This is a genomic window from Photobacterium obscurum (genome assembly GCF_026191635.1).
Lineage (GTDB): Bacteria > Pseudomonadota > Gammaproteobacteria > Enterobacterales > Vibrionaceae > Photobacterium > Photobacterium obscurum.
The window spans coordinates 57672-115342 of sequence record NZ_JAKRRW010000017.1 but is presented as its reverse complement, the minus strand read 5'-3'; the positions used below and the strand labels follow the sequence as shown (position 1 = coordinate 115342).

Below are 57671 nucleotides of genomic sequence, written 5' to 3'. Positions count from 1 at the left end.
TGGTTAGCATACCAAGGGAGCCGTTCTGAATACCTTTGTCGTAATGATTCTGCGTAAATAACACCGCATCATTGAGGCGAAGTGGCAGAAAGAACTTGTCACCATTGATTTCGAACTCAAGGCTGGCGCTATCTGGGTTAACGGCTTGCTGGGTGAGCTTATTGATTTCTGATACGAGTGCCTTGGTTGGAGCCATGACACGACTGCTATCAGGGGATTCTTGGTAAAGATCGCAACAGACTTTGGCAATGTCTGTTTTACTGGTTTCGTGAAAGTGTATTGCACCTGTGCTTAATTGTTCAGGCATCACACCTTGATTGATGAGCTTTGAGTATTCAGGGATACCCGTTGAACCATCCTGTCTTTTGACGATATCTAGCATCGTATTAGCCACCGTTTTTGCTTCAACGATGTCTGCCAACACCTTGCCGCAACCTATTGGTGGGAGTTGGTCAGGGTCGCCAGTGAATATCAATCGTACAGAGGGGTGAATGTGATTCACAAGGCGATACATAGTCGGTAGGTCAATCATGCTCGCTTCATCGATGACCAGTAGGTGATTGGGCTTCTCGGCACTGGGTTCAATAGGTTCTTCACGCAGCAATTTGGCAATGGTTGAGGTAACAAAACCGATTGATTCATGAAGTCTCATTGCGGCACGACCACTGAGCGCAACGGCGTGTATTTCAAACCCAAGTTGATGGTAAGCCCTGAGAGCTGTTCTGAGTACCGTTGTCTTGCCTGTTCCTGCACCGCCCGTAATACAGCTTACCGAATTATCCAGACACGTTGTTACGGCTTCGATTTGTTTAGGAGTTAATTCGTAGGGAAGTTCCGCAACCGCAGAGCAATACGCAGCATTGGCGTTTTCATCAAACAAGTCATTTCGCTTAATCAGTGTATTTAGCCGTTTGGCAACGACACTTTCCATCAGAAGTTGCGCCGTTGGATGGTAGGCTCCTGTGTCGGGATTTAAAATATACTGAGCTTTATCATGACCTGATTGGAACGCCTGAGTGACCAGTGTTTTGTCTTTCAGTAGCTTGTTGAGATAAGGGCGCACATTGGCATGAGTGGTATAGGTGTGACCTTTTTCAATCTCCTTGCGAATCGCCATTTCCAGAGCAGCGCTGAGCCTTCTTGGGTCATCCTTCGCAACATCGCTCTTAAAATCCGTTACCTTGATAATATCTTCAATGGCACTGAACGAAAGACCAAAGCCCATCAAAGCATAAGGATTATCCTTAATTACCTCTATGGAGGCTTCACCGTGATGCTTGAGCAGCCGTTGCTGCACACTGGCGGGGATGTTGTGCTCGCTCATCCAGTTGCAATGTGCCAGATTTTTATACTTGGCGTACCCCTTAAAGAGTGCTTCCACTGAATCTTCACTCAGAATCGATGTCAGACGCTTTCTGGACTCTGGGGTGTCATTTCTCAGTGTGGCATGGAAGTCTTTACCCAAGAGATGCCAGAGCGCCCTAGCTTTGCTTTCACCAATACCCTTGAAGTCACTTTCTCTGGCGATAAAGCGTATCAGTTGCTCACCTGTTTCGGGTAAAGTGCATTCAATATGCTTGGGTGATTCATAAGTGTGCTGCTGCATTACATAATCACCCATCTCCATATTTTCTATCTGGCGAGCGCCTTTGACTGACCAATGCTGACCCAGCGTTGGAAGCACAGGGATGCTATCGGGGTCGGCTTTGATGGTGACGTAATACTTCCCACTATTGGTTTTGTAAGAGTCTTTCGCCAGCGGTACACCGCTGAATATCACCATCTTGGTCGAGCGATAAGGGATACTGGTTACACGCATTTGGTCTTCATGCAATGCGGTATTCATCGTGGCATCAACCCCATTTCGGATAAGGTTTCAGACAGCTCACCGAAGCGCTCAAGTCGCTTTTCAAGCTCCTTGACCTTGGCTTTCAATTCAATGTTCTCAGCTTCCAATGACGACACCCGCTTTGAATCGAGAAGCTTTCGATTTGCTGTGTTGTCGTAGGCTTGAGGTTTGCCCTCATTCTTCTTGGCAGCGTCGGTCAACGGTGGCAGGACACCTTTACCGCGCAGCTCATCTTCTAAGGCTTTGAGTGCTTTCTTGAGGGCAGGATTTTGGTTTAAAGCCGATTTTCCACAACCGATACCTTTTGCCACTTCAATACGATTAAGCTGACCTCTGAACACGATTTGCTTAAACTCATCGTCCGTCTGTGTGGCTTTCCAGACCTCAAATGCCTCAAGATTTTGTTGCGCTTTCTGCTGCCCACTTGCCATTAGTCATCTACCTCACCCAATAGCTTGCGAAGCCCTGTGACAAAGCCTCTAGGGAATACTTCGCTGTTGTATTCCATGTCTTTTACCTGACCCGCCTGAGTATATAGCCAGTCGTTTTTTTCCATACATTCATCAGAAATGGCATACGCTAAGGCTTTTTTCTCTGATTCGGTGAGTACGCCTGATAGGGATGGCAGCACTTCCACGCTTGGTTCTGCGGTGGTGTCAAACTGGCGCACAGGGCGTTTGTCGATGGTAATATTGGCGTGTTGCTTGAGCAAATTAACCTCTTTGCGGTAACGGTTACGCTCGGCAATGATTTGACCAAACAAGGCGCGTACCGCAGGGTCTGGGATGCGCTCTAACAGTTTATTATCCGCAGGGATGGATTTAGACCGTGAGGTGTTGGATAGCGGTTTTTTGGTATTGGTATTGTACTTTGCCGCCCATGCTTCGATGAGTGTTCGGTAGTGCTTGTTACGGGTAGCACGCAGAGCCTCATACGCCAATCCACCATTTTCAGCAGAAACTCGACCAATTTGCGTGATGGAGAAGTCACGCTGACCTGATTCCGCATAGGTTTTTAGCGTGTCGTTGAGCTTATCGAGGTTTTGCTGAGTGCGAGGTACTTTCCCTTCTTTTAAGTCAGCCAGAATGACATCAATATCGAGTTCCATTAGCCCTCCAATAAGTTCGGTAGTGCGATGCCATCTAGGTGAATGGCTTTACCAGTCAGTGCATGAATACCCTGAGAGAACAGTTTGTTATCAGTCAGGTACTCACCCGCTTCGATGTAGCTCGCCACTTTGCGGTAGCCTTCAAGTTTGTCGTCAGGGTCGGCGATTTTTGCCATTTGGCGCAGCATGGCATTGGCGGCGATGAGTTGTTGTTTATCGTCCATTTCCATGAAAATCGGCTCAAAGCCTTTTTTCATCAGCACTCTACTGAGTTGCATCGAGCGCTTTTGAATAACAGGGGTTTTACGCAGTTCGTCCTGCAAATCAGGGTAGAATTCAGCGTCATCACAAAGCAGCGATAAGTGCAGTAACTCTGAGTCGGTTTCGATAAACTTCAAGGCATGGCTGACATCTTGCTCAGAGCCAACCGCAATCAGTTTATCTTTGGTGTCATCCTCATTTCTGGCTTCTTCGACACGAATGATTTTCCGAATCAGTTCAAAGCACGCTATCCAATCTTTGGCGTATTCATCGGCTTCGACTTGCTGTTTTTCATAGCGGCGCTGTAGGGCTTGCAGTTCATCGTGCTTGATAAACGGTTTGCCTTGCTCTTCACAAAAGAATTGTTCGTCTTTGAGGGCTTCCAGTTCACCTTCAATCTCAACAGATAGGTTAGCGGCCTGATGCGCTTTGTAGCTCAGTTGATTGAAGTGGGCATTTAGAGCTGGAAGGTATCGTGCTTCGGTAATAAACCAGCGGCAGCGAATACAGTTCTCAGCGCCATGTGGCACGCTGGCATAAACGCGATTTGCAGCAGTTTTTGAATCCTTAATCAACTCTCCACCGTTCCAACAGCCGCCAAGAGTGCTGACTTCATCCGATTTCACAGTGTTGCCTCCCACCAAACACAGACCACACGAGCGCTCTTCCCAACCGATTGGATTGCGGTTAACCAGTGCTGCCTGAATGCTGTCATCGCTGTGATACACCATCTTGCACTGGATTTGCTCCATCGAGGCATCTTTAAGGAAATTGCGTACCGATTGCTTGGATTTTGCGTCTAGCTCTCCATGCGCTTCGTCCATTTTTTCTGCCATCACTGATGGGGTAATTTTGTTGTAGTAGATGGTCATCAACAGGCGCGTATGTCCCGCCAGTAATTTAGAAATAACAGGCAATGGCAATTGAGTGTCCATCGTATAAGCCGTGATGAGTGAGACTCGCAAACTGTGCAATGGAAAGAGCGTGGCAACCTTAGCACCTTCTTGCGTATCTTCTGGGTAATCCACAACCAGTTTCAAGCGCTCGCCGTTATCAAGGGTGTTGCCACGCTCTGCGAGTTGGTTTTCTAGCGCCAATAAGAGTTGATACCAGAAATGCGCTATATTTGCGTCACCTGCAATTGGTTTGTGCTTATCCTCACCTTTTGCCGAGGCATCCCGAAAAAGAAAGGCTATTTCCCCCATACTTTCTAGCTGCTTATCCGATTTCTTCGCGCCAGTATGCTTTCTCAACAATGTAGTGCAGTCGGTTGGTTTAGAAATTGGATTGTATTTTTCTTGCCAGTTACGCAGTTTTTCCAGCCAATGCAGCACTTCCTCGTTTTGCCAAGGGATGATGTAACCACGCTCTAGTTCGTCTTTGTTCTGATCAGCAGTCTTGTTGGTGTTGATATACAAGCCTGTGGAATACAACCCTGTTATGGTGTCGTGAATGCGGCGGAAGACTCCTTTACCAAATGGGCGTTTTTCACTTCCAAGGGCAAAATCATGCTTGGTGTTCAGCACCCATTGACCTTGCTCGTAGCACCATGTGTCCGCTTCACCGCTGTCCAGCATACGCACCTGATAAGTGCGCAGTGGTAGGTGGAACTTCATGAAAATCACCATCGCTTTGACGGGCGACCAGATTTGGTGAAGGGTGATTTTCTTCTTCCCCTCTCCTTTAATACTGCGAGTCACCTCTTTGGTGCGCCACACACAGTCGGGGTCGGACTTATCAATCAGCTCAGGTTCCACTTCAAACCAGTCACCACTCATATTTCCTTGTCCTGTTTGCTGTTGCGCCCATGTCCAGTGCTTAAAATGGCGGTAGTGATAAGTTGGAAGCAAGGATTCATCGTCCTTGAGGTTTTGCTCAATGACGGCCAGTTCGGCTTTATCTGGCAGCGGACAAAGGATTTGGCGTAAGTCCTGAATGTAACGATACGGCAAGGGATTGCGGACAGTTTCCGTCGCACTATTTTGCCGTTTGATTTTGCTGAGAGGGTTTTGAACCAGTGGCACAAGATTGCCATTGTCATCTTCTTCCAAGAACACTTTTTCGATAACAAAGTCGATGAAATCACAAGGATAGTTCACTGTTATTGCAGACCGAACAGGTGCGTTGATAGTTGTTCTTACTACTTTTTCTAACTCTTCGCCAGAGCATTGATGTCCTTTGTAGCCCTTAAAAAACAACTCGATATTATCAATTGAATAAGATGCATATTTATCAAGGTAGGACTCGAAGAAGTAGATTAACGCTTTCTTCTTATCATCAATGCCAGTTGTTTGTGTCGCTATCCACTCAGCCGCCAGTTCCTGCCACTGCTGCCACTCAGCACCGAGCGTAGTAAGCATCCAAGAGAAGGCTAAATCCGATGAGCGTCCGTCATACTTTTTGATTTTTTTCGCCATTATTTACCTCTCAATTTAGGATGTTTGCCAGTGAAGCAGCCCTGCGGGTCGATGTCATCGAAACCATCCTCGACCAGCGCTTTCCAATCGAGTGCTTTGACTTTGGATTCAAGGTTTGCCAGTTGCAGTGTAGCTTGGGTCAGTTCGTCAGAGATTTCCTGCTGGCTCTTGCCTGTGTAGGGGATTTGTGAGTCCAGAGACTTGTGATGCATACAACGGCGGATTACCAAAGGGTTCAGCCCTGAACGCTCAAGTCGTCTGCCGTAATTATGTCGATGTCCGTGGGGATCTAAACCTTCTGCCTTGTTCGGCGCTAAGCCGACACGCTTCAAGCCGTTGGCGTAGTTATCATGGAATGCATTAATGGTGTAAGGGTTGCCTAACGCACGGTGATGAAACGAAATAAACGCATAAGGGTGGTGACAGTCGATGCTGGCACGGTATTTTTGATAGGTTTTCCACAGTGACATAAACACTTTGCCATAGTCGGTTGGAAACCATTGAACCTGTATGTAGTTGTCTTTATGGTCAACCACACGATTCTTCCAGCCAAGATGAGCTGTACCTTTCATGCGCTGGCGAGGGATACGCGCATACTTTTCTTTTAAGTACGTTTCTCTATTCTGATTTTTAGAGCGAACTTCAGGGTCACTTGGCGCTTTGCCATCGACTTCATTATAAATTCGAACGATTGCGCTATCTGGGTTGTAGGGGTCTTCAAGCACATCTGTGACCCAAAGCGTTAAAGCCTCACTTTCCCGTAACCCGCCACCGTGCATAAGCAGGAGTATTAATTTGTCCCTGAGTGCCACTCGTGGGTCGCTCGCGCCACCGATGCCGTTCATATAAAAATCTTCCCAATGCTTTTCAGGAAAGGCGATAGCGTCATCTTCGGTTTTGGTGAGTGGTGTGCGCCCCTTGATGGTTCGCGCCTTACGGATGGTTTTATTGACGGTCTTATCTTCGATATGACCAAGGAAATCATTTTGGTTTTTTCGATACCATGCGGCGTAATTGAGCCGCTGTTCATGAGGTGTGGCATCACGCAAGGGATTCATTGACACAGTGCCTTGCTTATTTGCCAACCAATCGGTGAATGCCGTCAGTCGGTGAATATGCTTATTAACATTACTGGTCGAACTGGGCACCCAATACAAACCTGATGGGTCAAGTCCATCCTCACCAATCGTTCCTGTATACAACCGCTTAGAAAAGGTCTGGAAAAGCAACTTCGGATCGTCAAACAACCCTCTATTGGCTTCCATGTAATCCAGCAACAAGGACACCGCTTGAAGAAACCCATTCATGACGGAGTTACTCACACCGTCCGCCTCTAGCTTGAGTAGGTAGTCCGTGACCGTCCTTAACTCTCCTTGCTCAGTTAGCAAGATAGGCAGTTGGCTTTTGATGCCCGTATTGTCCTCTACAATCGTTGCTCTAACTTTTACTGATGACAAACCATGCTTTCCTTATACATGCTGTACACATAAATCACTATATACCTAATATAAGCATTGCACAATAAAAAGGCAGATTTCTCTGCCTTCATACATAATATACACCTTTTAAGTTACTATATATAACCTAGGCTCCCTTTTTACTTATTAGCTCTAAACCATCGCTCTGGACGGTGGTGATTGTTTTAATCTTCAGGTTGTTTTTTAGTCGGGTCAGTAACCTGTTCGTAAGGCCAGTAATGATGGCCGATGCGGATCATCAGGGTTGCTGCAGCTAGAATGAATGCGGCCAATGACAGCCACACCACGAAGATGCCGTCGAGCTCTTTCATGCCCAGGGTGATATAGCGAGCTATCGCCATAATGGCAATATAAATCGGATAACGTACCGGGATTTTTCCGTGGGCAACAAATTGCTGCACCATTGCCAATACTTCCAGATAGATGAACATCAGAAGAATATCGGTTAGCAAGATTTCTTTATTCACATAGACATGTATGAACTCGGTTACCATTGCTGCAATGGTGGCAAGAGTGATAGCAACGAGAAGAATCGCCTCGAGGATGTGAAACAACTTCAAAAAAGGGCTGGTGAACCCTTTTGGCAGACTAGAAGGCATCTAAGTTTCCTTTTGCGCTACGCGCTTATGTTTATTATCTGTAGGTATATTATATGAGTGTATATCGCATATAAAAGCGATGAATTATTGCTGTCTGGTATCGATGATGGTGAGGCTAGAAACAGCCTAAGTGTAATGCCCCTTGATTCATAACATGCATTTTAAATGTTGATTATGATCAAGAATAAAAATGATAATTACTCTCACTACCTTGATTTACATTTTGAAACATATAGAATGCAAATCGTTCTCGTTTCAGCTTTGTCCAATAATAATGAAGAGTTACCCGCTCTGTAATGGATACTATAAGAAGGAAAAGTAGTGAAGAAGTCAGTTCTTAGCGTTGCAATTGCCGCCGCTGTATTTACAACAGCGGCGAGTGCCACAGCTCAAGTAGAAGTATTAGATAAAACACATCAACCAGCTGGTAGCTTTTTAGCCTATACCGAGTTTGAGCTGTCGGGTGAACCGCTAGCTGAATCTCTTGGTTTGGATCTTGATGTTCTCGACCCAAATATGGCCGATGAACCAACCCCTTTTGATTTTGCTGCTGGTATTGAAAGTTATGAATACTCAGAAGAAGCAATGTACGCACTTAACTACCAGTCGACAATGGGTCCGCACCTTGTCAATGGTCCGGTTAACCGTGCACGTGGCGGTCAGCTAGCAGATTTGGGCAAACGAGTGATCGAGATGGCAGAAGCTGTAGGCTTCCCGGTCAGCGAAATTCCGCAGAATATGTACCCAATTTCTATCCCTTATGTATCAGGTAGCCCGGAGTTTGCACAAAAGCCTGACACGACGACCGTAAATGGTGATGAAGTAGAAATCTTGACGGCTAAGGGAAATAGTAAAACGGTTCAGACTGTTGTTCCTGCCTATTTCCGTGACTATAAGTCACTGGCGTGGGATGAAACAACATTCGACAAATCTTTCAATCCGGCGGCAACTGGCGGCATCCTTCTGAAAGAAGTGATGTGGTCGCAAGACTTCCTTGGTGGCATGCACGTTACTGAGACAGACGAAGAAGTTGAAGCGGATTCGGCAACGATGGATCACGATGGCAAGCACAGCCTAGGTGTTTCGGCGGCCGATGGATTTAACGGCATGATGCTGACTGAAATGTCGATCGACAAGCTGCAAATTATGCAACAGCAGCTAGGTTTTGACGGCAAGAACCTAGGTGTTAAGTTCGGCCCTGATTACAATCCGGCCAAAGGCCCGATTTGGTTTGCGCATAAAGTGGCGGTAACAGAAGGTACCAACAACGGAGTGAAATCTATTGCACGCCTGAAAGTCACTGATAGTAAATCGACACTACGTGATACCTGGTCAACACTGTGGCCTGTTGCTGAATTCTTTGCCTACAGCGATCAGCGTACGGCTAATAGCGCACAGAATCCTGCCTTCCTTGCGGTATTTGACGGTGCTCCGTTTGCATCTGCACCAAAAGCCAATATCGATACGAACGAGAACAACGATGTGGTTGCTAATGACGCATTCTCGTTGGCTAACAACATTTCAAACCTACTGTTCAAAAACATTGCGGCTCTGCACTACAACCAAGCTCGTGGCACATTTGTCACTGAATACAAAGACGGTAAGCAGGGCAACATGGTAGACACATATGATGCTGCATACTCCATTGTGGCTTTGTCAATTTACCAGCGTGCGAAAGATGCCCTGCCGGTAGGCTACGCTTCGGCTGAATCTGGTGATGTCGATCTGAAGACGGCGGCAGGTAAAGAGGCACTGGCGATGATCAAAGCCCAGGCTGACTTTATTATCAATCAGCTAGTTGACAAAGACGGTTTGGTGTTTGACGGTCTGACGCTGGCAAACGTTAACAAGCTAAGCAAAGACAAGTCACTGGATGCACAGTTTGCTGCTATCCGTGGTCTGGTTGCTGCGTACCTTGCGACAGATGATGTGAAGTACAAGCAGGCTGCACGCTCAATTTACCTTGCGGTAGAGAAAAACATGTTTGATGAAAACATCAATACATGGGCAACGGTACCGGGTAAAGCAACGATTCATACTCCTTACACTGAAGCGGCAATTTCTGGCGGTCTACGCGAGGCTATCCTTCACCTGAAGAACGAAGAAGGTGAAAACGAGCCGGCGCTTGAGCTGACAATGCTAACCGATCGCTATGTAAGCTGGTTCCGCGGTGTTATTAACGGCGGTATGCAGTTAGCTGAGTGGATGGGTGATTCGGGTGAGAACCAGATCAAAGGCAGCAACTCTACCGATACCGATGAAGACGGCGTGCACCAGATTATTGCCGCTGGCGGTAAGTTCGGTACTGCAATGACAATGGCTAACAAAGCCAGCGTGAAGTAAAAGGTAAGTGTAAATCTATACCAATTAGGCAGCGATTTTAGATCGCTGCCTTTGTCGTTTCTATTTCTCGTATCTGAATAATGAAGTGTTGTTGCTGTTAGTAGGTTTGTTATGTCTGTATCTCTGAGTTCGGGACAGAAGTCTCAAGTTGGCGGGTTTAGCCTGTGGTGGCACCGGTTGGCCTACCATCACAAATGGGCTGAGTCGTTGCTTTATGTGATGTTTTTTAGTGGGCTATTACTGTGGGATACGGTAAATGTAGCCTGGCAGCTAGAACGTTGGAGCTTACTGGTTCATATGCTGGTGGGGGCCACGCTTTTTACGCTTATCGTTGGGGCTTTCTGGGGAGCTCACCGACGTCTGATCACTTCTAGTAATAAGCCTTTTCTACGCCAGACGGGAACAGCTATCGAGTGGTTACTGATTACCTGCAGCCTGAGTGGTTTCTACTTGTTTTTCTATGGTACCCCGGGGAACCCTTTAGGGGTGTTTATTCAGGATGTGCATTTTTACTCATCATGGTTGCTGGCACCTCTGGTGTTTCGGCATGCAATGCGCTGGAGCGTATTGAACCTAAGCAAATACGTGAACACGTTTCTAAATCGATAAGAGCTTGAACAGGCCGTAATTCATTGAATTTATTTATATTGGGGAGCACATGTTAGCCAGCTTTTTAATAACCCTACGTGAGGGGCTCGAGGCCTTTCTATTAGTCGGTATTGCCTTGTCGTATCTCGCCAAGCTCAATGCCCGCCACTACAACAAGTATATCTATTTGGGCGTATTTGTTGGTCTGCTGCTTTCCCTGGCGGTAGCCGTTGTGTTCCAGGTGGTTGTCGACCAATTTAGCAATGAGCTATATCGCAACTATCTAATGGCTGGGATCTTAATGTTCGCTACCGTTGTGCTGACTTATATGGCCATCTGGATGCAGAAGCAGGCCAAAAACCAAGTCGCTCAGGTACAACGCGAGCTGACAGATATGGTCAGCACCGGCAATTTATTTGGTCTGGTACTGCTTTCGACCCTTGCTGTATTGCGCGAAGGTTTTGAAACCATTTTGTTCTTTTCAGCTTTGATGTATTCGAATTTTGGTGAGTTCAGTACACAGGATGCGTTGATTGGTGCAGTTTCGGGGTTGATCCTGTCAATTGTATTGGTTTGGATGATGCTCAAAAGTACGCGAAATGTTCCTCTGCGCTCGTTCTTCCGTTGGACGAGCCTATTTATCATTATTATCGCGGCAGGCTTGCTGTCATCGGCGATCAATATGTTGCAGGCAGCCCATGTACTGCCAATTATTCATGCCCAGCTTTTTGATATATCCCATATTCTCGATGACCGTGGCGTCTTTGGTACCTTCCTGCGAGCATTGTTTGGTTATAACTCGTCACCGGGGTTATTGCAGCTGGTGGTTTGGGGCGGCTACATGCTGACGTTTATCTTTTTCTGGAAACGAGGTTATCAGCAGGTATGAGTGTTTCTACTGAAAAACATATCGCCGTACTCGGGGCGGGCCCCGCAGGTTTGATGGCAGCGTGGGAACTGGTTGAGGCCGGGTTCAAAGTGACCATTATTGAGCGCGATGATCATGTTGGTGGAATGTGTGCGACCCAGACGTTTAGCGGCAAGCATGGCGAGTATCGCTTTGACTTCGGTGGGCACCGTTTTATAACCAAGAACCCCAAGCTGCTTGAGTTTGTTGATGAGCTGATGGGAGAGGACTTGCTTTACGCGCAGCGCAAAAGCGTGATCCGCTATCGTGGCCGGATCTATCAGTATCCGCTGGCAATGGTTGATCTGATCAAAAACGCGCCTCTGCCTTTATTGGTCGGTGGTGCGATTGATCTTGGTAAGCAGCTATTTAAACCCAAACCGCAAGACCAGTCGACAGTCAGTTTTGCCGAATGGATTGAAAGCCGTTTTGGTACCACCTTGTATAAACATTTCTTCGAAGGTTATACCGGGAAGCTATGGGGCATTGATCCGGGTTTCTTGTCTGGTGATTGGGCTTCACAACGCATCAGCTTGATGGATTTGAAAGATGTGGCGCGCCGACTGCTGCCGGGCCGCCGCTCATCGGTTCGCACCTATGCCCGTCAATACCGATATCCGAAGCTGGGTTTTGGCCAGCTCTATACCCGACTGGCTGAAGTGCTGGAAACCAAGGGGGTGGAGATTGTGCTAAACAGCGATGTCTGCGGATTGACTGTCACTCATGATAATAAGATTGAGGCTGTTGAGTACGAGTATGAAGGCGCTGTAACAAGCCTATTCTGCGACGAGGTAATTTCGACATTGCCATTGTCGCTGATGTGCAAGCTGACCGGCTTTGACAGTGGCCTGGAGTTCAGGTCATTACGCTTTATGAATATGCCGATGGAAACAGACAATATTTCTGATAACACATGGCAGTACTTGTCTGATCCCGAAATCTTAGGAACAAGGTTACAAGAGCCCAAGCGTCGCTCGGCCCATATGGCTCCTGAAGGTCGCTCATCGGTGATGATCGAGATCCCCTGTGACAAAGATGATGACATTTGGTCTATGGAAGGCGACCGTCTGCAGCAGCGAGTGTTTAGTGATCTTGAATCGCTAGGCGTCGATCCGAAACTGGCAACCGGCGAGTATTTTACTTCCTATACCGAGCATGCATACCCGTTGATGGATATGACTTATCAGACCAAGCGCGAAAAGGCGATCACGCATTTATCGCAGTTTGGCAACCTGATCATGACCGGCCGTCAGGGGACCTTCCGCTATATTTTCACCGATACTGCGATGGAAATGGGCATGATGGCGGCACAGTCAGTTATTGATGGTCATGACCGCCGACGGGAAATCTTTGACTTCCGCAATGAGAAAACGGTGATTGAAGTTCAGAGCGTTGCTTAACGCAATTTGCTGTACATGGAGAAAAGAATGAAACCAATAATGCTTACTCGTGTATTTTGTGCCGGCTTTTCCATCCTATTGGGTCTGGCTATCAGTACATCCAGTTACGCCTACTCGTATGCCGCGGCTGGGAAAGAGCCGGTTATTGACGGGCGTGAGGCGATCATGCAGGCGATAGCAAATAACGATTTTGCAGCCGCGAAAGAGGCGGCAGACGGTTTGCATGATGAGTTTTCCTACTTGCTTAATGAGCATCAGGTCGATCTGCTGACCCCGATGGCGCAGGCCTTGGCAAATAAGGATGCGGCCAAGGTGGAGGCCGTTATGGATCACGCCGTGATCGAAGAGATCATCCGTCGCCTGGAGGGGGCCGAGAAGAACCTCGGTGACTATCAGGTAGCCAAGGTGCTGGTCGTCAAAAGTAAGCTGTTTCTTGATTTGATCATGCCGAAGCTGGATCAAGTTAGCAGGCAGCAAGCGACAACAGCGATTCAGGGAGTACTGGCTGCTATTGGTAACCCTGGGGTTTTTGGTGTAGGGCAGGCACCGGCAGATCCTGAGGCTTTCAAGCATCAGCGCGCGTTGCTTGTTGATGCAATTAGCCAGTTGAAATAGCCGGTTCTGCTATGTCGCAAGATAGGTATCAAGGTAAGTTGCGAGCTTTCTCGACCACAAGCGAGCTTGGGCATCTGGCTGGTAAGCTTAAGTATGTGATTGTAATTACCTTGGCCTACGTGGTTTGGTGGCAATGGATACGTAGTTTTCCGCTGGAGTTAACCAGTGATGATGCGCTCAATTTCTCTCGGGCGGTTGAGCGTTTTTCGGTGTTGGAGTTTCGCCCCCATTTCCCAGGATATCCGGCGTTTATCGGTTTTTCCCGACTGGCGGCTCTCTGGGGCGAGCCGATGATCGCACCTGTCTGGGTCTCGTTGTTATCGGCGACGCTGATCCCGCTACTCATCGCTCGGCTGGTTTTTCTGCTGTCGAATTCGCTTGCGGCTGCCACTTTGGGCTGTCTGTTGGCCTTAATGCAGCCACTGCTAGCCTCGATTGCTCTGAGCGGACTTTCTGACTCTGCCGCAATTATGCTGTTTATGCTGGCGTTAATGGCCGCGATACAGCAGAAAAATGGCATGGTTGGAATTTGGATTGGTCTGATGCTTGCGTCTCGACCATCCTATTTCCCGTTGGCATTAGGCATGGTGATGCTGCCATGGTGGGGGAGTTATACCGGGTCGAAAATACGCGCATACCTGCAGGCGGGCAGTGCCGTTGCGATGATTGGCCTGCTTAGCCTGAGCTTTATCTGGTTTCATGATGGCGCGGCCTATTTCGAAGAAGGGCTCCGCTTTACCCAGGGACATTTTGCGATCTGGGGTAATACCGTCGAAGGTGATAGCTCAAGTGTATGGCAATGGCTACAGGCTCTGGGTAAAGGCTTTGGCTGGCTGGGGTTAGTCACGGTTGTTATCTCGTTTGTTATTGTCACTCTTGGCTTTTTCGAAATAGCTGTGTCTGGTCGCGCTCGTCTAATAATCACGAGTATTAAAAGAGAAGATCTGGCTGTTATCGTGGCAATCGCCTGGCTGTATTGGCTTTGGATCACGCTCGGGCAAAATCCTGACAACCTGCGTCATTGGGCACCGGTATTGTTTTTGTTTTTGGTTGTCATGCCAGTGCAGCTAGTCGTACTTGGTAAACAGCCAGAAGCAGGTTGCTGGAGGGGAAATACTGCAGGACTACTTGCGGCCGGCTCTATTTTGTACTGCTTGGTGCTGGGGTTTCTGAGTATTGCTTCAGCTTCAAGTCAGGCACCGATTCAGCAGGTCATTGCCTTGATCAAGGCTAACCCGCAGGTAGAGGTTGTCGGTACCAACTACAGCGTGAATTTGCTCCGCGATCAGTTAGGAAGTCTCGCAATTTATGACATGTATTATCCCAGTAGCCAAGTGGTACTGGTTAATTCAGACAAACGTAATCCTCAAAGTGCGTGGCGTATATCGGGCACGCGCCTTAGCTGTCAGCGGCTAGTAGCCGAGTTTAAACCAAGGTTCCATGGTGAAAGGGGCCTCTTTGTATATCAAATTAGCCAGTGATTTCGGTCGCTGGCTTGAATGTAGTGTGAGTGTATAGGCGAATGATAGTAAGAAATAAATATAAGCCTGCGAAACGATTTTTATTGTTGATGCTGGTGTTGCTCAGCCAGTCGGCATTGGCAATCGAGAAAAGTAGTTCGATGCTGTTTAATTTGGACAAGAGCCAGATAATTAGTGCCAACTTTGATGCTGGAAGCGTCAGTCTTCTTGCACGAGACAGTGGCAGCCTTGTTGCCGAGTCGACAATCGGCCGAGATATTCGTCGAATTGCCCTTACTGACGATGGCAAGCTATTGCTGGCAACGGATTATTTAAATGATCAGGTAGTACTGCTGGACGCTAAAAGCTTAGAAGCCAAGCGAGTAACAGCAGTGCCTTCGCGACCATTCGGGGTCGTTTATGATTCGCGGCATCAGCAGTTCTACGTTACGAGCTTTGAGCGTGATAAGCTTCTGGTGATCAATACTGAGGGTGATGTCACCTTGATACTGGACACGGCTTCTACCCCGCGAGGGCTGGCACTTACCGATGATGGTCGCCTGCTGGTGACTCACTCGCTGTCAGGTCAGGTTTCTATTTACAACGTGCTTGGCGAGCAGCCGCAGTTGCAGAAGGTTGTACAGCTGGCTGACAGTGCTGCTGACCCAGTCAAAACGAATCCGCAGGGCAAGCCTCGTCTATTGGATAATATTGCTATTTCCCCTGATGGACGTCAGGCATGGCTACCTCATGTGCTATGGTCATTCGGCCATGATTTTCAGTTTCAGTCGACGGTATTCCCTACTGTTTCTATCCTCGACTTGGAGGCAGGGAATGAGCATGAAATTGTTGACGAGCGTAAGCAGCTATTTAAGCAAATTAATATCATCGAAAGCGGCAACAGGATCCGTATTGTTTCTAACCCACATGATGCCGTGTTTACGGATGACGGTAAAAAGATCATCTTTACCTTGGCCGGGTCCGAAGATCTGATGGTGTTTGACCTGTCGCGCCAGGGTAAGAAAAACAAAAAGCGTCATCGTCGCAAAAAGTTTCAGGGTGGGGTGAAAGCAACTCAGATCTATCGCAATGTCCCGGGTGATAATCCTCGCGGCCTGCTGGTTACCGGACGTGAGCTTTACGTGCAAAATGCAATGTCACTGGATATTGCCAAGTTTGATACCGGTGCTGCCGGTCCGTTTGCCAAGGTAAAGCTGACACAGGCAGATTTTGCTGATTTGGTCTCTGTCGATCCGCTACCAAAGCAATTGCGCCAGGGTAAAACTTTATTTAACAGTGCCAATATGGCCGACTCGCCTGATTTTCCAATGGCTGGCGATTTCTGGATGAGCTGTAATTCGTGCCACCTAGATGGTTTTAACTTTACTAACCGTCAGTTAATGGAAGATGGAAAGAAAGATCGTTTCAGTAACGCGCTTACTGGCCATGTTGATGTTCGTAAAATGATCGCGGGAGATCCGATTGGAGCTTACATCGATATCATCCAGAAAACCCAGGGCGGGATGGGGGGAGATCCTCGCGAAGAAACACTACCGCCAGTCAGTATTGAGAATCCGCCGCTTGAGGCGGCCAAGATGATGTCGGCGCTGAACGAGTATGTACGTGCGCCGGAAAACCTGCCATATCTATCGACCTGGTTACGGCTGGACGATAACAAGCGTTATACCCACCCCGATGAGTGGATCAACTCTGCGGAATGTGCCGACTGCCATACCACGATTTACGATCAGTGGGCGGATTCAAACCATGGCATGAATATGGATCACCCTTACTACCGCTTTCAGGAAGATGTTGCCGCGCAAAGTGAAGGCGAGGAGTTCCGCGTGTTGTGCCGTGGTTGTCACGCGCCACAAATGGTGATCAATGGTGACAACAAACCGATGACCGATTTTGGTGATATGTGGGAGAAAGGCGGAGCGTCTCTGAAAGAGGCTTATGCCCATGGCCAGTCGGTGAGTGAACGAGGAACAGGCTGCGTATTTTGCCACCGGGTTACCAAGGCTGAAAACGCGGGGGGTAACACTGATATGACAGTCAACATCAAAGATCGTGATAGCTATGTGTTCGAAGATGCCAAGAACAGTATGCTGAAGTGGCTGTCTGAGAAACAGATCAATGCCTCACCTGAGCAGCACAAGGCGTCATATTCAAATCCTGAGCTTTACCAGAGTTCGCTCTATTGTGCGACGTGCCATAACGAATTCACAACCGGGCAGGGGGCAAATATCAATGATAACTTTGGTGAGTGGCTGGCATCTCCGTTTAATGCGCCAAATGATCCGAAACAGCATAAAACCTGTATTGATTGTCATATGACCCAGGATGTGACTGACTTCGACAATAAGGTCGGTGGCCAGTCAACCAATGATGGGCCGATGAAGTCGAACCTGCGTTCCCATCACCTGGTTGGGGGAAATTACTTCTTTACCGGTATGCGCAATCCTGAACACAAAAAGATGAGTGTCGATATCCTGAAGACGGCGCTGAGCCTTGAGGTGGACAAGCAGGGCAGCCAGCTAACCGCGAAGATCACCAATGTGAATTCCGGCCATGATATGCCGGGTGGGGCGCGCCGCCAGGTGTGGCTAGAAGTGATTGCGACCGATGCCAACGGTAAGCGTGTCTACAGTAGTGGTGTGATGGAAAACGGTGTGATCCCGAAAGACGCCCGCAAGTTTATCAAGATCGGCGTAGATAAGGATGGCAAGCCGGTTGGATTGCGTTTCTGGCGCTATGTGAAGATTGGCAAAGATACTCGGATTAAATCGGGTGAAACCCGCAATGAAGTGTTTGAGTTGCCGAAGGATGCAGAGTACCCGCTAACGGTGTCGACTCGGGTGCTTTACCAGGTCTTCGCCAAGGGGCTGACGGACAAAGTTCGCAATGCCTATCCGGAGGAAAATATTCCGGAGCCTGAGGTAATCGAGCTGCAGAAAGTAGTGAAAACTTACTTGTCGACTGCGCAGTAGAAAGTAGTCCGGTCTAGATGTCTTTGGAGATCTAGACCGGACTTTCATAGAAAGATTCAGTTTGGTATTACCAATCTACCCCTTTGCGGGCTTTGATCCCGCTTTCAAAGGCATGCTTGATGCTGCGAACTTCGGATACGGTATCGGCCAGTTCAATCAACGAGCGATGTGCACCACGGCCAGTCACGATTACTGACTGCATTGCCGGACGGTTCGAAATTGCTTCGACAACTTCATCTAGCTCGATGTAGCCATAGGTCACCATATAGGTCAGCTCGTCCAGCAGTACGACATCGTAGCTGTTATCTGCGAGCATCTTCTTACACTCGGCCCATGTCGCCTGTGCGGCTGCAGTGTCGGCTGCCTTATTCTGGGTTTCCCAGGTAAATCCGGTCGCCATCACGGCAAAGTTGACCCCGTGCCCTTCGAGTAGATTACGTTCGCCGCAGTCCCACGTACCTTTAATAAACTGACCGACGCCGCACTTCTGGCCATGACCGACTGCACGGGCGATAGTTCCAAACCCCGACGTCGATTTACCTTTGCCATTGCCGGTAATAATAAGAAACAGGCCTTTTTCTTCCTGTGCGGCCTCAACACGCGCATCAACTTCTGTTTTCACTTTTTGCTGGCGTGCTTTATATCGTTCGTCCTTATTGGTTTGATCAACCATTGGTTTCCCTTAATCTATCTGAATTCGAGTCAATCTCTTGATTCTTTGTAGCCGGACTACGTTTCACCTAGAGTAGTGCGAGTAATGCCATGTAGCCTGCTATTTCGGTAAGCTGCTGTGTGGCCCCAAGACAATCACCGGTATAGCCGCCAAGCTGGTGTTCAAACCATTTCCCGCACAGCACCCGGGTTGCGAGCAAGACCAGTATCAGCACTGTCGCCGCGTTTAGCGGCAGCAGAAGCAATATAATCAATCCTGTCGCAATTAAAACCCACAAATCTTGCGGACTCTGTTGATTTGCTAGCGGTTTTACCTTGCTGGTTTGATCGGCTCTTACATAAGGGTATGAAAAAATCAGGCTGGCAGCGCAGATCCTGCTTAAAGTATGCATAACCACAAGCAGCAGTGCAGGTAGAAAAGGGTCTATTTCTGCGATAGCTGCGAGGGTCAGCCATTTTATGCCAAGCGCCATAACAAGCGCCGCAGCCCCATAGGTACCAAGTCGTGAGTCTTTCATGATGTTGAGCTTTTGTTCAACATCCCACCCGCCGCCAAAGCCGTCGAAAACATCAGCCAGCCCATCTTCATGAAAGGCACCGGTGGCCAGCAGGCTGCAGCCCATGGCAAAGGCGATGGCGATCTCTGGTGGAAACAGTGTTAGCGTCAGCAAATAGACGGCGGCACTGATTGCACCGACAATGATACCTACGACACCAAAGTAGCGGTTCGCCTGATTTAGGCGCTGCGTCGAGTAGGGTGTATTGGCGGGGATCGGGATCCGGGTAAAGAATGCCAAAGCAATGAGAAATATCTGCCATTGTTTTTTCAGCCCGACAGTATCTGAATCTGCCGTTTTGACAATCGCACTGTCTGTACAGGGTGCTAGTTTGTCGCTTGGGTCACTCACACCGTTACTCCGGCTTCGCTGAAACTTGCCATATTGTTATAAAACTCACAGGCCGAGCGGAGCATCGGTAGTGTCAGTGCTGCGCCTGTACCTTCTCCAAGTCGTAGACCAAGATCAAAAAGGGGCTTGGCCTCGAGATGCTGCAGCATACGCTGGTGGCCGGATTCTTCAGAGCAGTGGCAGTATATGAAGTAGTGGTTTGCCTCTGGATGCATGGCGGTAGCCAACATTGCGGCCGCTGTTGAAATGAAACCATCAACCAGGATGGTCATCTTTAGCTCGGCCGCCTTCAGCATTCCGCCGGTGATTTGGGCAATTTCGAAGCCACCGAGGCAAGCCAGGATTGTTAGCGGGTCCTCAAGCTGTGATTGGTGTAAGTCAAGCGCCTGGGTTATTAGTGCCTGCTTGCGCTGTAATTGTTCGTCGGAAATACCGGTTCCGCGGCCAACACACTCATCGGCAGGAATATTCAGTATTGCAGCCATAATGGCGGCTGCACTACTGGTATTTCCGATCCCCATTTCACCAAAGCCGACTAGGTTGCAGCCCTGTTGGTGCAGGTCGGCAACCAGGCTGGCTCCGAACATCAGTCCTTGGGTCGCGGTCTCTACAGACATTGCCGCCTGTTGGCTGAAATCTGCTGTGCCATTGCCCAGTCGCTGCTTAACAAGTTGGGGGTGATCATCTGCTTCAAGTTTGGTTCCAGTGTCAATAACTTTTAATGCCATGTCATTTGTTCGGCAGAAACAGTTGATGGCAGCACCGCCGGCGAGAAAGTTCATTACCATCTGGGTGGTCACTTCGCTGGGGGCAATGCTCAGTCCATGCTGTGCGATACCGTGATCGCCTGCAAAAACGAGTAGGTGAGGCTGGGTAATAGAAATTGACTCGGCTTGTTGTATCAGCGCAAGTTGGGCCGCAATATCTTCCAGTTGGCCTAACGAGCCCTGTGGTTTGGTTTTGTCGTCAATTTTATGCTGGATCTGTGCTAATACCGAAGTATCTGGTGAGGTGATGGTAAACATCGATGCCACTCTCCCTGTTATTGGCTATGGGGGGCCGCTGCAGCAGTGTATCAGTTGTATTGCTGTTGATTGAGCAGAAATTTTGCGCCACTACAGTAACTAAGGCAATGGTAAAGTTAGAAAAGTTTTTTACTGTTTCGTAAAACAGAGTTGAGCGCATAACTTTGCCTTCATTTAATGGTATGATGTTCCATTAATTATTGGCAATAATTATGGGTAGGTTCAATGAACAGTAAGGCGTTTGCAGTTATTTTTCTAGTAATGTTCATTGCTGGATGTTCAAGTCGTTTGCCGACAGACAGCGAACAACCAACTAGCTTGATCCAGAACAGCGATCAAATGGTAGAGGTTGAATATATCCATGATGCAACCGGTTTACAGTGGGTATCACCGAGTTTGGAAATTTCACAATACGATAAGCTCAAGATTGAACCGGTTGGATTGCATCAGGATGCCCGAGCTGTTCGCCAGATCCCTGCTGCTGTTCTGAAAAGGGTATCAGGACGATTAACCCAGAGGCTTACGCAGGAACTTGGCGAAGGGGTTCCGCTGGTCGAAAAGCCTCAACCGCAGGCAGCGACCTTAAAAGTTATGATAAGCCGTGCAAGCACCGATATGGAAGATCTACAGATCACCGAGGTATTGCCGTATGGCGCCTTAATTGGCGGTGCCAAGGCACTGTTAGGAACTCGGGATCGGAATGTCAGAATTTTGGTGGAATCACAGTTGGTCGACAGTCAGACTGACGAGGTGCTGGCTGAACGAGTCGGGGTGATTTTGGCAAAAGGTATCTTGGAGAATGATACCGTCGAGTTGGAATATGATCAGATCAGGGAGACGGTTGATCGTTTCACTCAGGATATTGTCCACTTCATTCGTCTCACTGCGTATCAGGCGACAATTAATGAGAATGAACAAGGCTAATTAGACTTCATCCTTTTTGCGGGGAGAGTATCCTGCTTTGTGCCAAAGCTCCTTCTCAAGAGATTTGGGTATTGTATGATGGCACCATATTGTCGTAGGGAGAGATGGGTATGAGTAGTCATACGAATAGGGTTCTTGTTGTTTGTATGGGGAATATATGCCGTTCTCCAACGGCTGAAGCGGTACTTCGTTCCAAGGCCAGGATCCGAGGTGTTGAATTGGACATTGATTCGGCTGGAACTATCGGTTACCACCAAGGAGAGCAACCCGACAGCCGTGCCCAGACCGCTGGTGAGGCGAGGGGATACAGCTTTTCTGGTATACGAGCGCGACAAGTTGAAGCTGATGATTTTGAGCGGTTTGATCTTATCTTGGCTGCTGACGAAGCTAATTTGAGAGATTTAAAAGCGATCTGTCCCGTGCAGCATCAGCCTAAGCTGGCGTTATACCTTAGCTACTCTAATAGCGGGATCACTGAAATTCCGGATCCGTATTATGGTGGCCCTCGTGAGTTTGAGGAAGTGCTGGATCTGATTGAAGACGCGACTGAACGGTTACTGGATACCTTTTAGCTTGCAATAAAAAAACGCCCGCATATGCGGGCGTTTTTATGAAAGCATTGATTACCCTAAGGTATCAGTTGCTACTTTGTAGGTTGGATCTTCCAGCATATTCACTTCAACCAGGTTACCGGCTTTCTTAAGTAGTGAACGGCATTCAGTACTTAGGTGGCGAATGTGCAGAGTTTTACCTTGGCTTGCATAACGTTCAGCAATCGTATCGATGGCTTCAATTGCTGAGTGGTCAGATACGCGTGACTTAGCAAAGTCGATGATCACATCTTTAGGGTCGTTCTTCGCGTCAAATAGCTCCAGGAAGTGAGAAGCCGAACCAAAGAATAGCGGACCGTTTACTTCGTAGACCTTCGAGCCTTCAGCATTAACATAGCTTGATGCATAGATGTGCTTTGCATGATCCCAGGCAAAAACAAGTGCCGAGTAAATCACACCAACGATAACAGCCAGTGCCAGGTCGGCTGCAACAGTTACACCGGTAACCAAAATAATCGCAAAGAAATCGTGTTTCGGTACCTTACGCGCCATTTTAAAGCTCGCCCACTCAAAGGTGCCGATAACTACCATGAACATGACACCAACCAGTGCTGCCAGCGGGATCATTTCGATCAATGCTGAGCCGAACAAGATAAACAGCAGTAGGCCAACTGCGCCAGTAATTCCGGACAGGCGTCCGCGACCACCAGAGTTAATGTTGATCATTGACTGGCCGATCATCGCACAACCACCCATAGCACCGAAAACAGAACAAGTCACATTCGCAAGGCCTTGGCCGACACATTCGCGGTTACCTTGGCCACGCGTACCTGTCATTTCATCAATAACAGTTAGCGTCAGTAGCGATTCAATTAGACCAACCGCAGCAAGAACCAAAGAGTACGGCAAGATGATTTGCAGCGTTTCCATGTTAAAGCCCACTTCAGGCACCGCAAATGTTGGTAGGCTACCTGCTAGGGTTGCATTCGCATCACCGCTCATACTACGTACGAAGTCGATAACAGTACGAGACTCAAGATCCAGGCCATGAACCAGCGCTGTAACCGTAATAATGGCAACCAGAGAAGATGGAACGGCAGTCGTCAGTTTTGGCAGGAAGTGGATAATAAACATGGTTAGAGCAACTAAGCCCAGCATAAGGTATAGCTGCTGGCCCTGCATCCACTGCATTACGCCCGCGGCATCAGGCACTTTGAACTGGCCTAACTGGGCAAGGAAAATAACAATTGCCAAACCATTAACAAAACCAATCATCACTGGGTGAGGAACCATACGGATGAATTTACCCAGTTTGAATATCCCAGCCAGGATCTGCAGCACACCTGCCAGCATGATAGCAGCAAATAGATATTGAATACCGTGCTCGGCAACAAGGCTAACCATCACAACGGCCATCGCACCTGTCGCACCAGAAATCATACCTGGACGGCCACCTAAAACAGCTGTAACCAGACCAACGATGAAGGCTGCATATAGGCCGACCATAGGGTCAACACCTGCAACAAAAGCAAAGGCTACAGCTTCAGGTATTAGGGCCAAGGCTACAGTTAGCCCTGAAAGGACGTCATTTTTGACGGATTGACGCGAAAATTGTGGGAATTCAAACATTTTCTTTAGTTTTGTTCCGGTTCGGTTATGTAAAGAGCGTAGGAAGACGCGAATCCTACAGAAATATGTGATTTAGTTCAACTTTCAAGCGGGGTTTGAGCTCGAATTTTGTTCAAATTGTAGGAAACTTTGATGTCAATTAGGTTAACTGTGAAAAATGATGCTTTCTTACATTAGGCGAGTGAAAAAATTAAGTAAAAAAAAAGCCATGCATTAAGCATGGCTTTTCTACTTTTTTTAACGACTTAGTCCATTGAAGGCTTCGTCATAGGTGCTGCAGCAACATTGGTTGCTGTTACACTGCCTGCCTGGCGCGTTGTCGCACGCTCTTCACGCAAAGGAGCGATAGCAACAACATGACTATCAGCCGCTTCTGCTGGTGCTGGCGCTTTAGTCATCGGTGAAACCGCGTGGCGGCCACGTGGACTGATTGCTGTAACTGCAACATTCTCAGCAGCAACAGTCACTTTCGCTTCAGCTACTGGCTTCGCCGCTTTAGGGGCTTCTTCAACGATAGCGTCAACGGATACCTCGGGAGCAGCCACTGGCTCTTCTGCCTTCACTTCAACAACAACAGGCGCTTCTTCGACTGGTGCAGGTTGAGCTTCAGCTTCTGTGGCAGCCTCTTTGGTGACGGCTTTCTCAGCGATAACGTCTGCTGTTGCAGTAGTACGTAGTGGGAATGCTTTGCCCATTGCCAATTCAGGCATCGCAACGCCACCAAGCGCAGGCGCTTCAGCTTCTACTGCAGCAGGTTCTGCTGCTTCTACAGCAGGTGCAGCTTCAACAGGCGCTTCGGTAATCGCTTCAACGGCAGGTTTTGCAGCTGGAGCCCATACTTTGCCCATTGCCATTTCAGGAGATGCCACACCCGATGCCGGACGGTTAGCCTTCGGCTTCTCAACAATCGATACCACGTTTTCCATTGCGTTAAGGGTATCTGAAGCTTCTTCGAGCGCGTGGCCTACAGCTTCAGTTACCGCAGTATCAACGTTCTCGGCTTTTTCCGGGCGAGTATCACGGATACGACGACGGCGTTGTCCACTTGCACGTAGATGACGCGGTGAACGGCGGTTACGACGCTGACCGTTTTCCTGCTCGTCTTTTTGCTCTGGCTGTTCGACATTCGCCTGTGGCTTCTCAGTTTGAGGCTCCTGGGCCAATGCTTCTTTTGCTACTGCAGTACCAAGTTCTTGTAGAGGAGAGGCTTTTTTCTTCTCTTCAGCAACGTGCTCAGCTTGTTGGCTTTGAATTGGTGCTTTTTCCAGTTCATCGCTAATACGAACTTTCTTGCGGAGCTGGCGGCGTTGGCGACGCTGTTTAACTTTGCTCGCTTTTTCCTGCTCTTTCTCGCGCTTTTCTTCTGCAGCTGGCTTGTCAGTTTTACGTGATTGCTCTTCTTGGCGACGCTGTTTCTGTGCCTGAATTTCTTCACGACGAGACTGACGTTTTTGCTCTTTTGCTTCGTCATCACGCTGTGGACGTTGCTGCTTAGCTTGTTTATCTAGCTGTTGCTGCTGACGATCCTGCTTAGGCTTTTCAGTACGACGACGTTGCTGACGTTGTTCGCCACCTGCCGCGCTGCGCGTATCGCGTTCAGTTTCCTGACGGCTACGGCGTGACCCCTCTTTGCCACGACGGCCTTCTTGACGCTCACCACGACGGCCTTCCTGGCGGTCACCACGTCGACCTTCCTGACGGCCACCACGACGGCCTTCTTGACGCTCGCCACGACGGTTACGCTTGCCTTTGGTTTCTTTAGGCTGCTCTTTAACTTCTTCCGCTTCAGCAGTGCCTGAGAATAGGTTGGCAATCGCAGAGAAAAGACGGCTGAATAAACCAGGTTTCTCTTCTTCTTTTTTCGCGACTACGTCTTTCTTAACAGGTGCTTTTTTCTTCGCTGGAGCAGCTTCTTTCGGCGTTGCAAAACCTTGCAAAACAGGTTCTTCACGCTTCTTAACCACACGTTCTTGTTGAGGTGATTCTGCCGCTTCTGCTTCTTTCAGTGCTTCCAATGTGCGAGGAAGGTGGTAAGACAGAGTGTCTTGCTCATCACCAGAACGGACACGCAGCACTTCAAAGTGTGGTGTATCCATCTCTGCATTCGGTACGATAATCACACGTACATCGTGAGATTTTTCGATGTGCTGCACCGAACGGCGTTTCTCGTTCAACAGATATGATGCAATTGCGACAGGCACAATAGCCAGAACCTGCGAAGTGTTGTCTTTAAGTGCCTCTTCTTCGATTAAACGAAGAATAGACAGCGACAGTGATTCACTATCACGGATAACACCAGTACCTGTACAGCGAGGACATACATGATGGCTAGCTTCTGCCAAAGAAGGGCTTAGGCGTTGGCGAGACATTTCCAGTAGGCCAAATCGCGAAATACGGCCAATCTGAACACGGGCGCGATCCATACGAACGGCTTCGCGTAGGCGGTTTTCAACTTCTCGCTGATGGCGTACAGGGGTCATATCGATAAAGTCGATAACAACCAGACCACCAAGGTCACGCAGGCGCAACTGGCGTGCAATTTCATCGGCTGCTTCAAGGTTGGTTTGCAGCGCAGTTTCTTCGATATCGCCGCCTTTGGTTGCACGGGCCGAGTTGATATCAATCGATGTCAGCGCTTCTGTCGGGTCGATAACAATCGAACCACCAGAAGGCAGGCGAACTTCACGCTGGAACGCAGATTCAATCTGGTTTTCAATCTGATAATGATTGAACAGTGGGGTTTCGCTGTGCTCATACAGTTTTACGCGAGACAGAAAGTCTGGGCGAACCTGCTGGATATGATCACGTGCGCGGTCATAGATTTTCGCGCTGTCGATAACAATTTCACCGATATCGCGGCGAAGGTAGTCACGGATAGCACGGGCAATAACATTACTTTCTTGGTGGATCAGGAAAGGTGCTGGTGCAGAGTCTGCCGCATCTTTCACACGTTCCCAATGGTTAAGCAGGTAGTTTAAATCGTACTCCAGATCCTCTGCTGATTTGCCAACACCGGCAGTGCGGACAATAAGTCCCATACCTTGTGGCAGTTCCAGCGTGCTAAGTGCTGCTTTTAGCTGCGTGCGCTCTTCACCTTCGATACGGCGTGAAATACCACCGGCACGAGGGTTGTTAGGCATCAGGACTAGATAGCTACCAGCAAGAGAGATGAAGGTGGTCAGTGCGGCACCTTTGTTACCACGTTCTTCTTTGTCAACCTGGACAATAACTTCCTGACCTTCTCTCAGCACTTCCTTGATGTTAGGGCGGCCTTGGTAGGTGTAATCAGCAGGGAAATAATCGCGGGCAACTTCTTTTAGCGGAAGGAAACCGTGGCGTTCAGCACCATAGTCAACGAACGCTGCTTCCAGGCTTGGCTCGATACGTGTGATGCGACCTTTATAGATATTTGCTTTTTTAGATTCGTGGCCAGGGCTTTCGATATCTAGATCGAACAGCTTCTGCCCATCAACTAATGCGACGCGCAACTCTTCCTTTTGAGTTGCGTTAATCAACATTCTTTTCATTATATTGTACTCGTTTTTGTCGTTGTGCTAGCGAGTCGATTAACGAGCTAGTATTGATGGTGCCGGACTCCAAGTCTGATTTACAAATGCAACCTCACGGCTGGAATTCAGGAGTGCTATCTGGCAACACGTATCATCCAACTGTATCAAGATGATTAGATCAGGATATATACAGCTGGCATCACCGTTTCACGCGGCGGTATCTGTCACACCAATAAAAAATCTATAATCGAACACGCTAAAAAACACTCCGGAGATCATAACGTCTTACGCCATGTGCTGCGTTTCTCGCCAGAGCTGTATGAATAATAAGCAATTAGGTGACGTTCTATTCACCGTGTTACAAAAGTAGGCACTTTTTCCTACTCTTGCACGCAATCATAGCAGGGTGCCTTTTTTGCGGCAATCTGCTTTGTATGCGAGTTATGGTCAAACTGCTTTATGTTGCTTGCTTTAGCGCCTTTCCGGGAATGCAATTTAACGGTAATAGATGACAAAATGGTTATCTTTTGAAATCAATTTTACGCTGAAATGTGCTTTCTTCTAGGGCGCAATTGGGCGTGTTTCTGTGTTATTTATCTTGCGATATAGGCATTTCTACTCAGAAACTCCAAGTATTTAATGTCCAGCCTAACCTAAATAACATTGATACACTGCTGAACATAGCATCATGAAGTCGTTTGGGTATACAATCAGCACCTATGAAAGATGATAAACCTAAAGTGCAATTCATCGAAATTACCGATGACTTTGCTGGCCAGCGGATCGATAACTTTCTCCGTGCTCGGCTTAAAAACGTTCCAAAAAGTATGATTTACCGTATTTTGCGTAAGGGTGAGGTTCGAGTAAACAAAAAACGTATAAAACCTGAATATAAATTGCAAGACGGTGACCTTGTCCGTGTTCCGCCGGTCAAAGTGCCAGAGAAAGAAGAGCAGGCCCCGGTCAGCACCAAGTTGAACAAAGTCGCGGAATTGGAGTCTTGCATCATCTTTGAAGATGATCAGATGCTGATCCTGAACAAGCCGTCTGGTACGGCGGTACATGGCGGTAGCGGACTTAAATTCGGTGCGATTGAAGCACTGCGTGCACTGCGCCCGGATGCCCGTTTCTTGGAATTGGTTCACCGAATCGACCGTGATACGTCAGGTATTCTTTTGGTCGCGAAAAAGCGTTCTGCACTGCGCAAGCTTCAAGAGCAGTTCCGAAACAAAACGGTACAGAAATATTATTTTGCATTGGTGATGGGGGAGTGGAAAGCGAGCTGTAAAAAAGTCACGGCCCCACTGCTGAAAAATGAAGTAAATAGCATTGTCCGGGTCAACCCTAACGGTAAGGCCTCGGATACGCGCTTTAAGGTACTTGAACGTCTTGAGCAGGCGACCTTGGTTCAGGCGAGCCCTGTGACCGGCCGTACGCACCAGATCCGAGTGCATTGTCAGTACACTGGCCACCCGATTGCCTGGGATGATCGTTATGGTGACCCACGCTTCGATGCCTATACGAAAAAAACGGGCCTCAGTCGTCTTTTCCTCCATGCGGCGAATATTAAGTTCACGCACCCGAAAACAGACGAGGAAATGGATATCAGTGCCCCAATGGAACCTATGCTGACTCGAGCGATTGAACGGTTACGTAAAGATTGACGGTAAATCTGACGCTGGGTGAAACAAGGCGAGGTACTGTAAACAGTATCTCGCCTTTTACTTATTAAGTGTCGAATGAGTAGGTGCCCTTATAGGATATGAATTTGCTGCTTAGCCAGCATTTCACGTAAGGCAATCAGTGGCAAGCCGACAAGGGTATTCGGGTCTCGCCCTTCTAGCCGGTCAAATAATGCAATGCCTAGTCCTTCGCTTTTAAAGCTACCGGCACAATTTAGCGGCATTTCTCGCTCAACATAGTGTCGGATCTCTTTTTCAGTCAGTTTTCTGAAGTGAACATGGAACGGCTCGCAAATCACTTCACTGGTATTGGTTTTCGCATTATGCAGGCACAGGCCGGTATAGAAGGTAACGACCTGTCCGCTGGCATCTTGTAGCTGTTGGCAGGCATTTTCGACGCTATGCGGTTTCCCTACGATGCTCCCGTTGATAACACAAACTTGGTCTGAGCCTATAATAAGATGTTCTGGGTGCGCTGCAGCGCAGGCGGTTGCTTTTGCTTGGGCCAATCGAGTGACAAGCTGCTCTGCGCTCTCATTCGGTAGGGGGGACTCGTCGGTATCCGGGCTGGCGGTATCGAAAGGGTATTGCAATTTGTCTAATAAGGCTTTTCGAAACGGAGAGGTTGAGGCAAGAAGCAAAGGCTGAATCATAGTTGTACCCGGAGTGTTGATGGTTGTGATAGTCTAGCCCGCAAATCTTGCTGAGGCTATGGCAGATTTTTATCACGGATGAAGTGAATAAACGCAGCGTTTATTCTCAACTCGCACCATACTGGAAGTATGCATAAAAAGGGATGCCTCTGATGGAGTTTTAGTCACTTTTTGTGTGTTATTTGTACTGCGCCGCGGCTGCCATCAAGTTGTTGAGACTCAGGCAGATAACAGACAAAACGGTGGAAATGTCCCCGTTTGGCGAATCACGCTTTATTGGGATCTAGTGAATTGGCTAAATGCTGTTAATTCGCGCACATTTCCTTTGACTCAAACAAATTAGAAGGCTAATATTCGCGCCCTATGCAAAAGGTAAAATTGCCGCTAACGGTTGATCCGGTTCGCGCTGCTCAAAAAAAACTCGACTATGATGGCATCATCAAAGCCGAATTACTTGAGCGTCTGGCCGAGTCAACACAGAGCGTAACACGTGATGCAAACGTCACCTTATCATTTGACTTTGACCAACGTCACCTTGCATTTATGCGCGGTCGCGCAGACGTGGAAGTGGAGTTGACCTGTCAGCGATGTCAGGAAGAGTTCAAGCACGAATATCGTGTGGAATTCTGTTATAGTCCGCTCCTCAAACCAGAGGAAGCAGATGATTTTCCGGAAGCTTATGAGCCGGCTGACGTCGACGAAAATGGTGAGATCAACCTGATTCAAATCGTTGAAGACGAGTTGATTCTGGAATTACCTCAAGTCGCTATGCATGATGAAGCTGACTGCAAAGCCAGTGGAAACATGACTTTTGGTGAGATCCCCGTTGCTGATGAGCGTCCGAATCCGTTTGCAGTATTGAAAAATCTAAGTAAGTAATTTAACAGGAGTAGGGTTAATGGCCGTACAAAAGAGCAAAAAATCACGTGCAGCACGTGGTATGCGTCGTTCTCACGATGCACTAACAACTGCAGCTGTATCTGTAGATTCTGCAAGTGGTGAAACTCACCTACGTCACCACGTAACAGCTGACGGTTTCTACCGTGGCCGTAAGGTTATCAACAAATAAGGTTGAACCTTGAGTGGTCTAACCGTTGCACTCGATGCAATGGGCGGGGACTTCGGTCCCCATGTAACAGTGCCTGCCTCCGTGCAGGCATTGTTACAACACCCAGAGCTCAAAGTTATTCTCTATGGTGATCAAAGTGCGATCACATCTCAACTGTCCCTTCTAAACCAGCTTAATCACCCTCGAATCAGTGTTATTCACTGCGAACACGTCATTGCCAACGACACTCGCCCTTCTCAGGCCCTGCGTCGTAGCCAAGGATCTTCTATGCGAACCGCGCTTGATGCGGTATCAGATGGCCTGGCCGATGCATGCGTAAGTGCCGGCAATACCGGTGCGCTAATGGCATTGTCTCGCTATATCCTAAAGCAGCTACCTGGTGTCGATCGACCGGCCTTGGTTTCAGCCATTCCGACAAAAACGAAGAACAGAACCTGGCTATTAGATCTCGGGGCGAATGTCTCGTGTGATGCCGATACCTTGTTCCAGTTTGCGGTGATGGGGTCGGTGTTGGCCGAGCAGGGAAGTATGACGCCGCCAAGGGTTGCCTTGCTGAATATTGGTGAGGAGGAGATTAAAGGAAATGATTTAGTCAAACGTTGCGCAGAAATGTTGTCAAACTCCCCCGATCTTAACTATATCGGCTATCTTGAAGGTGATGAGCTTTACAGCGGCCGCGCCGACGTGATTGTGTGCGATGGCTTTGTTGGCAATGTGAGCCTGAAAACCAGTGAAGGAGTCGCAAATTTATTTATTGATAGCATTAAAAATGCAATCGGCGGCAATCCACTTAAGCGTTTAGTGGCTAAATGGTTGTTTAATGACCTATTCGCCAGCCTTAAGCAGTTGAACCCCGACCAGTACAATGGCGCAAGTCTGTTAGGATTGCGCGGTATTGTGGTCAAAAGCCATGGAAGTGCTGATATTGCCGCTTTCTCTAATGCAATTGGCGAAGCGGTACACGAGGTCAAACGGCAAATACCGACAAAAATCAGTGACCGTTTGGAAGAAGTCTTACTCGAGAGGCATTATTAGTCTTCATGTATAGCAAAATTTTAGGTACCGGCAGCTACCTGCCAGCTCAAGTACGTTCTAATGCTGACTTAGAACAGATGGTTGATACCACTGACGAATGGATCGTTGCTCGTACCGGTATTCGTGAACGTCGTATTGCATCTGCAGATGAAACTGTAGCTGTAATGGGGTATCAAGCTTCTTTAAACGCCATTGAGATGGCGGGCATTGATAAAGAAGACATCGATCTCATTATTGTAGCGACTACCAGTGCAAGTCACTCTTTTCCTTCGGCAGCCTGTCAGGTCCAGGGGATGCTGGATATTAAAGGCTGCCCGGCATTTGATATCGGGGCAGCGTGCTCAGGTTTTGTCTATGCCCTGAGCATTGCCGATCAGCACATCAAAACTGGCATGGCCAAGAATGTGCTGGTTATTGGTGCTGACGCGTTATCACACAAATGTGATCCTGAGGACCGTTCTACCATCATCCTGTTTGGTGATGCAGCCGGCGCCGTTGTTGTTGGTGCTAGCGAGGAGCCGGGGATCATCTCGACCCACCTGCATGCCGATGGCCATTTCGGTGGTCTGCTAAGCCTTGCCGTTCCAGAGCATGGTGAAGCGTTCAGCGAAGACAAATGGCTGTACATGGCAGGTAACGAAGTATTCAAAGTTGCTGTGACTCAGCTGTCGAACCTGGTGAAAAATACGTTAGCGGCCAATGATATGGACAAGTCTGAACTTGACTGGTTGGTGCCGCATCAGGCTAACCTGCGTATTATCTCCGCGACAGCGAAGAAACTGTCGATGTCGATGGATCAAGTGGTGGTAACTCTTGATCGTCACGGCAATACCTCTGCGGCAACCGTACCGACTGCGCTTGACGAAGCAGTGCGTGATGGCCGAATTCAACGTGGCCAGACGTTGTTGCTAGAAGCCTTTGGTGGCGGTTTCACCTGGGGCTCGGCATTAGTGAAATTCTAGTTCAGTCAGTTAGCACTGAATAGATAGACTGGCTAAGCCATTAAAAACAAATAGGTAGCTGTGCGTTTTTGCTGCATCGTCGCATGTCGACTGTTGGAATGGCAGCATGTTTGTCAAAACGGACAGCTCGTTAATATACTGAATCATCAGTAATAATGAATAAGGATTCTCGAATGTCTAAGTTCGCGATTGTTTTCCCTGGTCAGGGCTCTCAAGCCGTTGGCATGCTAGCAGAGCTAGCGGAACAGTTTGATGTTGTTAAGCAAACTTTTGCTGAAGCATCTGAAGCGCTAGGTTACGACCTATGGGCACTTGTTCAGAACGGCCCCGCTGAAGATCTAAACCAAACTCACCGTACTCAGCCTGCACTACTGACAGCTTCAGTTGCAATCTGGCGTGTATGGCAGCAGCAGGGTGGCGAGCAGCCGGCAGTTCTTGCTGGTCACAGCCTGGGTGAGTACTCGGCACTGGTTTGTGCTGGTGTGATTGACTTTAAAAAAGCGGTGAAGCTTGTTGAACTTCGCGGTCAACTGATGCAAGAAGCGGTTCCTGCGGGTGTTGGTGCGATGTCTGCAATCATCGGTTTGGATAACGATGCTATCGCGGCAGCGTGTGAGCAGGCTGCTGAAGGCCAGGTAGTTTCTCCAGTGAACTTCAACTCACCAGGCCAGGTCGTTATCGCGGGTAACAAAGAAGCTGTAGAACGTGCAAACGTACTGTGTAAAGAAGCTGGCGCTAAGCGCGCACTTCCACTACCGGTTTCAGTACCATCTCACTGTGAATTAATGAAGCCTGCGGCTGAAAAGCTGGCCGTAGCTCTGGAAAGCATTGAATTTAGCGCGCCTGCAATTCCTGTAATTAATAATGCAGACGTGGCAACAGAAAACGAGCCTGCTGCTATCAAGCAAGCGCTGGTTAAGCAGCTATTCGGCCCAGTACGCTGGACAGAGTCGGTAGAGCGCATGGCTGAAGAAGGTATCGAGCAACTACTTGAAATGGGTCCGGGCAAAGTACTGACTGGCCTGACGAAACGTATTAATCGCGCACTTGGCAGTGCTGCAGTCAACGATCCAGCTAGCCTGGAAGCTGCCAAGTAAGGTTGTGGCCTGTCTTTATCGTTGGTTCAGGCACTTACTGTTTAATCAACATTGTTGACAGACAGGCTGCATGCTATTTATATAAAGAGGAATGACAATGAGCCTGGAAGGTAAAATTGCTCTGGTAACAGGTGCTAGTCGTGGTATTGGCCGCGCTATCGCTGAAATTTTGGTTGAACGCGGTGCAACAGTTATCGGTACTGCGACATCTGAAAGTGGCGCAGAAGCAATCAGCGCATATTTAGGTGATAACGGCCGAGGCCTGGCACTGAACGTGACTTCACCTGATTCAATTGCTGAAGTGCTAAAGCAAATCAAAGAGCAGTTCGGTGATATCGATATCTTGGTGAACAACGCGGGTATCACCCGTGATAACTTGCTGATGCGTATGAAAGATGACGAGTGGCAAGACATCATGGATACTAACCTGACGTCAATCTTCCGCCTGTCCAAAGCGGTACTGCGTGCGATGATGAAGAAACGTCATGGTCGCATCATCAGTATCGGTTCGGTTGTGGGTACGATGGGTAATGCTGGACAAACAAACTACGCAGCAGCGAAAGCTGGCCTGATTGGCTTTACTAAGTCTATGGCACGCGAAGTGGCTTCTCGCGGTATTACCGTGAATGCTGTCGCTCCTGGTTTTATCGAAACAGATATGACCAAAGCCATGAATGATGACCAGCGTGCTGCTACACTTGCAGGTGTTCCTGCTGGTCGTTTGGGTGACCCGCGTGAAATTGCAGCAGCAGTTGCATTTTTGGCATCAGAAGACGCTGGTTATGTAACCGGCGAAACTCTGCATGTTAACGGCGGCATGTACATGATTTAATCAAAAAAGTTGCATAACTTGATGATGCAAGTCAAACTCATCTAGTTTTCACTGAAAATCGTGGTTTGACCAGCGTGTTGAGTATTGCAACTTTTGCAGTAATGAATAAACTACAGCAAATCGCATTAGCGAATTCTTGTTTTAAGGAAATAGATTAATGAGCAACATCGAAGAACGCGTAAAAAAAATCATTGTTGAGCAACTAGGTGTAGACGAAGCTGAAGTTAAGAACGAAGCTTCTTTCGTTGACGATCTAGGTGCTGATTCTCTAGATACAGTTGAACTAGTAATGGCTCTTGAAGAAGAATTCGATACTGAGATTCCTGACGAAGAAGCTGAAAAAATTACTACAGTTCAAGCTGCGATCGACTACGTTGTTGGCGCATCTGAGTAATTAAAGAACTCCCCCAGGCGGTCACCATGACCGCCTGATTTTATTTCGAATCCTGTTTTATCCTCAATTCCCGGAGAAATTAATCGTGTCAAAGCGTCGCGTAGTTGTTACTGGCATGGGTATGCTGTCACCGGTTGGCAATTCTGTTGAATCATCATGGAAGGCCCTTCTGGCTGGCACAAGCGGTATCAGTGCTATCGAGCATTTTGATGCAAGCGCATTTGCTACTCGTTTTGCTGGTATGGTCAAAGACTTCAATTGCGAAGAGTACATGACTAAGAAAGATGCCCGCAAAATGGACTTGTTCATTCAATATGGCATTGCAGCAGGCGTACAGGCGTTAAAAGACTCTGGTATTGAAGTTACTGAAGAAAACGCTCCACGTATTGGTGTGGCTATTGGTTCCGGCATTGGTGGTCTAGGTCTTATTGAAGCTAACCATCAGGCTCTGATGGAAAAAGGTCCGCGCAAAATCAGCCCGTTCTTTGTTCCTTCAACGATTGTAAACATGATCGCTGGCCACATGTCTATCATGCATGGTCTTCGTGGTCCAAACATCGCTATTTCTACGGCATGTACTACTGGCCTTCATAATATTGGCCATGCTGCGCGTATGATTGCTTACGGCGATGCAGATGCAATGCTAGCTGGTGGTGCAGAAAAAGCATCAACTCCGCTAGGTATGGGTGGTTTTGCCGCGGCAAAAGCGCTATCAACTCGAAATGATGATCCTCAAGCAGCATCTCGCCCATGGGATAAAGACCGTGACGGTTTCGTTCTTGGTGACGGTGCCGGTATGATGATGCTTGAAGAATATGAGCATGCTAAAGCACGCGGTGCGAAAATTTATGCAGAGCTAGTTGGTTTTGGTATGAGTGGCGATGCTTACCACATGACATCACCAAGTGCTGACGGTTCTGGTGGCGCACTAGCGATGGAAGCTGCGATCCGCGATGCTGGCATCAATGCAGAAGAAATTGGCTATGTTAATGCTCACGGTACTTCAACACCTGCGGGTGATGTTGCTGAAACACTTGGCATTAAGCGTGCTATGGGCTCAGCAGCGGATAAAGTAATGGTTTCTTCTACTAAATCAATGACTGGACACCTGCTTGGTGCTGCTGGTTCTGTAGAATCTATCATTACGGCAATGACGCTGGTTGATCAGGTTGTTCCACCAACAATCAACCTAGACAACCCAGATGAAGGCTGTGACCTGGATTATGTTCCAGGTGAAGCTCGCCAAGTTGAACTTGAGTACGCACTGTGTAACTCGTTTGGTTTTGGTGGTACTAACGGCTCGTTGCTATTCAAGAAAATCTAACGATAACCTGTTATCATTGAACGGCCCGGTGTTTTTGCACCGGGCCGTTTTTTTATTTGCCATACCAAACGGAATCCTTATTTGGCTTAGCTGCAAGATTGAGAGGTACTGAGGGCTGTTCAGTTTGGTATTAGTTTTGAGTGATATAGGGATGATACTGGTAAACGGCTTCGCGCAATCTACAGTGTCCGTTACAGATCGCGCCATGCAGTATGGTGACGGTTGTTTTTCGACGATTCTTGTTGAGCAGGGTAAGCCCAGGCTTTGGTCTTTGCATCTTCAACGATTGAAAAAGAATGTAGTGGCTTTTAATGTTGCCGAACCAGATTGGCAGCAGTTGACTGAGCAGGTTCATCAACTCGCAGCCCGTTATCCGGGCAAAGGTGGTGTCAAAGTCTTGATAAGTCGCGGTGCGGGCGGGCGAGGGTACAGCCCTACAGGATGCGCTTCCACCCAAGTCATTGTGTCCGATTTTGCTTGGCCGCCCCACTATGAGCAATGGCAGCAGCAGGGGATCCCCCTCGGCGTTTGTCAGCAGCGTTTGGGGCTGTCGCCGATGCTGGCCGGTTTCAAGCACCTTAACCGACTGGAGCAAGTGTTGCTTAAACAGGAAATCGAGCATAATAACTGGCTCGATGCCGTGGCCCTGGATGTTGAAGGCAATGTTATTGAAGCGTCGGCCTCAAACATCTTTTGGCGTAAGGGGAATACGCTTTATACGCCGGAATTGGATATGTCAGGTGTTCACGGGGTGATGCGCGCACATATTATAGAGTTGATTGTCGGCACTGGTTATTGTTTAGAGTTTGTCAAAAATCCGCTTGATGTATTGCTTTGCGCAGATGAAGTCTTTATTACTAATGCCCTGATGGCGTTAGTGCCTGTAACAGAAATAAACGGAATTCGATTTACAGCGCGCAGTGCGCTGAATGCATTAAACAAGAGGTTGTACACGTGCTAAAAAAGTTGGTAATAGCAGTTGTTTTGATGGGGTTGATTGCTGCTGGAGGGCTGGGATGGTCGTATCAGCAGGTGAAGGCATCACTCCAGCAACCGGTTAGTAATGAAACTGCAGTATTTATTACGGTAAATCCAGGGACCAGTTTTCGTGGTCTGTTGAACCAGCTTGCTGAAAAGCAGATCGTACCGGCATCGAAATGGACCCGCTGGATCTACCGCTTAGAGCCTGAATTAACTCATATTAAAACGGGTACATATCAAATTCCCAATACTGGCACGCTGCGTGATGTACTGGGGCTGATTGCCTCCGGAAAAGAGCACCAGTTTGCCATTACTCTAGTCGAGGGGGATCGCTTTGTCGATTGGTTGACCCAGCTGAGTGCGGCTCCTGAGATTATTCATCAGACAGAAGGGATGACCGAGGCAGAAATTGCCGAGGCGATTGGTGCTGAGCTTACTAAGCTGGAAGGTTATCTATTACCAGAGACCTATCACTATACTGCAGGAACGACAGACCTTGAGCTCCTTAAGCGCGCATATCGCCAGATGGTTAGCTTGCTTGATTCTGCTTGGGATGGACGTGATCAGGCGATACCGCTGAAGAATCCGTATGAAGCGCTGATCATGGCGTCAATTATCGAAAAAGAAACGGCTGTTGATAACGAGCGTACCGTGGTCTCGTCGGTATTTATGAATCGCCTCAATAAAGGGATGCGGCTCCAGACCGATCCTACAGTAATTTACGGGATGGGTGACAAGTACGATGGCAATATTCGCAAGCGTGACCTGCGTACCCCGACTCCTTATAACACCTATACCATTTTCGGGTTGCCACCGACACCCATCGCCATGCCGAGCAAGGCGTCGGTGCTGGCTGCGGTAAAACCCGAGAACAGCGGTTACTACTATTTCGTGGCTGATGGCAAAGGCGGCCATAAATTTTCGAAAACACTTAGCGAGCACAATCGTGCTGTTCGTGCATATCTAAGAACACTAAAGAAAAAATGATGACTGGTAAATTTATCGTAATTGAAGGCCTTGAAGGGGCAGGTAAAAGTACGGCGATCAAGCAAGTGGCAAGCGTATTGGCAGAGCACGGGATTGAAAGCCCTGAGCTGACACGCGAGCCGGGGGGGACCCCGCTGGCTGAGCAAATGAGGGCTTTGGTCAAGGAAGGGCATCCAGACGAGCCTCTGACGGATATGGCTGAGTTGTTGCTGTTGTATGCCGCTCGTATCCAGTTGGTCGACAATGTCATTAAGCCTGCATTAGCTGAGGGGCGTTGGGTGGTAGGAGATCGCCACGATATGTCATCTCAGGCTTATCAAGGCGGCGGCCGTGGCTTTGATACCGCGCTGATGGAAAACTTGCGAGATACTGTTCTTGGTGATTTTCGCCCTGATTTTACGCTCTACATGGATATTGACCCGGTACTCGGTCTTGAACGCGCCCGCGGACGAGGTGAGCTTGACCGTATAGAGCAGATGAATATCGACTTCTTCCACCGTGCTCGTGCTCGTTTCCTGGAGTTGTCAGAAAACGACCCGCGCGTTGTCATCATTGATGCGAGTCAGCCTCTGGAGGCGGTAACAGCCGATATTACTCGTGCGCTGACGACTTGGTTGGAGCAGCAATAATATGCTTTATCCATGGCAGCAAACCTTATGGCAGAACTGGCAGCAGTTGCTGAGTCAGGGACGCCTGCATCATGCGATATTATTGCTTGCGGCAAAAGGCAGCGGACGGGAGGAATTGGCAAAGCAATTAGCGCAAACTGTCTTATGCCAGAACTGTGATACGGAGCCTTGCGGTGTGTGTCATAGCTGTCAGCTGTTTGCTGCGCAAACCCATCCTGACTTCCATCACGTAGCTCCGCTAGAGGAAGGAAAGCAGATTGGTGTCGATGCGATTCGTCAGTGCAATCGCTGGGCGGTGGAAACATCACAATTGGCCGGGCAGCGGGTGATTATGATTGAGCATGCCGATGCCTTAGGCGAAGCCGCAGCTAACGCTTTGCTAAAAACGCTGGAAGAGCCGCCCTCTGGCTGTCAGTTTATTTTGACAGCCCAGTCGCTGGACAGTCTATTACCGACAATCAACAGCCGTTGCAATAAATGGCGGCTCGCCGTTCCTGATGAGCAGGAAACGCGGCGTTGGGTCGAAAAACAGATGATGCAGAGCGTCAAACTGGAGTCTGTACGCCTAAACGGTGGGGCTCCATTGGCCACACAGCAGTTTATTGAACAGGGGCAGGATATCCGCCACGGTAACTTATTAGAAGCCTTTAGCCGCTTTCTACAGCCGCCGTTTACCGGTATTTATGATATTGCAGCACTATGTACCAAGGAAGGAATTATCAGCCTAAAATGGCTCAGTTACTTCCTGGTCGATTGTATTAAACTTCAACAGGGCGCCGCTGCACACTTAGTTCATCGCGAATCGTTAGATAAGGTACAGGCCGTTGCTTCTCAGGTGACCCCTGCCGTGCTTATGACCCAGGTACGTAAAGCCAACGAGTTGCACAAGAAGTTAGAAAAGCATACTGGCTTAAATGAAGAGTTGCTGATTGTAGAGTGGCTGACTGGCTTCATTGCCCATTAATTTTGATAAGTAAAATTGAGGAATAAATCGTGTTAGTTGATTCACATTGTCACCTGGATAAATTGGATTACGAGAAGCTTCATACAGGGATTGATGATGTGTTGGCCAAAGCCAAAGCTCGCGGCGTTGAGTACTTCCTGTCTGTTGGTGTAACGCTTAAAAGCTTTCCGGCTATGATGGAAATGATTGAGCCACACGCAAATGTATTTGCTTCTTGTGGGGTTCACCCTCTAGATATTGAGGAAGGGTTCGACTTTGAACAACTCAAAGCCTATGCCCAGCATGAGCGTGTGGTTGCAATTGGCGAAACTGGGCTGGACTACCATTATCAGCCGGAGTTGGCTGAAAAGCAGCAAGAGATTTTCCGTCAGCAAGTCCGTTTGGCGGTCGAATTGAATAAACCGTTGATCATCCATACTCGTATGGCGCGTAACGATACCATGCGTATTCTGCGTGAAGAAGGTGCTGAAAAGTGCGGCGGTGTATTACACTGCTTTACCGAAAGTCTAGAAATGGCCCAAGAAGCAATAGAACTTGGATTTTATATTTCAATTTCGGGGATTGTCACTTTCAATAAAGCGAGTGAGTTGAAACATGTTGTCAGTAGCTTACCGCTTGAACGTTTGCTTGTTGAAACCGATTCACCTTATTTAGCCCCGATCCCGTACCGAGGCAAACAAAACCAACCAGCGTATGTGCGTGAAGTCGCTGAATATATTGCGCTGTTAAAAGGTGTATCTGTTGAAGAGGTGGAAGAAATTACTACAAATAACTTCTTCAACCTTTTTTCGCGATCGAAACGCTAATTGATAAAAAAGAGGAGCGAAAGCTCCTTTTTTTATATCTCAAATCCGCAAGCTTCAACTTATTCAGCAATTATTCAAATAAAATCTTATACTTGCTCGCTGTTTATACAAAATCTGCGGGATGTAATTTTGTAACGTTAAGTAACTTTGCTTACAAAACTGAAAGGAAGTTACAATTCTCGCGACGGTGGCCAAGTTTGCAATATATTCATTAATATCAATGCTTTATGTGGTTATGGTGGCGTGTTTCATAAAAAGTGTGACTGTGATCTATATTTGGTTTTGAAATTAAATTTCATACGTCGTTGGCATTATTGATAGTCATCAAGTTATATTTAATGCTGCATCTTATACTTATGCAGTAATAAAAAAGAAAGTGGTGCTAGCATTATGACTACGGGGGTAGGTCGCTTGCATTGACTTGAAATCTAATTAAAACATCTCACTCAGGAGCACAATATGTTTAAGAACCTTTTTGCTAACCTGCAGAAAGTCGGTAAGGCGCTTATGTTGCCTGTATCGGTTCTGCCGGTAGCAGGTATTCTGCTGGGGGTTGGTGCAGCTAACTTTAGCTGGCTACCAGACGTTGTTTCTCAAATTATGGAACAAGCGGGTGGTTCTGTATTTGGTCAAATGCCACTACTGTTCGCAGTTGGTGTAGCACTAGGCTTTACAAATAACGATGGTGTAGCGGGTCTGGCTGCTATCGTTGGTTACGGTATCATGGCTGCAACACTTGCTGTAATGGCAAGCGTGATGGGCGTAGATAAAATCGACACTGGTGTACTTGGTGGTATCCTGGTTGGTGGTGTTGCTGCCTGGGCCTTCAATCGTTTCTTCCGTATCCAGCTTCCTGATTACCTAGGTTTCTTTGCGGGTAAGCGTTTCGTACCAATTATGACAGGTTTCTGTGCGATCGCATTGGCTGTTGTTCTTTCTATCGTATGGCCACCAATTGGTGCTGGCATTGCGGCGTTCTCTGATTGGGCTGCACACCAGAACCCAACGTTGGCTTTCGGTATTTACGGTATCGTTGAACGTTCTTTAATTCCATTTGGTCTGCACCACGTTTGGAACGTGCCGTTCTTCTTCGAAGCGGGTAGCTGTATCAATGCTGCGGGTGAAGCTCGTAACGGTGTTCTTACTTGTTACCTGGAAGCGAATGAAGCGACACGTCTTGCTGGTAATGGCTTTGGCCAGCTAGCGGGTGGTTACATGTTCAAGATGTACGGCCTGCCTGCTGCTGCTATTGCTATCTGGCACTCAGCAAAACCTGAGAACCGCGCGAAAGTTGGCGGTATCATGATTTCTGCGGCACTAACGTCATTCCTAACTGGTATTACTGAACCAATTGAATTCTCATTCATGTTCGTGGCACCCGTTCTGTACGGAATTCACGCACTTCTAGCCGGTTCTGCATTCGTGATGACGAACATGCTAGGCATGGTACACGGTACGTCGTTCTCTCACGGCTTCATCGATTTTGTTGTTCTGTCTGCGAACTCTCAGAAGCTATGGTTATTCCCGTTCATGGGCCTAATCTATGCGGCTATCTACTACGCAGTGTTCCGTACTGTTATCGCGAAGCTTGACCTTAAAACGCCTGGTCGTGAAGATGAGGAAGAGGAAGGTGCAGCAGCCGCAACGGGATCTGAGCTGGCGAAAGAGCTAGTAATGGCATTCGGTGGCAAAGACAACATTACAGGTCTTGATGCTTGTATTACCCGTCTACGTGTTGCTGTGGCAAGCGTTGATAAGGTTGATCAAGATAAACTGAAGAAACTAGGTGCGGCCGGTGTGGTTGTGGCTGGTGGCGGTGTTCAGGCTATCTTTGGTACTAAGTCTGACAACCTGAAATCTGATATGGATGAGTGGATCCGTAATAACTAATACGGCCATTACTCTATAAATTGAAAAGGGAAGCTTCGGCTTCCCTTTTTTTGTAGCATAATTTTGCTCTATTTCTTCGGCGTATACGCTGACGGGTACAAAAAAGCAGGTACAAAAATGGTGATTAAGTGCAGATTGAATAAGAGCGAATACGGGATTTATCTCATACGACAAGCTGTTTACAAATCAGTGTTGTTGAGTGAGAAGCGGTTTTATTAAACCTGATAACTGCAGTTAACGCGAAGATATAACTAATAACGCCGGATGTAATGTCCAGCGTTGTTATTCCATATGGTGTATTAAGCACGCTTGGCTTCGATACGCTTTTATTCCGGCCCTAGTGCGCGGATCTCGCCACTAACTTCGATCACGATCGCGGCGTCCTTCAACCCGGTAGGCAAGTGCGCCCAGAGGCCAGGCTGAGGGCTCTGCAGGAAGATCTTGATGCAGGGCTGCCCCTGATACACCCCCTCGCCGACGGCCACTACCCCGGGCAGCGCCATCAGTTGCTCGCTATAGGCTTGTAACAGCCTACTCACCTCGGGTTGAGTCATCGTTTCCTCCGTAAGCCGCTCAGTCGATCCTGTCACGCTGGTCAACAGGGCGGCCATCAAGGCCATTATGGCTCGCAATCGTCTCAAGTATCTCAACGCTAATCGCCATCAATCGAGACATTAAAAGCACCGAGTACGGCGCCTATGGGATTGGCAATTGTCACAGAGGAGCTACCAGCAAACAGCAACCCCACCGGCTTTCTCATATTTGTACCTTTTTCCACCACTACAAGTGAGCCCGAATCGCCGCCGGCGCTGAAACCTCCTCCGCTGACCACGATTTGATCAATGAAGCGGGCTACACCAGTACTATATCCTACGTTCACCGTGGCATTGATGGCGCTAATGCGTCCCTTGGTCAGCCCCGTGGTACGGCCATATTTCATCACCCTCATATTGATAGAAGGCGCAATAGTCATGGATTGCGGCGTACCGTAGCCATCGCTGGGGGTCGCATTCCCCAGAAGCTCGGTCGTGGTCGAGGCGATCGCAGCATCAACTCTATTGATTGCGCTGGTCGAGAATTCGATAGTCACAAAAGCAGCCAAATCACCAATATAGTCAGTATCCTCAGGGGGGAGTAGTTTGCCTCCATCAAAGGCGCCGGGCTGGATCACCTCATCACCTAGACTTGCTAGATTCTCATCAGCGTAGACATGGTTGTTGCTGAGCGCATAAATATTAGTACCGCTAATGACTCTTGCGCCAATAGTGCCTGCGGTAATAGCTGGATGCCCGGTGGTAACGCCAATCGGCACCGGCCGGGGAAAGCGAACTGTGGGATCCACCGCACCATCTTCGCTATCAGCACCTCCGTCCCCTCTGTTATGGCCAGGTCTATGATGACGACTATAGATTTTTCCCGTGACCATCATCGCTACTGGCACACCATCGAGACGCTCGGGCAGCCCACCCACGGCTGGAGATTCAACCAAAATCTTGATCACCGGCACCCCGTCACCACGCAGGCCCACGGCGGTGCCAACCACCCCCTCTTGCAGCATTAACACATCAGTATGTCGTTCTTGTACCTCAATGGCGCGAGCCAAACCTGGAGGCTCAACCGGAGGGCCTCCCCAAGCGATTGAGGAGCCAAAAACAATACCCAACAGCAACGTTAAAATCCAATGTAAACGTTTAGATAACATTTTTTGTTCTCCCTCTGTTATGAGCACTATTGATAGTTTGAAAAACTGCTTTATCAATGTTCACATAGGTATTCAGTCTAGGAGTTGGTCACTATACGTGCAATTTTCTTATTCTGTTTAACGTCGGATTGATGAAAATACTAAGTTATGGTTTTGAAGCTTTCTATGTTGCCGAATATCCGAAACTCCTAGTTGTGCTGAACAATCGGTAATAGCGTTGAATTAGTGCGATGTTGCAGAGATACTCTGACCGTGATGATGGTTGATGAGACTATGAAGGAGTACGGACTTCAAGTTTCAAGGTTCGTAGAATCTGCCCTGCAGGACCTAAAGCGACAGAAAGAACAGCATTAAAATCGGTACTAATAGGCTGAGGATAAACCCGCTAACAATGGCAATCGGTACACAGCGAATTCCGCCGCTGTTCTGAATCACCGGCAGGGTGAAATCCATTGCTGTTGCCCCTGCATAACCAATGGCTGTATTGGGATAACGGCTGATCATTACAGGAATAAGGCTCAAGGCAATGAGCTCACGTAGTAATTCATTTAGAAATGCCGCCCCACCATAAATGGGTCCGAGTCCATCTCCCATCAGGATACCTGCAAGCGAGTACCAACCAAAGCCCGAGGCCATAGCGAGGCCATGAGTCACCGGGATGCCGAGAATTGTAGCCGCAATGATCCCGCCAGGTAGAGAGGTCGCTACAATAACCAGCGCAATGGTAATCCCTTTCTTGTTGAGCAGGATTTGGCGTAAGGTCATGCCGCTGTTGCGAAGCTGAATACCGATCAAGAAAAGCAGGATGAGCAAAATGACTTCGCTGGCTTGATCGACCCAGTGAAGATCTAGGCCTGATACCAAGCCAACCACTAGTCCGCCAGCGACAACTAATACTAGCTTGACCGACTCCATCATCATTTTCATGAATGGGAGTTGGCGATGATCTTGGCTGGTGTCAGTTGGCCAGAGTTTATCTATAAGCGGTAATGCAAGTAGGTTACATGCGCTGATAGAGATAAAAAAGACGCTGGTATAGAGAATGATCTGGTTAAGGTTCTGCCCTAGGTTATCCAATCCTGCGAGACTTAGCCCCATTAAAGTCAGTATCACCAATACCAAACGGCTCGTCTGGGTGTTGATGAAATCCAGTACTTGCGCTTTGTGCACCGGGATCAGGTAACCGATCACAAGCGGCAGGAAGATATATAGCATTCCCGAAAACATGTGTGTCCTTACAACAATAAAATAAGTGTAATGCGGAGCCTATGCAGTAAAGTGATTTGAGGTGAAAGGCATGTTATACCAATTCCATTAATTTACTCTCGCTGAACTAAGCAGATAATTAGTGGGCTTGGTATTTATCAACCTCAATACTTAGTAAATCCAGCGGAATAAGCTGCCACTCGTCCATGAGCTAAGCAGCTTATCAGTATTAATCTGATAGGGTCAATACAACGGCTTAGCTAATGTTTGGTGTGGTCAGCTTAGTACCTAATTGGGAATTAAAAGCCGCTGTCCTTAATGACATTTCGGATCTGAGAGTTAAACTCGGCTTCGGGTAGGTTGGTTAATTCGTACATCACTTCGGCTCCAGCCAGATCGAGCTCAACATGATGCTCATCTATTGCTTCGTCATTACTTTTGAACAATAAAAGATGATTGGCCATTCGTGCTATATCGAGATAGCTTGTATTTGGGCGTTGGCCGCGATAAGGCAGCTCTGTATTACTGGCGACTTCAAGGTAGTCATCATCAAATCCCCAGTGTTTTAGGATTAACAAACTCGCTTCCTGGCAGCAGTGCTCGAAGACATACTTGGCAATTTCTATATCAAGGTAGTTACCGTTGTCTAGATAGGTTTGGTATTCGTTGACTAAACTAAATAACCCTATATCGGCAAATAGGCCTGCAAGTAATGACTTCTCCTGCTCAATTGCTGCTGGAGACTCAGGATGATTGATTAACCCCTGACTCACCATTGCCATGGTGGCAGCTAGCTGTCGTGAACGAATAGCACTTTGAAGTAATAGGTTATTGCATTCAGTGCTAAAGTTACTCGAGTTTTTCAGCTCTTCAATGGCCCTGGCAGTAATAATATCGCGGACACGTAAAATGCCTAGGCGGCTGACTGCGGTCTGGATGTCATTACAGATGACATTACGCCGATTAAACATCATGGTATTGGAGATTGTGACAATGGAAGCTGCCATGCCTGGGTCATCGAGCAGTAAATTGGCAACATCACGAATGGTTGTATCTTCTGCATTACACATGGCGTGAAGTTTGACGAGAACATCGGGAATAGGAGGTAGCGTCAGCCGATTTTGCTTGACGGCGTCTTTTACAAGGGAGCAGAACTCAGACTCTAGCCCTTTGACGATTTTTTCATTTTCAGGTTTAAGCCAAAAAAAAGATACGTGTGCCATTACAACTACTAACTTGAAATCGATGCCTGTATTCTAGCCTGAGCGATGTCTTATAGACAGGAATAGAATCTAAAATAAACACAAATAGTTTATATAAGCAGTATTTATACCAGTTCAGGGATGGGGAGTTCATCATTGTCTAGTAACTTGAGCAGGAAACGTACGGTCAGTTTGATACTTTCCTGAGTAATGAGTAGCTGTTTGTACTGTACTTCAAGAGGCAGAATTTCAACCCAGCGTTGGCTGACCCAAGTGATATCGTCATAGGAAGGGGTTGGGTATAGTGAGCCTATTTCTGGCATCGTTGCATAAAACAGTTTGAGTTTTTCAGCCAAACAGAGAGTGCTCTCATCTATCGGCTCTGTTAACCAGTTGGGATACAGTAGGTAGTCTGCGTACAATAGGCCATCTTCTTCTATCCTGATGGCAATTAAGCGTACCTTTTGTTTACCTTCAAGAATAACACTTAGCAAGCCATTACCGGCATTATTGAAGTCAATGACTTCAGCCTCTGTTGCTATCGCGGGAATTTTCTTTATTTCATCATGCTCTTCCCCCTCATTAAGCATACAAAGGGCAAAGCTCCGTTCGGCCTTCAGTGATTGCTTGATCATGCGGAGATACTTTTCTTCAGCTATTGTAACTTCTAGCCGCCCACCAGGAAGAAGATGGTGGGATGACGGAAATAGTGCCATGCCTGACATGATATACCCTCCACTCATTATTTATAACCATAGTCGCCACTGATAAGAATAACGATAGCTTGGTGGCGAATTCTCTCACGGCTTTTGGGATGTTATACGCAAAAAAATATGGTCAACTTTTGCCCCTTTTTACTTATTTCGCTTCTAATAATATGCCTCAAATCTCAAAACCAAGTGTTCGCTGTTTCATATGTGGAAATTATGAATTTGATGTGTCATTGTCAATTTGTTGACGCTTTTTTGTTTGGCGTTACTGGAGAGAAAACGACCAATAACGTTTTGCGGGGGAAAATGTAGTGCGATCGATCAAGGATGACCTATTTAATTATCTACGCGAATTTGGCAATTACGAGAAACGTTCAATGTTTGGTGGAACAGGCGTTTTTATTAACAATGCCATGTATGCCATTTTAACTGATCAATCGATGTTTCTGCGCGGTGGTGAACAGCTTGATAAAAAACTGGTTTTGCTCGAGTGCAGTAAGTTTAAACACATAAAACGCAGTACCACGGCAGTTGTAAATTACTATGACGTAACACACCTGTTCCTACACAATAGAACTCAATGCGATGAGTTAATAAAAGAATCCATTCAGATTTCTCAGAAGGAGAAAGCGTTCAAATCCTCAGAACAGAGCAAGCGTCTACGAGATTTACCGAATATGCGTTTAACTCTTGAACGTATGGTTAAGAAGGCGGGTATTCCGGATGTTAGCAGCTTTATTTCTTTAGGGGCGGCTGAAGTCTACCGTAAGGTACGTAACTCACATGGCAAGGATGTTGATCTGAAATTGCTGTGGATGTTTGCTGGCGCAATTGATGGTTGCCACTGGACCTTGCTTAAAGATGACCATAAAAAACGATTATTAAGGGCTATTGAAACGTAGAGATCGCTTTTTGCCAGTTGGTAGTTTTTGGCCGTCATATTTTGGTGGCCTTTTTTGTGGCAATAGCAATCGGAAGAAGTTAGTGGGTTTAATCAGCAAGAATGATCAAATAGTTAAGCATATTGGTATAAAATGGCTTTAATTTCGTGACTTTATATTAAGGCAATATGCGACTACCTAGACTGACAGGCCCGGTTCTTTCCGGGTTACATTGTTTCTTGATTGCTGCTGACCAAATGAGCTTTACCCGAGCTGCCGAGGTTTTGTGCCTTACTCAAAGTGCTGTCAGCCATAAAATTAAAAACCTTGAGGAAAGTCTTGGGGTGCAACTTTTTATCCGGCAGCCTAGGAAGTTAACGCTGACTGAGGAAGGTAAACGCCTTCAAGCCGTTGTTGCGCATAATTTTGGTGATATCGCACACGAGATCAGAGACCTGAAGACGCTTGAACTCAGTGGTGATTTCAATATTGCTGTGCCGCCTACGTTTGCCCAGACCTGGTTATTGCCGAGGTTGAAACACTTCATCGATAAATATCCGGCTTTACGGTTTCACCTTCGTACCCGAAATGAACTGGTCGATTTTCAAACTGAAACGTTTGATTGTGCGATTTACTTCGGTCACGGTAAATATCCGGGGCTACATTCGGAAAAGTTGATGGATGAGAGCATGCTGCCGGTCTGCAGCCATGAATATGCAGTCAGTCATGATCTGTATGGCAAGCCGGAAAAATTGAGCGCTTGCCTGTTGCTTCACGATGCGGCCCCATGGGCAAGAGCGGGGCGTAATGATGAATGGCAGTACTGGGCGCAGCGCCATGGTGTTGTGCTGCCTGAAGCCGGCTGTACTTTCGACCGTTCAGACTTGGCATTGCAGGCTGCCGAGCGCGGTATCGGTGTTGCGATGGGACGGCTGTCCTTTATCGCCGAGCAGCTAGATACTGAGCGATTAGTAGCGCCTTTTGAAATGTCGGTATTATCGCCGCTGAGCTATTACATTGTGTATCGCCGGGAAATGGCGTCATCGCCTAGAATCGAGGCGTTTCTTGACTGGCTAAAAGTTGAAATAAAAACCAGCAGCTGAGCAATGATGAGTAGCTAATTTGGTGTTTGGCTGCACCCCTAGGGATGCAGCCGTGGTAGCCTGTGTTCAAGCTCTGATTAGTACTTGAAGCGAGTGGTCAGCATCAGCTGATCACCGTAGATCTCATTGAATCGGCCCTGAACGCCAATTGAGAACAGCTCAGTTGCATGGAAGCGTCCGTATACTGTGCCAATTGTTTTTTCATGATCATCGATATTCAGATGTCCGATTTGGCCGCCAACTTCTAGTTGAGGACCAAGCCACTGGCGTACGCCAATATTGACTTCCATACCTAACTTGCCGCCAGAGCTGTCAAATTCACCTTTGTTCTTGGCATTTCTTACTTTGATCTCACCCGTAATATCAGCCCAGTTGTTAACAGGAGCATGAAAGCCAACCCCTAGGGCAGCATCCCAGTCGCTGTCGAACTCGGAATCAACATGACCCGTCAGGTGGGCGTTGGGGTGAATTGATTTACTAAAGCCAGCACCATAGGTTAGTGGGCTAATACCAATACGCGCTTCAGCGTAATCGTAACTAAAATTACTCATCGTATTCGCTGAGTTAGCATGAGCGGCTGAAATAGATGCCAAGATAATGCCTGTGGCAAGAAGTGTTTTACGCATGAAAATTAGTCCATGGAGCCAAAAATATCCGGTTATTTTAATGGACAAACTTGACCAATCATAGATTTTTACTGCACTTAGTTGCTATTTAGCCGGACAGCAGAGTAAAAATGCAGCAATAATCACATAAAAACGTGATCTGAAGCTCGAATATTGTGTCAGACAGGCAGAATAAAGCGGGAGCGCTCTCCCGCAATAAGGGTTATTTGATTAGCTCGTTACCAGAGGCTGTAGCAGCTTCAAAATGGGATATATTACTGAGAGTCGTATCAGCGATATTACCTAAGGCTTCTTCGGTCAGGAAAGCCTGGTGTCCGGTAAACAGCACATTATGGCAAGCAGACAGGCGACGGAAAACGTCATCCTTGATGACGTCATTGGATTTGTCTTCAAAGAACAGATCTTTTTCGTTCTCGTAAACATCAATACCGAGCGAGCCGATTTTGCTATTTTTTAGTGCTTCAATGGCATCTTTGGAGTTCAGCAGTTCACCGCGGCTGGTATTGATGATCATCACGCCATCGCGCATCTTGTCAAAGGCTTCTGCATTGAGCATATGATGGTTTTCCTGTGTCATTGGGCAATGCAGGGTGATCACATCGGCGTGTTGGTAAATGTCATCCAAAGAGGTATAGGTGACACCAAGTTCTAGGGCAATCGGGTTTTCATACGGGTCGTAGGCCAGAATGTTCATTCCTAGCCCTTTGAGAATACGGATTGTGGCAATGCCAATTTTACCGGTACCAATTACCCCGACGGTTTTACCATGAAAGTTAAAACCAGTGAGCCCCTCGAGCGAGAAATTAGCATCACGGGTGCGCTGATAGGCTCGGTGTATTCTACGGTTTAAGCTCAGCATCAGGCCAAGGGTATGCTCGGCTATCGCTTCTGGCGAGTAGGCCGGTACACGGACGACTTGAATGCCCAGCGACCTGGCAGCTTCAAGGTCAACTTTATCAAAGCCGGCACAACGCATGGCGATCAGGCGAACATTGTTGTTGGCAAGTTCTTCGAGAACCGGCTGACTAAGATCATCGTTCACAAAAGCACAAATAGCATCAAACCCATATGCCATGCGGGCTGTTTGCTCAGTGAGGCGAAAGTCAAAAAAAGCTAATTCATGCTGGAAGTGGGTATTGATGAGCTCGAAGGATTTTTGATCGTACTTCTTGGTGCTAAAGACTGCTACTTTCATAAGTCACCTTTTCGGAGAACTGATTATGTGATGAACATAACACTTTTCTATTTCCCCGAAAAGGTTTGTATGACAATTATATGTCTGACAGTGTCAAGCGCTTGTCACTGAGTGCGGTCATGATTCTACTGGTGTCTAGCACCCTAGCCCAAGGCATTAATTCTTTCTCATTATCAATGATATATGTTGTTAGTTGGTCGATTGCAATGTCTTTGAGCTGGTCGCCATCCCACGGTTTGGAGATGTAGTAGTCCAAGCTGGCATTATTGACAGCCTGAACAGTTTCTTCCAATCCGGCTTGTCCGGTCAGCAGGACTTTGCGTGCGCGAGTCGTTTCTGATTGATGCTGTAGCTCGATGAGAAAATCAATCCCAGTTTCACCTGGCATAATATGATCACAAAGGATCAAAGCGAGGGGGATATGATCTGCAATTGCATCGGCGAGTACTTCCTTGGCTTCATCGACAGATTCGGCAGCTTCAAGGATAAAATTCTCTTCAAGGCTGCTAAGATCGTGCAATACACTGTCGAGGACTTCTCTTTCATCATCAACGCATAAGATGAGATATTTGTTCATATGGCCTCCTTTTAAGGGTTCAGCGGAAGTGTCACAATCATCCGGGTAAACTCTCCGGGTTCTGATTCAACCCGAATTGTTCCGTCATGCTGGTGGATGATTTGCTGGCAAACCGACAAACCTATGCCTAGTCCGAAGTTGCCTTCACGTTTGGTGGTGTAATTAAGTTCGAATATTTGTTGTTGTTGTTCGACGGGGATCCCTTTGCCGTTGTCTTCAATCACGATATCAATTGCTTGCTGCTCTGAGCCCGGGGTGTAATGGGTAGAAATATGTATTTCTCCTGGTTCTTCAATGGCATCAAGGGCATTGGAAATCAGGTTGGTCCAGACTTGCTGGAGGGCAATAGGCTGGCAGTGCAGGGCAGGAAGATCCGTATATTCTTTGGTTACATGATGACGCTTCAGCCGATTTTCAAAAATAACCAGAGTATCTTCAAGGCCCTCGTGCAGATCAACGGTGTGGATTGTTTCGTCATCCTGGCGAGCATAGCTTTTCAGGCTTTTGACCAAATCCGCAATTCGTTGGGCACAGACGTTGATTGAACGAAGAAAATTACCCATTTGATAGTAATTGTCCCATTCTGCCATCACTGACTTGAGTTGAGGCTTTTGTGATAATAACCAGGTATCTAGGTGCTCGGAGTTATCAACTCCCATCTGTACCGCCTTGCGGGCGAGTTGGCGATCATCCAGCGTGGATTCAAGTCGTTTAGCACGCTGGCGGGTTTCAGACGTTGACAACGGCCGTGATTTCATCGCTTGCTGGAGAATAAAGTTACCCCGGGTCTGGTTTTCATGGCTTAGCTGCGAGTCTGTGAGCTTGCAAATGATTTGCTTGAGAGTATCGCTGCCGCGCAGGATCGCAGAAACAGGGTTGTTCAGTTCGTGGGCAACCCCGGCGACGAGTTGACCGAGCATGGCCATTTTCTCTTTCTCAACCAGTTGGTGGTAGGCGTCATCGAGTGATTTGAGAGTTTGTTGTAACCGCATTTCGGTTTGGATACTGCCTTGAAGGCGGCGGTTGAAATTGCGTAGTAACAGGTTGGTAAACAGCGGAAGGAGCTCACTGCGCGAATTCATCACTTTATTAAAGAGTTGCCGGTCGAGCTTGATGACATTGGTCGTGCCAAGAGTCACACCGGTCGAGAAAGAAGGCTCTCCGGTCACAAAAGACATACCACCGACCAGGTTCCCGGGGCCGACACGGACAACCTCATGCTTGCAGCCGTGTTCATCTTTTTTATACAGTGCGACTTCCCCTTGAGTGATAAACCACAGAAAGTCGTTTGCTTCTCCTTCCTTGGTTAGCAAGTGGTTTTCGCTATAGATCCGGCAGGCTCGGTCCTCATCGTTGCCGTCAAAGAAGTCATGTAGTGCATCGGCGACCTGGCGGGCAAGGCTGGCGTCATCCAGGTCGTTGGTATGCTGAATAAAACCGGAACGAAAGCTCGACATCTGCCTTTCTATATGGGCATTTAAGATTCGGCGGTGATCCAATATTTGGCTATAGCGCAGCCAGTCTTCCGCTGGATGTTTAAGAACAAAAGTCGTTAGCTCTTTCAGCAGGACCTGATGTAGCTCTTTTTTGTTCCAAGGCTTGGTAAGGCAGTAATGCAAGCGACCTTCATTGACCGCCTGCATGATGGCATCAAGTTGCGGCTTGTCATTCAGCAAAATGGAGCGAGCCTGGCTGGTTACAGGGTATTGATCGAGCTGAACTAAAAAATCTACGCCGTTGTCATTGCCGAGTTCGTTATCACAGATCACCAAAGCGACCCGTTGGTTGTTCTGCTCAATAAACTGCAGAGTGTCATGAGCTTCTTCGATACTGTAGGCATTACAGATGTCGAATAGGGCTGAAAATCCAGCCAAATCTCGGTTTAAGCGCTCAACGACTTCCGGATCGTCATCGAGACAGACAATGGCAAAACTGTTCACCCTCAAATTCCTATTTTATGATGTTATCACTTTAATTGTATAAGAAAGCACCACAAGAGACTGAGATACCGATTACAAACCTTTGGTATTAATAGACTATATGCAACGATTGTTCAGTTTGGTGTGATAAGCTTATAGCCAACTACCTTGAAGTCACTCGGGTAGACTTAATCATCTTTGGAAGCTGGGACACATAATGTTAAAAAAAATTGGTGCTGTTGGTGGTGCTGTGGCAATCGCACTATGCTGGCCATTTGCAACAGGGCAAATTGGTGAGCAAATTTATCTTGATACTGTTGGTAAGTATGAAAACCCTTACCTGACTATCAGCAGTGAAAGCTATGACCGAGGCTATATGACTTCGGATGCTGTGTCCCGAATTGAAATTAAAGATGACTGGAAGCCTGTTTTTGATGACGAAGGCTTACCTACCGTTTGGTATGTCCATCATAAAGTCAGTCACGGGTTTATGGGAGTAACCTCGACCAGCGAGCTGGTGCTGAATGAAGAATTACAACCCGTTGCCGATCAATTGTGGGGTAAAGGGATTTCTCCGATCAGTTTTACTACATCAACGGCTCTGACTCGTAAAACGGACTTTAATATTACGATTCACCCGTTGAACTTCAAAAATGATCAAGGTGCTCAGGCTGACATTAAAGCGTTTGTACTTGAAGGTACTGTTGATGCTAAAGGGGCCGGGGAATTCTATTATCAGTTGCCTGAGGCTACAGTAACCACGACAGCAGATGAAGCGATGGTGATGACCGGGCTTAAAGGTGGTGGTAAAGGTGTACTTGATGGCCAGTTCTGGATTGGTAGCCAGGATTTTACTCTCGAGCATGTCAGCTTCAAAGATTTGATTAACAAGAAAAGTGTCGAAGTCGACAATGTCGCTTTATCAATGAATAATGTGCTGACACAACCGGAGCAGTCGACTGACCAAACAGAGCAGGTACTTACCAATACCAATATGATGAGTATTGATAAGATTGTTTCGCTCGATGGCCACGAATACCGTAACTTTAATTTCAAAGTTGCTTTTTCGGACTTAAATTACCAGGCGATTAGCCGCCTCGGAAATATGGCAGATGATTTTGATCAGCAGATGAGCGAGCAGCAGGCCAAAGACGCTGCGCTGGCACTTGATTTGCTGGTTGCGAAAGGTGTGAAATTTACTATCGAAGATCTGAGTGTTCAGACGCCCAAGGGGGATGTGAAAAGTAATATCAACCTAGTGCTAGCCCCTGGAATTGCACGCGCATCTGAGAATATGGCTCAAATTGCTGAAAAGCTAACGGGTGACATTAATTTGGTTTTACCTATTGAGCTCGTTGAAGCCGATCCTGCACTGCTTGAAAAATCAACGATGATGGAGCAGGGAGGCATTGTCGAAAAAGATGCAGAAAACTATTCACTTCAGATGAAAATTGAAGGGGATAAGATCATTCTTGCCTCAGGCGATCAGCTACCTCTAGCTATGTTATTGATGTTATTTATGTAGCTTATTTAATAACTGAATATACCTATACCCAAACGAGCACCTTGAGGCCGTTTGGATATAAAGACCCGCATTTTCTAATGCGGGTTTTTTATGCCTGCGATCGATGCTGTTTCTTCATAGAACAAAACTATTGATGAAATTGCTTATTTCTATTTAGTATTTTCAAAGAAATCGACGACACTTAATTTAATGGAGCAGGTAGAAAAAGACGAAACAGCCTGTTTTCTTGCATTTATTATCACTTTAGGGGGATGCATGGAATCATTAAAAGTTAGAGATTATATGAATGCGCGCCCGGTTACATTTGATCCCAAGATGTCACTGTCTAAGGCTCTCGATAAATTATTGACCGCTAAGCAAATTGGTGGCCCCGTTATTGATGAAAATAGAAAAGTCGTGGGATTTTTATCTGAACAGGATATGATCCATAAATTATTGAAAGTTGGATACTACTGTCAGGATACCCACACCGTGGGTGAATGTATGCGACCGGATGTACTGACGGTAACACCTGATGATTCAATTATCGAATTGGCAGATACTATGTCGGGTCAGAAACCGAAGATTTATCCGGTTGTTGATCGTGGCCAGCTTGTTGGAGTTATTACCCGCCGGGATGTACTGCAGGCGATCAGTAACCAGATAGTCGATTGTTTCAAACATCCGGTATAAAACAAGCAACTAACGTATACCAGAAAAGGCGCTTTAAGCGCCTTTTTTATTGCGGGAAAATCTCAGATTTGATAGTTATACCGATTGGTATTAAGGGGAATGGATTCGCAGTGGCAGATTTAGAGCAAGAGAAAAAACACCAGCATAACCCCCACGCCAAGTTTGTCACAGGTTCGACGATGAAGCATATTGTGGTGATGTCGGGCACTGGAGCGATCGGTTTAATGGCGTTGTTTCTGGTGGACCTGCTCGACATGTTCTTCATCAGTTTGCTGGGTGAGATTGAACTGGCTGCGGCCATTGGGTTCGCCGGTACCATTGTCTTTTTTTCTACTTCAGTCTCCATAGGGACATCTATCGCGATGGGGGCGTTAGTTTCCCGTGCTCTGGGAGCAAGCAAGCGAGATAAAGCCCGGGTTATTACCGTCAACGTGATGATTTTTGCCTTTATCATTAGTGGGCTACTGGTTTCGTTGATGATCTGGCAGCTACCACACTTGTTGTCGGTGATCGGAGCGGAAGGTCGGGTAGCAGAAGCTGCCTCCGAGTATTTGATGATCTTACTGCCCAGCGCACCAATGATCGCCATATCTATGTCAGCCGGTGCGGCACTTCGTGGTGTGGGGGATGCAAGGCGCTCTATGGTAGCCACATTAATCGGTGGTGCAACTAATGCGGTTCTCGATCCTCTGTTTATTTTTGGCCTGTCAATGGGTGTACAGGGGGCGGCGATTGCCTCGGTTTTCGCCCGTTTGGCGGTTATGTGCTTCTCGTTGCACGCCGTGATTGTGCGCCATAACCTGGTTGCCAGACCCGCCCTCAAGCCTTTTCTTGCATCGTTGCTGCCTGTATCGGGAATTGCTTTTCCAGCAATTCTAACCAACACGGCTACGCCGATTGGCAACGCAATTGTCACCAGTAATATTGCGCAGTATGGCGAGAGCTTTGTTGCCGGTTATGCCGTGATCGGGCGTATCATGCCGGTTAGCTTCGCTCTGGTCTTTTCTTTATCTGGGGCTATTGGGCCTATTATCGGTCAGAATTTTGGTGCTGAACGCTGGGATCGGGTGTTACAGTCACTGCGTAATGCAATGTTGTTTGTTTCTCTCTATTGCGTGCTGGTTTCTATCATATTGTGGTCAGGTCAGAATAGTCTTATTTCCTTCTTTAGCTTGCAGGGAGATGCTGCTGAACTTGTTTCGATCTTTTGTTCGTTTGTCGCAATTACCTTCATTTTTAATGGGGCATTGTTCGTTGCCAATGCGGCATTTAATAATTTGAACCGCCCTACGTGGTCAACGGCACTGAATATGGGTAAAGCGACCATTGGTACCATTCCTTTTGTGATTGTCGGAGGTTATGTCGCCGGTGCTGGTGGGGTACTGATAGGCCAGGCAATAGGCTCGATTGTGTTTGGTATTCTGGGAACCGTAATGGTTACTCGACAGGTAAAAATTATGGCACGGGAACATGAGTTGAAGCAGGCAGAGCTCGAAGTGTTAGAACCGCATGTTCCGCTGACACCGTTCTGTTCGTCTCGAACTTATATGGGACAGGAAGATGCACTGGATGAGCAGCTGCTCCCTGAAACAAAATAGCGTTATAAGCGAAAATTCACTTTCTGGGCTGGTGATGGCCCAGTTGAAAAATTAGTTACATTTCACTTGTTTATTGATCCAATTCGAAGAAATCCCCCCTTATAGTTCGCATAATACATACCACTAAAGAGTTGTATACCCAAACGGTTCCATGGCACGGATCTCGGCTGCATTCTCGGTATCATCAGGGAGCTATATCGATGGCAGCATAGTAGAG

50 protein-coding genes (1 of these 50 only partly in view) are annotated in these 57671 nt (G+C 47.5%); 29 read left to right on the top strand and 21 right to left on the bottom strand.

What is annotated here, in order from left to right; all coding sequences use genetic code 11:
* The 6 genes from MD588_RS18830 to MD588_RS18805 form a co-directional block, all read right to left on the bottom strand.
* Positions 1-1846: the 5' portion of an AAA family ATPase gene (locus MD588_RS18830; protein ID WP_265699167.1), read on the bottom strand. The gene continues 320 nt to the left of window position 1, outside the view; 1846 of the gene's 2166 nt are visible here — the first part of the coding sequence; the start codon lies at positions 1844-1846; its stop codon lies beyond the left edge, outside the window.
* A complete protein-coding gene (locus MD588_RS18825; RefSeq protein ID WP_102484573.1) occupies positions 1843-2280 on the bottom strand; it encodes a VPA1267 family protein in 438 nt (145 codons plus the stop codon). The genes MD588_RS18830 and MD588_RS18825 overlap by 4 nt, the downstream gene beginning before the upstream one ends.
* Entirely contained in the window at positions 2280-2957 is a 678-nt protein-coding gene (gmtX, locus tag MD588_RS18820; protein WP_265699166.1) for a gamma-mobile-trio protein GmtX, read from the bottom strand. The genes MD588_RS18825 and gmtX overlap by 1 nt, the downstream gene beginning before the upstream one ends.
* Positions 2957-5635, bottom strand: coding sequence for a gamma-mobile-trio integrase GmtZ (gmtZ, locus tag MD588_RS18815; protein WP_265699164.1), 2679 nt, complete (start codon positions 5633-5635; stop codon positions 2957-2959). Before gmtZ ends, gmtX begins: the two co-directional genes overlap by 1 nt.
* Complete coding sequence (gene gmtY, locus MD588_RS18810) at positions 5635-7092, bottom strand: gamma-mobile-trio recombinase GmtY (protein ID WP_265699163.1); 1458 nt, start codon at positions 7090-7092, stop codon at positions 5635-5637. Before gmtY ends, gmtZ begins: the two co-directional genes overlap by 1 nt.
* Before the next feature lie 185 nt (positions 7093-7277).
* Positions 7278-7712, bottom strand: a complete 435-nt coding sequence (locus MD588_RS18805) for a phosphate-starvation-inducible protein PsiE (RefSeq protein WP_265699161.1) — start codon at positions 7710-7712, stop codon at positions 7278-7280.
* 321 nt (positions 7713-8033) lie between these two features.
* Here MD588_RS18805 and MD588_RS18800 point away from each other — a divergent pair, with 321 nt between their 5' ends.
* The 7 genes from MD588_RS18800 to MD588_RS18770 all read left to right on the top strand — a co-directional run bounded on the left by MD588_RS18800 (position 8034) and on the right by MD588_RS18770 (position 18015).
* Positions 8034-10055 carry a hypothetical protein gene (locus MD588_RS18800; protein ID WP_265699159.1) on the top strand — a complete coding sequence of 674 codons (2022 nt, stop codon included), beginning with the start codon at positions 8034-8036 and terminating at the stop codon, positions 10053-10055.
* Between the two features lie 111 nt (positions 10056-10166).
* Entirely contained in the window at positions 10167-10664 is a 498-nt protein-coding gene (locus tag MD588_RS18795; RefSeq protein WP_265699157.1) for a hypothetical protein, read from the top strand.
* Positions 10665-10713: 49 nt separating this feature from the next.
* On the top strand, positions 10714-11532 hold the full coding sequence (locus MD588_RS18790; protein WP_265699156.1) for an FTR1 family iron permease: 819 nt from the start codon (positions 10714-10716) through the stop codon (positions 11530-11532).
* Positions 11529-12950 (top strand): FAD-dependent oxidoreductase, encoded by a 1422-nt coding sequence (locus MD588_RS18785; RefSeq protein ID WP_265699154.1) that lies wholly within the window; start codon positions 11529-11531, stop codon positions 12948-12950. The genes MD588_RS18790 and MD588_RS18785 overlap by 4 nt, the downstream gene beginning before the upstream one ends.
* 27 nt (positions 12951-12977) lie before the next feature.
* On the top strand, positions 12978-13565 hold the full coding sequence (locus MD588_RS18780; protein WP_265699153.1) for a hypothetical protein: 588 nt from the start codon (positions 12978-12980) through the stop codon (positions 13563-13565).
* 11 nt (positions 13566-13576) lie between these two features.
* Positions 13577-15046: a hypothetical protein gene (locus MD588_RS18775; protein WP_265699152.1), complete on the top strand. Its 1470-nt coding sequence runs from the start codon at positions 13577-13579 to the stop codon at positions 15044-15046.
* A gap of 41 nt (positions 15047-15087) precedes the next feature.
* A complete protein-coding gene (locus MD588_RS18770) occupies positions 15088-18015 on the top strand; it encodes a multiheme c-type cytochrome (protein ID WP_265699151.1) in 2928 nt (975 codons plus the stop codon).
* A 67-nt stretch (positions 18016-18082) separates the two neighbouring features.
* On the opposite strand, the gene cobO is transcribed toward MD588_RS18770, so the two are convergent.
* From cobO to cobT, 3 genes are all read right to left on the bottom strand, one after another.
* Positions 18083-18688: a cob(I)yrinic acid a,c-diamide adenosyltransferase gene (cobO, locus tag MD588_RS18765; RefSeq protein ID WP_265699149.1), complete on the bottom strand. Its 606-nt coding sequence runs from the start codon at positions 18686-18688 to the stop codon at positions 18083-18085.
* A gap of 67 nt (positions 18689-18755) precedes the next feature.
* Positions 18756-19550: an adenosylcobinamide-GDP ribazoletransferase gene (locus tag MD588_RS18760; RefSeq protein ID WP_265699176.1), complete on the bottom strand. Its 795-nt coding sequence runs from the start codon at positions 19548-19550 to the stop codon at positions 18756-18758.
* A 41-nt stretch (positions 19551-19591) separates the two neighbouring features.
* Positions 19592-20620: a nicotinate-nucleotide--dimethylbenzimidazole phosphoribosyltransferase gene (gene cobT, locus MD588_RS18755; RefSeq protein ID WP_265699148.1), complete on the bottom strand. Its 1029-nt coding sequence runs from the start codon at positions 20618-20620 to the stop codon at positions 19592-19594.
* Between the two features lie 225 nt (positions 20621-20845).
* Here cobT and MD588_RS18750 point away from each other — a divergent pair, with 225 nt between their 5' ends.
* Both MD588_RS18750 and MD588_RS18745 read left to right on the top strand, forming a co-directional pair.
* On the top strand, positions 20846-21544 hold the full coding sequence (locus MD588_RS18750; protein WP_265699147.1) for a DUF3313 domain-containing protein: 699 nt from the start codon (positions 20846-20848) through the stop codon (positions 21542-21544).
* A 110-nt stretch (positions 21545-21654) separates the two neighbouring features.
* Positions 21655-22116, top strand: a complete 462-nt coding sequence (locus tag MD588_RS18745; RefSeq protein WP_265699146.1) for a low molecular weight protein-tyrosine-phosphatase — start codon at positions 21655-21657, stop codon at positions 22114-22116.
* A 51-nt stretch (positions 22117-22167) separates the two neighbouring features.
* Here MD588_RS18745 and MD588_RS18740 read toward each other — a convergent pair whose 3' ends face one another.
* A complete protein-coding gene (locus tag MD588_RS18740) occupies positions 22168-23724 on the bottom strand; it encodes a SulP family inorganic anion transporter (RefSeq protein ID WP_265699145.1) in 1557 nt (518 codons plus the stop codon).
* Between the two features lie 245 nt (positions 23725-23969).
* Entirely contained in the window at positions 23970-27251 is a 3282-nt protein-coding gene (gene rne, locus MD588_RS18735; protein ID WP_265699143.1) for a ribonuclease E, read from the bottom strand.
* A gap of 701 nt (positions 27252-27952) precedes the next feature.
* Between rne and rluC the strand changes: the two genes are divergently transcribed.
* Positions 27953-28897, top strand: coding sequence for a 23S rRNA pseudouridine(955/2504/2580) synthase RluC (gene rluC, locus MD588_RS18730; protein WP_265699142.1), 945 nt, complete (start codon positions 27953-27955; stop codon positions 28895-28897).
* Between the two features lie 89 nt (positions 28898-28986).
* Here the strand turns inward: rluC and MD588_RS18725 are convergent, their stop codons facing one another.
* Positions 28987-29568 (bottom strand): Maf family protein, encoded by a 582-nt coding sequence (locus MD588_RS18725; RefSeq protein ID WP_322784262.1) that lies wholly within the window; start codon positions 29566-29568, stop codon positions 28987-28989.
* 363 nt (positions 29569-29931) lie between these two features.
* Between MD588_RS18725 and yceD the strand changes: the two genes are divergently transcribed.
* The 14 genes from yceD (at position 29932) to ptsG (ending at position 42538) form a co-directional block, all read left to right on the top strand.
* Positions 29932-30447, top strand: a complete 516-nt coding sequence (gene yceD / locus MD588_RS18720; RefSeq protein ID WP_265699141.1) for a 23S rRNA accumulation protein YceD — start codon at positions 29932-29934, stop codon at positions 30445-30447.
* 19 nt (positions 30448-30466) lie between these two features.
* Positions 30467-30637 carry a 50S ribosomal protein L32 gene (gene rpmF / locus MD588_RS18715; protein ID WP_006231206.1) on the top strand — a complete coding sequence of 57 codons (171 nt, stop codon included), beginning with the start codon at positions 30467-30469 and terminating at the stop codon, positions 30635-30637.
* 9 nt (positions 30638-30646) lie between these two features.
* The gene (gene plsX, locus MD588_RS18710) at positions 30647-31672 is read left to right on the top strand and encodes a phosphate acyltransferase PlsX (RefSeq protein ID WP_265699131.1); all 1026 of its coding nucleotides are present in this window, start codon (positions 30647-30649) and stop codon (positions 31670-31672) included.
* Positions 31673-31677: 5 nt separating this feature from the next.
* Entirely contained in the window at positions 31678-32634 is a 957-nt protein-coding gene (locus MD588_RS18705) for a beta-ketoacyl-ACP synthase III (RefSeq protein ID WP_265699130.1), read from the top strand.
* Positions 32635-32807: 173 nt separating this feature from the next.
* Positions 32808-33731, top strand: coding sequence for an ACP S-malonyltransferase (gene fabD, locus MD588_RS18700; RefSeq protein WP_265699129.1), 924 nt, complete (start codon positions 32808-32810; stop codon positions 33729-33731).
* Positions 33732-33828: 97 nt separating this feature from the next.
* Complete coding sequence (gene fabG, locus MD588_RS18695) at positions 33829-34563, top strand: 3-oxoacyl-ACP reductase FabG (RefSeq protein ID WP_265699128.1); 735 nt, start codon at positions 33829-33831, stop codon at positions 34561-34563.
* 157 nt (positions 34564-34720) lie between these two features.
* A complete protein-coding gene (acpP, locus tag MD588_RS18690) occupies positions 34721-34957 on the top strand; it encodes an acyl carrier protein (RefSeq protein WP_007467184.1) in 237 nt (78 codons plus the stop codon).
* A gap of 85 nt (positions 34958-35042) precedes the next feature.
* Positions 35043-36281 carry a beta-ketoacyl-ACP synthase II gene (gene fabF / locus MD588_RS18685; protein ID WP_265699122.1) on the top strand — a complete coding sequence of 413 codons (1239 nt, stop codon included), beginning with the start codon at positions 35043-35045 and terminating at the stop codon, positions 36279-36281.
* A 151-nt stretch (positions 36282-36432) separates the two neighbouring features.
* Positions 36433-37242 (top strand): aminodeoxychorismate lyase, encoded by an 810-nt coding sequence (gene pabC, locus MD588_RS18680; protein WP_265699120.1) that lies wholly within the window; start codon positions 36433-36435, stop codon positions 37240-37242.
* Entirely contained in the window at positions 37236-38249 is a 1014-nt protein-coding gene (mltG, locus tag MD588_RS18675; protein WP_265699119.1) for an endolytic transglycosylase MltG, read from the top strand. Before pabC ends, mltG begins: the two co-directional genes overlap by 7 nt.
* The gene (gene tmk / locus MD588_RS18670) at positions 38249-38878 is read left to right on the top strand and encodes a dTMP kinase (protein ID WP_265699118.1); all 630 of its coding nucleotides are present in this window, start codon (positions 38249-38251) and stop codon (positions 38876-38878) included. The genes mltG and tmk overlap by 1 nt, the downstream gene beginning before the upstream one ends.
* Position 38879: 1 nt before the next feature.
* On the top strand, positions 38880-39842 hold the full coding sequence (gene holB, locus MD588_RS18665; protein WP_265699117.1) for a DNA polymerase III subunit delta': 963 nt from the start codon (positions 38880-38882) through the stop codon (positions 39840-39842).
* Positions 39843-39871: 29 nt separating this feature from the next.
* Positions 39872-40648, top strand: a complete 777-nt coding sequence (locus MD588_RS18660) for a TatD family hydrolase (RefSeq protein ID WP_265699115.1) — start codon at positions 39872-39874, stop codon at positions 40646-40648.
* Positions 40649-41107: 459 nt separating this feature from the next.
* A complete protein-coding gene (gene ptsG / locus MD588_RS18655) occupies positions 41108-42538 on the top strand; it encodes a PTS glucose transporter subunit IIBC (RefSeq protein WP_265699114.1) in 1431 nt (476 codons plus the stop codon).
* Between the two features lie 326 nt (positions 42539-42864).
* Here ptsG and MD588_RS18650 read toward each other — a convergent pair whose 3' ends face one another.
* From MD588_RS18650 to MD588_RS18630, 5 genes are all read right to left on the bottom strand, one after another.
* On the bottom strand, positions 42865-43092 hold the full coding sequence (locus MD588_RS18650) for a hypothetical protein (RefSeq protein WP_265699113.1): 228 nt from the start codon (positions 43090-43092) through the stop codon (positions 42865-42867).
* Positions 43093-43190: 98 nt separating this feature from the next.
* Positions 43191-44240 (bottom strand): Nal1-like putative serine protease, encoded by a 1050-nt coding sequence (locus MD588_RS18645; RefSeq protein ID WP_265699111.1) that lies wholly within the window; start codon positions 44238-44240, stop codon positions 43191-43193.
* Between the two features lie 327 nt (positions 44241-44567).
* The gene (locus MD588_RS18640) at positions 44568-45467 is read right to left on the bottom strand and encodes a lysine exporter LysO family protein (protein WP_265699110.1); all 900 of its coding nucleotides are present in this window, start codon (positions 45465-45467) and stop codon (positions 44568-44570) included.
* 278 nt (positions 45468-45745) lie between these two features.
* Complete coding sequence (locus MD588_RS18635) at positions 45746-46669, bottom strand: HDOD domain-containing protein (protein WP_265699109.1); 924 nt, start codon at positions 46667-46669, stop codon at positions 45746-45748.
* A gap of 104 nt (positions 46670-46773) precedes the next feature.
* Complete coding sequence (locus tag MD588_RS18630) at positions 46774-47373, bottom strand: LON peptidase substrate-binding domain-containing protein (protein WP_265699108.1); 600 nt, start codon at positions 47371-47373, stop codon at positions 46774-46776.
* Positions 47374-47669: 296 nt separating this feature from the next.
* Here MD588_RS18630 and MD588_RS18625 point away from each other — a divergent pair, with 296 nt between their 5' ends.
* Positions 47670-48260: a TfoX/Sxy family DNA transformation protein gene (locus MD588_RS18625; RefSeq protein ID WP_265699107.1), complete on the top strand. Its 591-nt coding sequence runs from the start codon at positions 47670-47672 to the stop codon at positions 48258-48260.
* 167 nt (positions 48261-48427) lie between these two features.
* Complete coding sequence (dsdC, locus tag MD588_RS18620) at positions 48428-49342, top strand: DNA-binding transcriptional regulator DsdC (RefSeq protein ID WP_265699106.1); 915 nt, start codon at positions 48428-48430, stop codon at positions 49340-49342.
* A gap of 77 nt (positions 49343-49419) precedes the next feature.
* On the opposite strand, the gene MD588_RS18615 is transcribed toward dsdC, so the two are convergent.
* The 4 genes from MD588_RS18615 to MD588_RS18600 all read right to left on the bottom strand — a co-directional run bounded on the left by MD588_RS18615 (position 49420) and on the right by MD588_RS18600 (position 53680).
* A complete protein-coding gene (locus tag MD588_RS18615) occupies positions 49420-49968 on the bottom strand; it encodes a hypothetical protein (RefSeq protein WP_265699105.1) in 549 nt (182 codons plus the stop codon).
* A gap of 202 nt (positions 49969-50170) precedes the next feature.
* Entirely contained in the window at positions 50171-51163 is a 993-nt protein-coding gene (locus MD588_RS18610; protein ID WP_265699104.1) for a 2-hydroxyacid dehydrogenase, read from the bottom strand.
* A gap of 76 nt (positions 51164-51239) precedes the next feature.
* Positions 51240-51740 carry a response regulator gene (locus MD588_RS18605; protein ID WP_265699103.1) on the bottom strand — a complete coding sequence of 167 codons (501 nt, stop codon included), beginning with the start codon at positions 51738-51740 and terminating at the stop codon, positions 51240-51242.
* A gap of 11 nt (positions 51741-51751) precedes the next feature.
* Positions 51752-53680 carry an ATP-binding protein gene (locus MD588_RS18600; RefSeq protein ID WP_265699102.1) on the bottom strand — a complete coding sequence of 643 codons (1929 nt, stop codon included), beginning with the start codon at positions 53678-53680 and terminating at the stop codon, positions 51752-51754.
* Positions 53681-53876: 196 nt separating this feature from the next.
* Here MD588_RS18600 and MD588_RS18595 point away from each other — a divergent pair, with 196 nt between their 5' ends.
* From MD588_RS18595 to MD588_RS18585, 3 genes are all read left to right on the top strand, one after another.
* On the top strand, positions 53877-55184 hold the full coding sequence (locus MD588_RS18595; protein WP_265699101.1) for a DUF945 family protein: 1308 nt from the start codon (positions 53877-53879) through the stop codon (positions 55182-55184).
* A 255-nt stretch (positions 55185-55439) separates the two neighbouring features.
* Positions 55440-55856, top strand: a complete 417-nt coding sequence (locus MD588_RS18590; RefSeq protein ID WP_265699100.1) for a CBS domain-containing protein — start codon at positions 55440-55442, stop codon at positions 55854-55856.
* Positions 55857-56053: 197 nt separating this feature from the next.
* Positions 56054-57454, top strand: coding sequence for an MATE family efflux transporter (locus MD588_RS18585; protein ID WP_265699173.1), 1401 nt, complete (start codon positions 56054-56056; stop codon positions 57452-57454).
* The last annotated feature ends 217 nt before the right edge of the window (positions 57455-57671 follow it).

What these genes read in the sequence shown, in the direction of transcription:
- ptsG (WP_265699114.1), top strand. Translation starts at nt 41,108, where the DNA reads ATGTTTAAGAACCTTTTTGCTAACCTGCAGAAAGTCGGTAAGGCGCTT.
- MD588_RS18795 (WP_265699157.1), top strand. Translation starts at nt 10,167, where the DNA reads ATGTCTGTATCTCTGAGTTCGGGACAGAAGTCTCAAGTTGGCGGGTTT.
- MD588_RS18770 (WP_265699151.1), top strand. Translation starts at nt 15,088, where the DNA reads ATGATAGTAAGAAATAAATATAAGCCTGCGAAACGATTTTTATTGTTG.
- MD588_RS18635 (WP_265699109.1), bottom strand. Translation starts at nt 46,669, where the DNA reads ATGGCACACGTATCTTTTTTTTGGCTTAAACCTGAAAATGAAAAAATC.
- gmtX (WP_265699166.1), bottom strand. Translation starts at nt 2,957, where the DNA reads ATGGAACTCGATATTGATGTCATTCTGGCTGACTTAAAAGAAGGGAAA.
- MD588_RS18705 (WP_265699130.1), top strand. Translation starts at nt 31,678, where the DNA reads ATGTATAGCAAAATTTTAGGTACCGGCAGCTACCTGCCAGCTCAAGTA.
- MD588_RS18605 (WP_265699103.1), bottom strand. Translation starts at nt 51,740, where the DNA reads ATGAACAAATATCTCATCTTATGCGTTGATGATGAAAGAGAAGTCCTC.
- MD588_RS18725 (WP_322784262.1), bottom strand. Translation starts at nt 29,568, where the DNA reads ATGATTCAGCCTTTGCTTCTTGCCTCAACCTCTCCGTTTCGAAAAGCC.
- MD588_RS18630 (WP_265699108.1), bottom strand. Translation starts at nt 47,373, where the DNA reads ATGTCAGGCATGGCACTATTTCCGTCATCCCACCATCTTCTTCCTGGT.
- MD588_RS18775 (WP_265699152.1), top strand. Translation starts at nt 13,577, where the DNA reads ATGTCGCAAGATAGGTATCAAGGTAAGTTGCGAGCTTTCTCGACCACA.
- MD588_RS18805 (WP_265699161.1), bottom strand. Translation starts at nt 7,712, where the DNA reads ATGCCTTCTAGTCTGCCAAAAGGGTTCACCAGCCCTTTTTTGAAGTTG.
- MD588_RS18585 (WP_265699173.1), top strand. Translation starts at nt 56,054, where the DNA reads ATGTCGGGCACTGGAGCGATCGGTTTAATGGCGTTGTTTCTGGTGGAC.
- MD588_RS18780 (WP_265699153.1), top strand. Translation starts at nt 12,978, where the DNA reads ATGAAACCAATAATGCTTACTCGTGTATTTTGTGCCGGCTTTTCCATC.
- MD588_RS18650 (WP_265699113.1), bottom strand. Translation starts at nt 43,092, where the DNA reads ATGACTCAACCCGAGGTGAGTAGGCTGTTACAAGCCTATAGCGAGCAA.
- yceD (WP_265699141.1), top strand. Translation starts at nt 29,932, where the DNA reads ATGCAAAAGGTAAAATTGCCGCTAACGGTTGATCCGGTTCGCGCTGCT.
- fabG (WP_265699128.1), top strand. Translation starts at nt 33,829, where the DNA reads ATGAGCCTGGAAGGTAAAATTGCTCTGGTAACAGGTGCTAGTCGTGGT.
- fabD (WP_265699129.1), top strand. Translation starts at nt 32,808, where the DNA reads ATGTCTAAGTTCGCGATTGTTTTCCCTGGTCAGGGCTCTCAAGCCGTT.
- MD588_RS18785 (WP_265699154.1), top strand. Translation starts at nt 11,529, where the DNA reads ATGAGTGTTTCTACTGAAAAACATATCGCCGTACTCGGGGCGGGCCCC.
- cobT (WP_265699148.1), bottom strand. Translation starts at nt 20,620, where the DNA reads ATGTTTACCATCACCTCACCAGATACTTCGGTATTAGCACAGATCCAG.
- dsdC (WP_265699106.1), top strand. Translation starts at nt 48,428, where the DNA reads ATGCGACTACCTAGACTGACAGGCCCGGTTCTTTCCGGGTTACATTGT.
- gmtZ (WP_265699164.1), bottom strand. Translation starts at nt 5,635, where the DNA reads ATGGCGAAAAAAATCAAAAAGTATGACGGACGCTCATCGGATTTAGCC.
- pabC (WP_265699120.1), top strand. Translation starts at nt 36,433, where the DNA reads ATGATACTGGTAAACGGCTTCGCGCAATCTACAGTGTCCGTTACAGAT.
- MD588_RS18610 (WP_265699104.1), bottom strand. Translation starts at nt 51,163, where the DNA reads ATGAAAGTAGCAGTCTTTAGCACCAAGAAGTACGATCAAAAATCCTTC.
- MD588_RS18640 (WP_265699110.1), bottom strand. Translation starts at nt 45,467, where the DNA reads ATGTTTTCGGGAATGCTATATATCTTCCTGCCGCTTGTGATCGGTTAC.
- MD588_RS18615 (WP_265699105.1), bottom strand. Translation starts at nt 49,968, where the DNA reads ATGCGTAAAACACTTCTTGCCACAGGCATTATCTTGGCATCTATTTCA.
- cobO (WP_265699149.1), bottom strand. Translation starts at nt 18,688, where the DNA reads ATGGTTGATCAAACCAATAAGGACGAACGATATAAAGCACGCCAGCAA.
- MD588_RS18645 (WP_265699111.1), bottom strand. Translation starts at nt 44,240, where the DNA reads ATGTTATCTAAACGTTTACATTGGATTTTAACGTTGCTGTTGGGTATT.
- MD588_RS18790 (WP_265699156.1), top strand. Translation starts at nt 10,714, where the DNA reads ATGTTAGCCAGCTTTTTAATAACCCTACGTGAGGGGCTCGAGGCCTTT.
- holB (WP_265699117.1), top strand. Translation starts at nt 38,880, where the DNA reads ATGCTTTATCCATGGCAGCAAACCTTATGGCAGAACTGGCAGCAGTTG.
- rpmF (WP_006231206.1), top strand. Translation starts at nt 30,467, where the DNA reads ATGGCCGTACAAAAGAGCAAAAAATCACGTGCAGCACGTGGTATGCGT.
- MD588_RS18740 (WP_265699145.1), bottom strand. Translation starts at nt 23,724, where the DNA reads ATGTTTGAATTCCCACAATTTTCGCGTCAATCCGTCAAAAATGACGTC.
- rluC (WP_265699142.1), top strand. Translation starts at nt 27,953, where the DNA reads ATGAAAGATGATAAACCTAAAGTGCAATTCATCGAAATTACCGATGAC.
- MD588_RS18750 (WP_265699147.1), top strand. Translation starts at nt 20,846, where the DNA reads ATGAACAGTAAGGCGTTTGCAGTTATTTTTCTAGTAATGTTCATTGCT.
- acpP (WP_007467184.1), top strand. Translation starts at nt 34,721, where the DNA reads ATGAGCAACATCGAAGAACGCGTAAAAAAAATCATTGTTGAGCAACTA.
- MD588_RS18595 (WP_265699101.1), top strand. Translation starts at nt 53,877, where the DNA reads ATGTTAAAAAAAATTGGTGCTGTTGGTGGTGCTGTGGCAATCGCACTA.
- rne (WP_265699143.1), bottom strand. Translation starts at nt 27,251, where the DNA reads ATGAAAAGAATGTTGATTAACGCAACTCAAAAGGAAGAGTTGCGCGTC.
- tmk (WP_265699118.1), top strand. Translation starts at nt 38,249, where the DNA reads ATGACTGGTAAATTTATCGTAATTGAAGGCCTTGAAGGGGCAGGTAAA.
- MD588_RS18745 (WP_265699146.1), top strand. Translation starts at nt 21,655, where the DNA reads ATGAGTAGTCATACGAATAGGGTTCTTGTTGTTTGTATGGGGAATATA.
- MD588_RS18825 (WP_102484573.1), bottom strand. Translation starts at nt 2,280, where the DNA reads ATGGCAAGTGGGCAGCAGAAAGCGCAACAAAATCTTGAGGCATTTGAG.
- MD588_RS18590 (WP_265699100.1), top strand. Translation starts at nt 55,440, where the DNA reads ATGGAATCATTAAAAGTTAGAGATTATATGAATGCGCGCCCGGTTACA.